41 protein-coding genes, 1 tRNA gene and 1 other RNA gene are annotated in these 50,188 nt (G+C 50.8%); 28 read left to right on the forward strand and 15 right to left on the reverse strand.

Annotated elements, in window-relative coordinates; translation table 11 throughout:
* From KOO62_11390 to mce, 8 genes are all read left to right on the forward strand, one after another.
* Positions 1–512: acyl-CoA dehydrogenase (locus tag KOO62_11390; protein ID MBU8934592.1), on the forward strand; the 512-nt coding region annotated here is incomplete at its 5' end.
* A 62-nt stretch (positions 513–574) separates the two neighbouring features.
* The gene (locus KOO62_11395; GenBank protein MBU8934593.1) at positions 575–1,345 is read left to right on the forward strand and encodes an MBL fold metallo-hydrolase; all 771 of its coding nucleotides are present in this window, start codon (positions 575–577) and stop codon (positions 1,343–1,345) included.
* A gap of 227 nt (positions 1,346–1,572) precedes the next feature.
* Positions 1,573–3,123: an acyl-CoA carboxylase subunit beta gene (locus tag KOO62_11400; protein ID MBU8934594.1), complete on the forward strand. Its 1,551-nt coding sequence runs from the start codon at positions 1,573–1,575 to the stop codon at positions 3,121–3,123.
* Between the two features lie 2 nt (positions 3,124–3,125).
* The gene (gene accC, locus KOO62_11405) at positions 3,126–4,649 is read left to right on the forward strand and encodes an acetyl-CoA carboxylase biotin carboxylase subunit (protein ID MBU8934595.1); all 1,524 of its coding nucleotides are present in this window, start codon (positions 3,126–3,128) and stop codon (positions 4,647–4,649) included.
* Entirely contained in the window at positions 4,649–5,161 is a 513-nt protein-coding gene (locus KOO62_11410; GenBank protein MBU8934596.1) for an acetyl-CoA carboxylase biotin carboxyl carrier protein subunit, read from the forward strand. Before accC ends, KOO62_11410 begins: the two co-directional genes overlap by 1 nt.
* A complete protein-coding gene (locus KOO62_11415) occupies positions 5,162–6,739 on the forward strand; it encodes a methylmalonyl-CoA mutase (protein MBU8934597.1) in 1,578 nt (525 codons plus the stop codon). It abuts the gene before it with no gap.
* A complete protein-coding gene (locus tag KOO62_11420; protein MBU8934598.1) occupies positions 6,717–7,238 on the forward strand; it encodes a hypothetical protein in 522 nt (173 codons plus the stop codon). Before KOO62_11415 ends, KOO62_11420 begins: the two co-directional genes overlap by 23 nt.
* Positions 7,239–7,246: 8 nt before the next feature.
* Positions 7,247–7,678 (forward strand): methylmalonyl-CoA epimerase, encoded by a 432-nt coding sequence (gene mce / locus KOO62_11425; protein MBU8934599.1) that lies wholly within the window; start codon positions 7,247–7,249, stop codon positions 7,676–7,678.
* A gap of 33 nt (positions 7,679–7,711) precedes the next feature.
* Here the strand turns inward: mce and KOO62_11430 are convergent, their stop codons facing one another.
* The 4 genes from KOO62_11430 to KOO62_11445 all read right to left on the reverse strand — a co-directional run bounded on the left by KOO62_11430 (position 7,712) and on the right by KOO62_11445 (position 9,768).
* Positions 7,712–8,041: a BlaI/MecI/CopY family transcriptional regulator gene (locus KOO62_11430; GenBank protein ID MBU8934600.1), complete on the reverse strand. Its 330-nt coding sequence runs from the start codon at positions 8,039–8,041 to the stop codon at positions 7,712–7,714.
* Positions 8,031–8,195 (reverse strand): hypothetical protein, encoded by a 165-nt coding sequence (locus tag KOO62_11435; GenBank protein ID MBU8934601.1) that lies wholly within the window; start codon positions 8,193–8,195, stop codon positions 8,031–8,033. The genes KOO62_11430 and KOO62_11435 overlap by 11 nt, the downstream gene beginning before the upstream one ends.
* A 104-nt stretch (positions 8,196–8,299) precedes the next feature.
* On the reverse strand, positions 8,300–8,830 hold the full coding sequence (locus KOO62_11440) for a GAF domain-containing protein (GenBank protein MBU8934602.1): 531 nt from the start codon (positions 8,828–8,830) through the stop codon (positions 8,300–8,302).
* Complete coding sequence (locus KOO62_11445) at positions 8,770–9,768, reverse strand: hypothetical protein (GenBank protein MBU8934603.1); 999 nt, start codon at positions 9,766–9,768, stop codon at positions 8,770–8,772. The genes KOO62_11440 and KOO62_11445 overlap by 61 nt, the downstream gene beginning before the upstream one ends.
* Before the next feature lie 216 nt (positions 9,769–9,984).
* On the opposite strand from KOO62_11445, the gene KOO62_11450 reads away from it, so the two are divergent.
* The 8 genes from KOO62_11450 (at position 9,985) to KOO62_11485 (ending at position 20,502) form a co-directional block, all read left to right on the forward strand.
* Entirely contained in the window at positions 9,985–11,388 is a 1,404-nt protein-coding gene (locus KOO62_11450; protein MBU8934604.1) for a sigma-54 dependent transcriptional regulator, read from the forward strand.
* Between the two features lie 79 nt (positions 11,389–11,467).
* Positions 11,468–11,896, forward strand: a complete 429-nt coding sequence (locus KOO62_11455; protein ID MBU8934605.1) for a prepilin-type N-terminal cleavage/methylation domain-containing protein — start codon at positions 11,468–11,470, stop codon at positions 11,894–11,896.
* Positions 11,897–12,237: 341 nt separating this feature from the next.
* Positions 12,238–12,642: a prepilin-type N-terminal cleavage/methylation domain-containing protein gene (locus KOO62_11460; protein MBU8934606.1), complete on the forward strand. Its 405-nt coding sequence runs from the start codon at positions 12,238–12,240 to the stop codon at positions 12,640–12,642.
* 235 nt (positions 12,643–12,877) lie between these two features.
* Positions 12,878–14,830, forward strand: coding sequence for a hypothetical protein (locus KOO62_11465; protein MBU8934607.1), 1,953 nt, complete (start codon positions 12,878–12,880; stop codon positions 14,828–14,830).
* Complete coding sequence (locus KOO62_11470) at positions 14,827–15,774, forward strand: HEAT repeat domain-containing protein (protein MBU8934608.1); 948 nt, start codon at positions 14,827–14,829, stop codon at positions 15,772–15,774. Before KOO62_11465 ends, KOO62_11470 begins: the two co-directional genes overlap by 4 nt.
* 125 nt (positions 15,775–15,899) lie before the next feature.
* Complete coding sequence (locus tag KOO62_11475; GenBank protein ID MBU8934609.1) at positions 15,900–17,213, forward strand: HDOD domain-containing protein; 1,314 nt, start codon at positions 15,900–15,902, stop codon at positions 17,211–17,213.
* A 170-nt stretch (positions 17,214–17,383) separates the two neighbouring features.
* Positions 17,384–18,460 (forward strand): TonB family protein, encoded by a 1,077-nt coding sequence (locus KOO62_11480; GenBank protein MBU8934610.1) that lies wholly within the window; start codon positions 17,384–17,386, stop codon positions 18,458–18,460.
* 161 nt (positions 18,461–18,621) lie between these two features.
* Positions 18,622–20,502 carry an agmatine deiminase family protein gene (locus KOO62_11485; GenBank protein ID MBU8934611.1) on the forward strand — a complete coding sequence of 627 codons (1,881 nt, stop codon included), beginning with the start codon at positions 18,622–18,624 and terminating at the stop codon, positions 20,500–20,502.
* Between the two features lie 17 nt (positions 20,503–20,519).
* Here KOO62_11485 and rsmB read toward each other — a convergent pair whose 3' ends face one another.
* Together rsmB and KOO62_11495 are read right to left on the reverse strand one after the other, a co-directional pair.
* Positions 20,520–21,884 carry a 16S rRNA (cytosine(967)-C(5))-methyltransferase RsmB gene (gene rsmB, locus KOO62_11490; GenBank protein ID MBU8934612.1) on the reverse strand — a complete coding sequence of 455 codons (1,365 nt, stop codon included), beginning with the start codon at positions 21,882–21,884 and terminating at the stop codon, positions 20,520–20,522.
* A 5-nt stretch (positions 21,885–21,889) separates the two neighbouring features.
* Positions 21,890–24,391, reverse strand: a complete 2,502-nt coding sequence (locus KOO62_11495) for a TIGR03960 family B12-binding radical SAM protein (protein MBU8934613.1) — start codon at positions 24,389–24,391, stop codon at positions 21,890–21,892.
* 168 nt (positions 24,392–24,559) lie between these two features.
* Between KOO62_11495 and KOO62_11500 the strand changes: the two genes are divergently transcribed.
* The 4 genes from KOO62_11500 to KOO62_11515 are packed head-to-tail and all read left to right on the forward strand — an operon-like array spanning position 24,560 to position 28,679.
* Entirely contained in the window at positions 24,560–24,880 is a 321-nt protein-coding gene (locus KOO62_11500) for a hypothetical protein (GenBank protein MBU8934614.1), read from the forward strand.
* Entirely contained in the window at positions 24,873–26,570 is a 1,698-nt protein-coding gene (locus KOO62_11505; protein MBU8934615.1) for an HAD-IIIC family phosphatase, read from the forward strand. The genes KOO62_11500 and KOO62_11505 overlap by 8 nt, the downstream gene beginning before the upstream one ends.
* A gap of 19 nt (positions 26,571–26,589) precedes the next feature.
* Positions 26,590–27,549 (forward strand): hypothetical protein, encoded by a 960-nt coding sequence (locus KOO62_11510; GenBank protein ID MBU8934616.1) that lies wholly within the window; start codon positions 26,590–26,592, stop codon positions 27,547–27,549.
* Between the two features lie 8 nt (positions 27,550–27,557).
* The gene (locus KOO62_11515; protein ID MBU8934617.1) at positions 27,558–28,679 is read left to right on the forward strand and encodes a hypothetical protein; all 1,122 of its coding nucleotides are present in this window, start codon (positions 27,558–27,560) and stop codon (positions 28,677–28,679) included.
* 63 nt (positions 28,680–28,742) lie between these two features.
* On the opposite strand, the gene rdgB is transcribed toward KOO62_11515, so the two are convergent.
* The 3 genes from rdgB to murI form a co-directional block, all read right to left on the reverse strand.
* A complete protein-coding gene (rdgB, locus tag KOO62_11520) occupies positions 28,743–29,390 on the reverse strand; it encodes an RdgB/HAM1 family non-canonical purine NTP pyrophosphatase (protein MBU8934618.1) in 648 nt (215 codons plus the stop codon).
* A 6-nt stretch (positions 29,391–29,396) separates the two neighbouring features.
* Entirely contained in the window at positions 29,397–30,236 is an 840-nt protein-coding gene (locus KOO62_11525) for a hypothetical protein (GenBank protein ID MBU8934619.1), read from the reverse strand.
* Between the two features lie 200 nt (positions 30,237–30,436).
* Positions 30,437–31,252 carry a glutamate racemase gene (gene murI / locus KOO62_11530; GenBank protein ID MBU8934620.1) on the reverse strand — a complete coding sequence of 272 codons (816 nt, stop codon included), beginning with the start codon at positions 31,250–31,252 and terminating at the stop codon, positions 30,437–30,439.
* Between the two features lie 414 nt (positions 31,253–31,666).
* Between murI and KOO62_11535 the strand changes: the two genes are divergently transcribed.
* Entirely contained in the window at positions 31,667–34,438 is a 2,772-nt protein-coding gene (locus KOO62_11535) for a DUF2723 domain-containing protein (protein ID MBU8934621.1), read from the forward strand.
* Positions 34,439–34,499: 61 nt separating this feature from the next.
* On the opposite strand, the gene KOO62_11540 is transcribed toward KOO62_11535, so the two are convergent.
* Positions 34,500–34,982, reverse strand: coding sequence for a helix-turn-helix domain-containing protein (locus tag KOO62_11540; protein ID MBU8934622.1), 483 nt, complete (start codon positions 34,980–34,982; stop codon positions 34,500–34,502).
* 311 nt (positions 34,983–35,293) lie between these two features.
* Between KOO62_11540 and KOO62_11545 the strand changes: the two genes are divergently transcribed.
* Positions 35,294–36,850, forward strand: a complete 1,557-nt coding sequence (locus tag KOO62_11545) for a hypothetical protein (GenBank protein MBU8934623.1) — start codon at positions 35,294–35,296, stop codon at positions 36,848–36,850.
* 27 nt (positions 36,851–36,877) lie between these two features.
* Positions 36,878–37,924 (forward strand): DNA recombination protein RmuC, encoded by a 1,047-nt coding sequence (locus tag KOO62_11550; protein ID MBU8934624.1) that lies wholly within the window; start codon positions 36,878–36,880, stop codon positions 37,922–37,924.
* Positions 37,925–37,930: 6 nt separating this feature from the next.
* Here the strand turns inward: KOO62_11550 and KOO62_11555 are convergent, their stop codons facing one another.
* The 4 genes from KOO62_11555 to dnaX are packed head-to-tail and all read right to left on the reverse strand — an operon-like array spanning position 37,931 to position 42,589.
* Positions 37,931–39,970, reverse strand: a complete 2,040-nt coding sequence (locus KOO62_11555) for a hypothetical protein (protein ID MBU8934625.1) — start codon at positions 39,968–39,970, stop codon at positions 37,931–37,933.
* A 6-nt stretch (positions 39,971–39,976) separates the two neighbouring features.
* Entirely contained in the window at positions 39,977–40,573 is a 597-nt protein-coding gene (gene recR, locus KOO62_11560) for a recombination mediator RecR (GenBank protein MBU8934626.1), read from the reverse strand.
* A 10-nt stretch (positions 40,574–40,583) separates the two neighbouring features.
* Positions 40,584–40,910, reverse strand: coding sequence for a YbaB/EbfC family nucleoid-associated protein (locus tag KOO62_11565; GenBank protein ID MBU8934627.1), 327 nt, complete (start codon positions 40,908–40,910; stop codon positions 40,584–40,586).
* 20 nt (positions 40,911–40,930) lie between these two features.
* Positions 40,931–42,589 carry a DNA polymerase III subunit gamma/tau gene (dnaX, locus tag KOO62_11570; protein MBU8934628.1) on the reverse strand — a complete coding sequence of 553 codons (1,659 nt, stop codon included), beginning with the start codon at positions 42,587–42,589 and terminating at the stop codon, positions 40,931–40,933.
* Positions 42,590–42,718: 129 nt separating this feature from the next.
* Here dnaX and KOO62_11575 point away from each other — a divergent pair, with 129 nt between their 5' ends.
* The 4 genes from KOO62_11575 to ffs all read left to right on the forward strand — a co-directional run bounded on the left by KOO62_11575 (position 42,719) and on the right by ffs (position 47,886).
* On the forward strand, positions 42,719–43,321 hold the full coding sequence (locus tag KOO62_11575) for a hypothetical protein (GenBank protein ID MBU8934629.1): 603 nt from the start codon (positions 42,719–42,721) through the stop codon (positions 43,319–43,321).
* Between the two features lie 161 nt (positions 43,322–43,482).
* Positions 43,483–43,555: transfer RNA gene (locus KOO62_11580), tRNA-Ala, on the forward strand.
* 362 nt (positions 43,556–43,917) lie between these two features.
* Positions 43,918–47,298 (forward strand): VCBS repeat-containing protein, encoded by a 3,381-nt coding sequence (locus KOO62_11585; protein ID MBU8934630.1) that lies wholly within the window; start codon positions 43,918–43,920, stop codon positions 47,296–47,298.
* A gap of 323 nt (positions 47,299–47,621) precedes the next feature.
* Positions 47,622–47,886: signal recognition particle sRNA large type (gene ffs / locus KOO62_11590), an RNA gene on the forward strand.
* Between the two features lie 60 nt (positions 47,887–47,946).
* Here the strand turns inward: ffs and KOO62_11595 are convergent.
* Complete coding sequence (locus tag KOO62_11595) at positions 47,947–49,281, reverse strand: reductive dehalogenase (GenBank protein MBU8934631.1); 1,335 nt, start codon at positions 49,279–49,281, stop codon at positions 47,947–47,949.
* Positions 49,282–49,424: 143 nt separating this feature from the next.
* Here KOO62_11595 and KOO62_11600 point away from each other — a divergent pair, with 143 nt between their 5' ends.
* The gene (locus KOO62_11600; protein ID MBU8934632.1) at positions 49,425–49,853 is read left to right on the forward strand and encodes a C40 family peptidase; all 429 of its coding nucleotides are present in this window, start codon (positions 49,425–49,427) and stop codon (positions 49,851–49,853) included.
* Positions 49,854–50,188: the final 335 nt, after the last annotated feature.

The following is a 50,188-nucleotide window of genomic DNA, read 5'->3' on the forward strand; positions in this document are numbered from 1 at the left end:
TCACCATAGAGAATGTTAAAGCCCCGACGGAGAACCAGTTGGGTGACACCGGCAAAGGTTTTAGAATCGCCATGAACACCCTCGACGGTGCCCGCATCGGTGTTGCCGCCCAGTCTACCGGGATTTCGCAGAGAGCCTTGGATGAGTCGATCAAGTATGCTAAAAACCGGGTGGCCTTCGATGCCCCAATTGCCAAACTGCAAGCGATCCGGTGGATGATCGCTGACATGGCCACACGGACGGAAGCAGCCCGACTAATGACCTACAAAGCGGCCAAGCTACAGGATGATGGTCAGCCTTATTCCATGGAAGCGGCCCAGGCCAAAATGTATTCCTCCGAAGTGGCCAACTTCTGTGTTGATCGAGCCATGCAGATTCATTCCGGTTACGGATACATCGGTGAGTTCTCGGTAATCGAGAAATTGTATCGCGATCAGCGAGTTACCGAAATCTACGAAGGCACCAACGAGGTTCAACGTCTCGTGATCGCGGGTGCCGTCATCGGTCGATGAAACTCGGTGAGTTTGAAATTGACTCCTTCGTCGAGCATAAATTTCGGCTCGACGGAGGAAGTATGTTTGGGGTAATTCCCAAACGAATGTGGAACCGGCTCATTCCGGCTGATGAGAACAATCTTGTTCCGATGGTCACCAATCTGTTTGTTCTTCGGGCGCACGGGAAGGTGATGGTATTCGATATCGGTATCGGAGACACGCTGTCTGACATGGAGAAAAAAATCTACGGTATCGAAGGAAACTCGATGCTCGAATCCGGTCTGCAAGGACTGGGTTTGTCGGTCGAAGATATCGATGTTCTGATTTTGACTCATCTACATACGGATCACGCTGGAGGAGCAGTCAGGAAAGAAGGCGATGCCTTCGTGCCGCGTTTCCCGAATGCGAAGTGTTTTATTAGTCGTCAGGAATGGGCCGATGCGCTCAATCCGAATGAACGCACAGGAGCGGTGTATATCCCGGCGCGTTATCAGGCACTGGAGGAAGCCGGCCAGGTCGAGTTGATTGATCCCGATGTGGAACTGTTCCCCGGTATTCGGGCAGTACATACAGGCGGACACACGGATGGACATTTCGGGCTACAGATCGAGTCACAAGGCAACAAGCTCTGGTACTATGCCGATATTTTCTGCACCTCGGTCCATATGGCGGTACCGTTTGTTCCGGCGACGGACCTGTATCCGTTGGACACAATGGAAGCAAAGCGGCGAGCATTGCCGGAGATTGTCAACGATAGTGTAATCGTGGCGTTTGACCATGATGTCAACATGCCCTTTGGGCGCGTCACGCAGGAGGGAAGAAAGGTGAAGGTAGAAGCGTTTGATGGTTGAACACCGACATTGTGCGCCGGACGATTTATATCACCCTTCGACTCCGCTCACAGGCACCGCCTGGAGGGGTGACGAGGCAAGGCTTCCTGTCGCCCTCGTCTGGGTGCCCCACAGCTTGCTGTGGGATCCGTCCCTGTGCGAAAATGGCTGGGTGACCCACAGCTTGCTGTGGGATCTGTCCACGGTGAATGCGACAGAAGAACTAAAGGAAGGTCATACTCGTAGCCATGTCATTTGAAGACAAACTAAACCAACTGGAGCAGATGCGAGCCAAGGCCCGTTTGGGTGGTGGCGAGAAACGCATTGAGGCCCAACACAAGAAGGGCAAACTGACCGCTCGCGAGCGAATCGAACTACTGGTCGATCCCCGATCGTTCGAGGAGTTCGATATGTTTGTCACCCATCGATCATCGGATTTCGGGCTGGACAAACAGCGTATCCTCGGCGACGGCGTCGTTACCGGCTGCGGCAAGGTCAACGGACGACTGGTGTATGTTTTCTCCCAGGATTTTACTGTTTTCGGCGGCTCACTTTCGGAGGCTCACGCCGAGAAGATCTGCAAAATCATGGATATGGCCATGAAAGTTGGTGCCCCTGTGATCGGCCTCAACGATTCTGGCGGGGCACGTATTCAAGAGGGCGTCGTATCGCTGGGTGGCTATGCCGACATCTTCCTGCGCAACACCCTTGCCTCGGGCGTAGTGCCGCAACTGTCGGCTGTGCTTGGTCCCTGTGCCGGGGGAGCTGTCTACAGCCCGGCTATTACCGATTTCGTTTTGATGACCAAGGGAACGTCGTACATGTTCGTGACGGGTCCGAATGTTGTCAAGACGGTTACGCACGAAGTGGTCACATCCGAGGAACTCGGCGGTGCCATGACCCATGCCTCTAAATCCGGCGTAGCGCATTTTGCCTGTGAGAATGAGGCGGATGTTATTGCCAAGCTCAAGCGTCTCCTGGGCTATATGCCCCAGAACAACTGCGAAGAGCCGCCCTGGGAAGAATGCAACGACCCGCTCGACCGCGAAGATGCAGACCTTAATCGCATCGTGCCGGAGAATCCCAATCAGCCATACGATATCAAAGAAGTCATCGAACATATTATGGACCAGGGATCATTTCTTGAGGTCCATGCCGATTTTGCCGAGAACATTGTAGTTGGTTTCGCTCGCCTGGGCGGTCGGTCAATCGGCATCATTGCCAATCAACCCGCGGTGTTGGCAGGTGTGCTCGATATCAACTCATCGGCTAAAGGAGCGCGATTTATTCGATTCTGCGACGCTTTCAATATTCCGATTCTGACTTTCGAAGATGTCCCCGGTTTCCTACCCGGTACCGATCAGGAACATGGCGGTATAATCAAGGAAGGTGCCAAGCTGTTGTTTGCCTACTGCGAGGCGACCGTGCCCAAGGTGACGGTGATAACCCGTAAGGCATATGGCGGGGCGTATGATGTTATGAACAGCAAACACGTTCGTGGTGATATGAACTATGCCTGGCCAACGGCGGAAATTGCAGTGATGGGCTCACAAGGAGCGGTCGAGATTATTTTCAGGAAGGACATTGCCGAGGCCAAAGATGCCGAGGCGGAACTGAAACGTCTGACCGATGATTACCGCGAGAAATTTGCCAATCCGTTCGCCGCCGCGGCGCGCGGGTATGTTGATGATGTCATCGAACCAAAGACAACTCGACCGCGACTGATACGGGCGTTCGAAATGCTGGAAACGAAAAAGGACACCAACCCCGCCAAGAAGCACGGGAATATTCCGCTATAGTTATGACCCAAAAGATAAACAAAATCCTCGTCGCCAACAGGGGCGAAATTGCAGTCAGAGTGATGCGCGCTTGCCGTGACCTCGATATTTCGTCGGTAGCCGTTTTTTCCGATTGCGACCAGACGGCCTACCATGTTCGCATGGCTGATGAGGCATACAATATCGGTCCTGCCCCCTCGACCGAGAGCTACCTGAATCAGAATAACATCATCGACGTTGCCAAACAATGCGGCGCGGATGCGATTCACCCCGGCTATGGTTTCCTTGCCGAGAATGCCGAGTTCGCTCAACGGTGTATTGACGAAGGTTTAATATTCATCGGACCGAAACCGGAGACGATCCGCGACCTGGGGGACAAACTGGTGGCCCGTAAGATGGCCATCAACGCCAACCTGCCCATCACACCCGGAGCACGACTGGAAGGGAAGAAGTCTGCCGAGATAGGCAAGCTTGCCGAAGAGATCGGCTATCCTGTTCTGGTTAAGGCAGCCGCAGGTGGAGGTGGCAAGGGGATGCGCGTCGTGGAATCACCGGAGTTGCTTGACGAGGCGTTGGAGACTGCGGCGCGTGAGGCCAAATCCGCTTTCGGCGACGGTCGAGTATACATGGAAAAATATCTCACCCGTCCTCGTCATATCGAAATCCAGATTCTCTGTGATCAGCACAACAACGCCATTCATCTTTGTGAACGGGAATGCTCAATACAACGGCGGCACCAGAAAGTAATCGAGGAATCGCCCTCGCCTTTGATGACTCCTGAGCTTCGCGAAAAGATGGGTTCAGCGGCAGTCAGTATCGCTCTCGAAAGTGGATATGTTGGTGCGGGGACCGTTGAGTTTCTCGTCGACGAGGACATGTCTTTCTATTTTCTGGAAGTTAACACACGGCTTCAGGTTGAACATCCGGTCACGGAAATGGTTACTGGTCTTGATCTCGTCAAGGAACAGATCGCCGTTGCCGAAGGCAGCAAGCTGCCTTTCGAGCAGGATGACATTTCATTATCGGGTCATGCCATTGAGTGCCGCATCTATGCAGAGAATCCCGAAGAGGGTTTTATGCCCAGCACCGGCACACTGAAAAACTACCGTCTCCCTTCAGGGCCGGGAGTGCGGGTAGATTCCGGCGTTGTCATTTTCAACGAAATTCCGATCTACTACGACCCCATGATTGCCAAGATGATCGTGTGGGGACGGAATCGCGAGGAGGCTATCGCCCGCACCAAACGCGCTCTGGAGGAATACCGAATATCGGGCGTCAAGACGACTATCGGTTTCCATAGAGTAGTGATGGACAATGCGAAGTTTGTTGCCGGGGATATTTCAACGAATTTCCTTCATGAGGAATATCCCGACAACAACTACACACCGCTTGATGACAACCTGCGCGAGAAAGCAGCAATTGCGGCTGCATTGGAAACGTATATTAGAGAGCGCAAGATTGCAGTCAGCTCCGGAAGTGAGCGGAGACATTCCAACTGGAATGCGATTCACCGTCGTAGTCTCAAACATTTCGGAGGGAGTCGATAATGCGCCGCTATATGGTCAGCGTCGATGGCAAGGATTTCGATATCGAAATCAAGTATCGCTCCGAAAAATATTATCTCACTTGTAATGGGCGAAAGATCGAAACAGTCACGAATCTATTGGGCGAGAGTCGTGCCTTGTTACTCATAGACGGCGAATCTCATGAAGTAGATGTTCGATCGAATGGTTACGATACATCCCGTACTGTTTTCATGAAGGGGATGGAAATCCCAGTATCAATCGAAGACTACAACTTGGCCCAACTGCGGAAAGCGGCGGGGATGTCATCTGGCGTAACGGTTGCCAAAATCCTCAAAGCGGCTATGCCCGGGCTTGTCCTGGAAGTGAAAGTCCAATCGGGTGATGAGGTCACAAAAGGGCAGCCGTTGATCGTTCTGGAGGCAATGAAGATGGAGAATATCATCAAAGCTCAAGGGAAGGGCACTGTCAAAGCCGTTCATGTCGAGAGTGGTGGGGCGGTGGAAAAGGGTGATTCATTGCTGGAGTTTGAATAGGTGGCAGAGGAGATCAGGGAAACAACGTCGGGGATTGAAATCCCTGTCACCGTCACTGGCGACAACGTCCCGGTCGATAGGGCTGTGCCGTCACACGCCGGGAAATATCCGTACACGCGCGGTGTCTATCCCAGCATGTATCGCGGGCGTCTCTGGACGATGCGCCAGTACGCCGGCTTTGGTACCGCCACCGAGACCAATCGTCGTTTCAAGTATCTTCTGGAAAAAGGCCAAACCGGCCTGTCAGTCGCTTTTGATCTGGCCACCCAGATAGGGTACGATTCGGATCATCCGATGGCGGCGGGCGAAGTAGGCCGCACCGGGGTCGCTATTGACTCACTTAAGGATATGGAAACATTGTTTAAGGGCATCCCATTAGACAAGGTCTCCACCTCGATGACGATCAACTCCACCGCCGTTATTCTACTGGCGATGTATATCGCTGTTGGTAAAAAACAGGGGGTACCGCCCGACAAGTTGATGGGGACGATCCAAAACGATGTTCTCAAGGAATTCATCGCACGCGGCACTTATATCCTGCCTCCGGGACCGTCGATGAAAATCGTCACCGACATCTTCGAATACGCCCACAAACATCTACCTCGTTATAATACGATTTCGATTTCAGGTTATCATATCCGTGAGGCCGGTGCGACGGCAGTACAGGAGATCGCGTTTACATTATCCGACGCCATTGCCTACGTAGAAGCGGCTCTGGCGGCTGGGCTGGATATAGATCAATTCGCACCTCGCCTGTCTTTTTTCTTCGCGGCTCACAATGATCTGTTTGAGGAAGTAGCCAAGTTCCGAGCGGCGCGTACGATCTGGGCAGAAATTGTCAAAGAGAAATTCGGAGCCAGGAATGACAAATCGATGCTTCTGCGTTTTCATGCCCAGACTGGCGGTTCAACTTTGACCGCTCAGCAGCCTGAGAACAACATTGTCCGAACTACTGTGCAGGCTTTGGCGGCGGTATTGGGTGGCACACAGTCATTGCATACAAATTCGTTTGACGAAGCACTGGCTTTGCCCACTGAGCATTCGGCGGAGATCGCTTTGCGGACTCAGCAGTTGCTTGCATTCGAATCCGGTACAGCCAACACTGTGGACCCTCTGGCCGGATCCTACTATGTGGAATATCTTACGACCGAACTCCGACGAAAAACACAGGCGCTAATGACAGAGATTGATCGCCGTGGTGGATCGGTCAGTTGTATCGAGAGCGGATATTTCCGTGACGAGATTGCCCGTTCTGCGTATGAACACCAGAAGCGAATTGAGGCCGACAAGGCTGTGGTTGTCGGTGTGAACCGATTTGTCTCCGAGAATGTCGAGATTCCGAGCATTCTGAAAGTCGATCCGCATCTTGAGCAGGATCAGGTGCGTTCCCTTGGTGAGTTGCGCCAAACACGAGATCAAGAAATGGTACACAACTGTTTGCAGAAGATTGCTGAAGCCGCCGATAGGGGAGACAACGTCGTTAGTCCGGTCGTCGAGGCAGTTGAGCAATATGCTACTGTTGGAGAAATATCTAATGTCTTTAGGAAGGTGTGGGGTGAACATGTCGATTGTCGTTAGGTTATTCCTCATTGTTGGTGTCATTAGTCTGGTCCTGTTGGGCTGTAGTTCGGAAAACGAGACCGAAGAGACGGTCTCAGTGGCGGAAAGTACACTATCTCCCCAAGATGCTGAATTGGCGGCGATACTCAATGACGCCCTGGTTCGCCTGTCGTACGAGGACAAGAGCGGTCTGTACGAACTGGAGTTCGATTACTTCCTCGACGAATACGACTTCGATCATTATGTCAAGCGTGGCGATATCATGTGGATTCACATGGATTCGTTGGATCATCTGGCGGTTCACAGTATCGTGCATTTCGATGATGATTCGGCCCATGCCCAGGTAGAATATGTATTCAATAGCGCCGCCGGGGGGCAGAGCCGGTTGCCCGACAAGTTTACAATCTACCGAAGCAATGGTCGCTGGGTAAAGCCAGCCATCACCACGCTGCGTCTTCAAGGAGATTACGACCGTACCATTCGGGAAGCTGAAGCGGCGGCCAGCGAGGAGAACTGAGAAATTCCGTGTGTTCAAATAGTCTCATTTCTCATGTGGGTATTGCCGTAGCCGACTTCGAGGAGGCTGTGGAGCGGTATCGAATTCTGACCGGCGACAGGCAGCCACATATTGTGGAGGTGACCGACCAACAGGTCAAGGTGGCTATATTCTCAACGAATGACAGTGCGATTGAGAGCATTGAGGGACGTATCGAACTGGTGTCACCGATTTCTGAAAAAAGTCCCGTGGCCAGATTCTTGAAGAAGAAGGGGGAGGGGCTGCATCATATTTGTATCTTTGTGGACAATCTCGAAGAGAAGCTGACCGAACTCAAGGCTTCCGGTATACGACTCATCGACGAATTCCCGCGAATAGGAGCTGAAGGAAACCGGATTGCTTTTGTTCATCCCGCCGGTATGAATGGTGTTCTGATCGAGTTGGAGGAACGCCTGCGCTAAGGCCTTGCCTCACCTGATGCTGCGCTAACTATCCTATGTATCCACGAAATTTCGTTTGAGGCAGGATTGTACTATGTTTGCCTTGGCCCGAAGAAACGCCTCCCGGCTGACGACAGGCTGGTAAACAAAACTACGCCCTGATCGCCGTCGGGACAAAAGGCTTTTGGTAGTCAGGTTCCCCAGAACCGTCATTACAGTCGTGTAGGCTCGCGGTGTCTTGTTGCCTAAGAACACCAAAGCCAGCTTGACCGTAATCTCATTCTTGCTCCAGGCGATTTCCATCAGGGCAGCTTCGGTCGGTCCCAGAAAAATAGCCGGACCGGATGCCTCGGGATCAAAATAGAACGATTTCTTATTGGCCATGTTTGTCGCGGCTTCGGTGCTTCAGGACGATCGAAATCCCCAGCGCCATAAGCGCCAGTGGCCAAAAATATTCCCATAAGTCGCCAGGGAGATATCCCATCCGATCCAGAAGCATAAGCAGGCCAAACAAAACCATCAACGCACCGAAAAACATAAACATCCTCCATCAGTTGTGTTTGAGAAGATAGTCATCGACGAGCGTGTGAGAAAGCTTGAAAAACGGTTGTTACCGGCTGCTTCTGAAATCTGGGCGAAGTCTTAACGCCTAGTCGCAGACGCCAGCCGATCCACTATGATTGTAGCGATCTCCTCCAGCATCTTGCGGTCGTCATCGGTGAAGTTGGCCGGGCGATTGGAATCAATATCAATTTCCCCGATACACTCATCTTCCTCCAAAAGAGGTACAACAATCTCGGATCTCGTTGTCAGCGAGCAGGCGAGGAAGCGCGGGTCGGCATTAACATCATCAACGATGACACTTCTTTTCTGTGAGGCTGCTGCGCCGCAAATACCGGAGTTGAGTTCAATGTGGGTATGGGGCGTTTCCGGACCGACGTAAGGACCTATCTCCAGGGTACTGCCCCGTAACATATAGAAGCCGGTCCAGTTGAAATCTTCGGAGAAATTGTCGATTAGTTCTGCCGCTGTGCGAAGGATATCGGTTTCGTTATCCTTGGTGGCGATCTGATCCCTTATTGTCTGGATCAATTTAGGACGTCGGTCGCTTGTCACAGACTCTCCCTGATAGCATGAAGGTTGGCGATTGGTACCTCTGGAGGGATGGCGCATCCAGGACCTACAATGAACCGCGCCGAACTATGTTCTCTTTTCAGTTGATTGAGGCGGCGGACGACCTCATCCGGTGATCCGTGCCATAACCAACTCTCATGGGCAACCCCGCCTACTACCGGTCGTTGGCCTAATAACTCGGACCCTTCGGCAATGGACAGGTTTGTCTCATCCAAGCAGTCCCAGTTGTACAGTTGACATCGGTAATCAATATCGGCCAGCCGGGATAGATAGTTGTTGGAGTCACAAACGTGCAAAAGGTTTATTGCGTCCTCATCGGTAGCTTCAATTACCGCCAGATCATAGGGAATACCAAACTCTTGATATTCGTTCCAGGTGATCAAATCGCTTGAGGCCCACTGGCAGGTAGCATAAAATAGCCCATCGGCTCCGGCGTTCCGAAGTTCGGTGGCATAGGCAGAGAAAGTTTCTGTGATAGCTTTCAAAGCTCGATGAACACGCGCTGGTTCGTTCCGGAGATGTTCCACGAGGAGTTGTCGATCAGGTACCATCCGTCCGGCTATCGACAGAGGTGTGAATACGGTCATCAGGATCGGCACCTCTTTGCCCAGTCCCTTACGTACCAACGAGACCATTTGTAGGTGCTCGGCCAGAGAGGGGGCATTGAGACCATTGACGCCAATTTTATCCCAGTCTTCGATTTGCTGTATCGGGAATGACACTTTACGGTGCTTCTTGAACTCATTGTGCGACCATTCGAGGGCCAAGCCCCAGTCCTCGACATGGAAATCAGCCCGAGGATTGACTTTGACGAAGTCCCAATCGAGCTCCTTCTGGAATCCGATCATAGCCTCCGCCGTCCCTGCGGCGTAATGCTCCTGGTGGAAGAAATGTCGCCAGAATGAGGCCGCAAACCTGTCCGGTTTCTCTCCGGCGATTATCATCTCAATTCGTTCTCGGTGCGAGTACTTATCCATATTTCTCTCCGATCTGGATATCCAAGCTATCCAACAACATAAGAGATGACAGTGTCAGTCGTCAATCAGAAAGGGTTTGGTGATTTCTCACGACTCGGACCTCTGTCTGTTTAATGTCTGAGCATTGTTGATCCGGTTACTCCAGACAGGTGCGGGACTGCCGAATATATGATTGATACATCTTGTCTCGCAAAATGCAAAACTATGGATATAGCGATGTTGACCCGTATACTAGTGATAGATGATGAAGACTCTATGTGTAGCTTCATGGAGATCATGCTCACTAAAGAAGGCTATGAAGTCGATACGGCCAACTCTGGCCGGGAGGGGCTGTCATATATAGAGGATCATGGCTATGACCTTGTGATTGCTGATTTGAATATGCCTGAGATGACCGGTATCGATGTTCTTCGTGAGGCTCGAGATTTGCGGAAGGATCAGGACTTTGTCGTGATGACCGCGTATGCCTCGGTTGATACGGCCATTGAGGCGATGAAGCAGGGTGCTGTCGACTACATTACCAAACCGTTCAAAGTTGACGAAATCAAGCTGGTGATCGAAAAGTGCATCAGCCGACGGAGCTTGGTCAAAGAGAACACGAGCTTGAAAAAACAGCTCCAAAGTAACAGCTCATTTGATAACTTCATTGGATCATCGGAAACAATCATCGCTCTCAAAAAACTGGCTGGACGGGTAGCTTCTTCGGATGCTACCGTCCTGATCCGAGGTGAGTCAGGTACCGGTAAGGACCTGATTGCCAGAGCCATACATAGCCATTCCCCCCGAGGCAACGGTCCGTTTATTACGATCAATTGCGCCGCCCTCCCCGAGAACTTGCTCGAATCCGAACTATTTGGGCACAAAAAAGGAGCCTTCACGGGTGCCATCAGGGACAAAGACGGGTTGTTCAAGGTTGCCGACGGAGGAACCTTCTTTCTTGACGAAGTTGGGAACACCTCGATAAACATCCAGGTGAAGCTGCTGCGCGTTCTGGAAGATCGGATGATTACTCCTGTGGGCGACACCAAACCGATCAACGTCGATGTTCGCTTGATTGCCGCTACCAATGCCAATCTCGAAGAAGAAGTGAAAGCCAAACGATTCCGAGCAGACCTGTTCTATCGCCTCAATGTTATCCCTGTACAAATCCCCCCCTTGCGAGAACGACGGGAAGATATCGATCTGCTGGCAAGCCACTTTGTCTCGAAGTACTGCCGCAAATTGGATTTGGCTATCAAGAACATAGATGAAGACGCGATGGAAATTCTTCGGAGCTATCACTGGCCCGGGAATGTCAGGGAACTGGAAAACACGATTGAGCGGGCTGTTCTTCTTAGCCGTTCAGATAGGTTGGGACCGGATGATTTCCCTGAGCGCGTGCAAACCTCCGGGGACGTCGAACTTGTAGCGGAAAAATCCCCGGCCAATCCTACTCTCGAATCGATCGAGAAAGCCTACATCCATTTTGTTATGAGCCAGACCGGAGGAAAGAAGGCTGAGGCGGCCCGGATTCTCGGCATAGATACTTCAACCCTCTATAGAAAAATAGACCGGTACGATTTAACGGATTTCCCGAGCCGCAAGGCTACTGGCAGGAAAAAGACCAGCAGTGGGAAATAGCCACTTTTTGAACAGTGGAACGGTATGAGACTTGCAATAGCAGTAGCCTGAAGGAATCTGAAGTAAGGAGAGGACCATTATGATAGCCAGATATCGATCGGAGCGTGGATTCACATTAATCGAACTGATGATTGTAGTCGTCATCATAGGCATACTTGCTGCCCTGGCGATTCCTCGTTTTATGCAGGCTACGGTCAAGACCAAGCAGAGCGAGGCCAAGGCTATTCTCAAGCAGATATATGTCAACCAGCGAACATATCGTCAGCAGTCGATGGGTAATGCCTATTATCAACCGGGAGGACAAGCCTCAGCAGGGGATCCCAACGCGTTTGGAGAAATATGGATAGAGATCCAACCTCACGCCCGCTACACCTTCACTATCAACGTTGCGGGAGCCGGATTCACTGCCACGGCTACCGCCAATCTTGATGAGGATGCTACTATTGATACCTGGACAGTTGATGAGACGGGAGCTATTGCCTGTGCCATTAGCGATGTCACTGGATAAAATAGCTCCATTACTGAATTTGAGACCCGCTTTGCCGCGGGTCTTTTTTTTATCCTGAACGAATCGTTCTTTCCTGAATTGGGGGCCATAAGATCATTGCAGGATGCAATGATCTTGGCAGAATACACTGTTGGCTATGAGGGACGTCTGGAGCAGAAGATGAGCACTTTGAGGGTAACTTCACTTGATATTGGTAAGCTGTTGGTTGGCGGGCCAATACGAACGCTCCAAGCTGTTCAAAAAAAGACAGGGTCAAGGTATAATCTTTGCGATTAAGAATGCCGAAAGCAAGAAAGTAAGCCAACTGTTAAGAGTTAGTCTCAAGCCTGTAGGAGGTTCAAATGTTCTCAAAGTTTCACAGTCGCAAGGGTTTTACACTGATCGAGCTGATGATTGTGGTCGTCATCATTGGTATTCTGGCCGCTCTCGCTATCCCGCGTTTTATGCAAGCTACAGTGAAGTCCAAGCAGTCTGAAGCCAAGGGTATTCTGAAGCAGATCTACACCATGGAACGCACCTATCGTCAGGAAAACGGAGCCTACCTGGCCTGTGCTGACGCTGCTGCTCTTCTCGGTATTGGTGTGGAAGTTCCAACCACGGCGATCTATACATATAGTGTAGCAACCGCCGGTAATGGTTTCACGGGCACGGGGGTCGCGAACCTGGATGACGATGCCACGGTTGATACCTGGACGATTGATGAGGATGGTCTGCTGCAATGCACTATTGACGACGTCACGACCTAAGAATTGGTCCATCTCTTCAAGAGAAAAAGCGCCCCAACCCTGGGGCGCTTTTTTTATACAGTAGTCCCTTTCTCTCCGTAGGTTAGGAGGCTTGTCCTCCTGACGAAGAAGTCAGCCGCAAGGATTCTGACTTACAATTGACCGTCAAGCGGCAGGCCGTTTGACCTACTGAGCCATGAGATGGCCAACCGGATTGTTGTTGATTCCCGTAACCGAGCGGCCTATGCATTATCTTATGAAACTAATCGCCGCCGTTATTATCCTGATTCTCGTCTGGTTGTCTCCGAAAACAGCAACAGGTCAACCTGCCGATTTGCCACCCGAACAATTCGGGCTGGAGCATCTTTGCGAGTACCTGAACCTCAATCCAAACGACATCAGCTTCCGGTCTGATTTCACCGAGCCAGATTCGTTTCGCCTGAAAATTGTGGCGGATCTCATGGCTCGGCCACTGGATATGATTGATTATTCCTCCGGACTCAGGTCCGCCTGGGTATCCGGTCAGCCCGAGATTGTCGCAGGCATACTGTATTCGGATTTGACAGGTGAACACCAGACCGGTCGGTCCGGATCGTACCAGCCGAATCTTTCAGAAATCCAACGGCAGCATAACCTGCATTTTGCAAACCTTGCACTCAACCAATTGCTCACCAGGGTAGCCTTGTATCTGGATGTGATTATTCCCAAATCAACTGAGAAATCATTGGCAAGATTATCAAAAGAGCAGCGTGCATTCTTGACTAAGGAGTTCCCGGAGCTATTGAGAATTGGTGAGGAGGAGGAGTTCTTTTCGGTCGAGGAAACCGATTCGCTGGAGAATCTGGAAGAGGCATACACTGAGCAGTTTGTTGAGTTCGGGACAATGATTGACAAGGACCCGGTGATTACCGCCGGTATTGAATGTCTTCGACAGGTCGTGCTTGATGTAGGAGTTATCAGAACGGCTCTTCGACGTAATGAGATAACGCGGAGCAAGCTGATTAAGAGTACCGGTTATCTCCCCGATCAGAGCACGGCCCGAAAATTCCTGGGTATGCAGAAAGGCTGGGCGGTCGGCGGCCCCGGAAATGACTACTATGAAGGTGACTATTCTTTCATCCTGGATGTCGGTGGTAACGATGTTTACGATCTTAGCTATGATCCTGCCAAACCTCATGGCGTCATTATCATTGACCTGAGCGGTGACGATTACTACCGAGCTCAGAGTGATTTTGTGCTTGGTTCCGGCTGCCAGTCAGTAGGGTTGCTGCTCGACTTTGAGGGAAATGATCGTTACGATGCCCGATCCTTTGGACTTGGATCGGGATTGTTTGGCTTCGGACTACTCTACGATGCCGAGGGAGATGATCGTTACGATGGTGATACTCATGTCCAGGGAGCGGGCACATTTGGCATGGGGTTGCTTATTGATGAAGCCGGACGCGACATATACAATGGCGCACTGCACTGTCAGGGTTTCGGGTTTGTCCAGGGATTGGGGGCTATCTATGAGATCGACGGTTCCGACAGCTACTATGCCGGGGGCAAGTACAAGGACATTATTCGTTACGAAGATCACTACCTGTCGCTATCTCAGGGGTTCGGTTATGGTCTGCGGCCGTTCGCTTCCGGTGGCATAGGGATGATTATCGATAAACGCGGTAACGACAGTTACTACTCGGATATTTTCGCCCAGGGTACCAGCTATTGGTGGTCGCTGGGAATGATCTATGATTCATCAGGAAATGATAACTACCAGTCCTTTCAGTATGCTCAGGGTACAGCCACCCATATGTCGCTGGGAGTTTTAATCGATGATAGTGGAAATGATGTCTATTTTGGCAAGGGACTGATGCAGGGTTGCGGACATGATTATTCCTGTGGATTGCTATTGGACCGGGGGGGAGATGATACCTATACCGCCTATGATCTGTCTCAGGCGGCCGGGTCAGCCAATGGCGCTGGGGTGTTGATCGACACCGATGGCGACGACCGCTACTCCGTCCACAACCCGGACAATACTCACGGTTACGGCAACCCTCGTAGATCATTTGGTTCTATTGGACTCTTCATTGATCTGTCCGGCAGCGACCAGTACAACGGTTATGGTCAGGACAACTATTACTGGAAAACACCCTCGAAGTGGGGTGGTGGGATGGATATTGAACTCAATCCCCCCGACACAACCTCCGAGGAGGTCGCACCATGAAGACCATGACATGGCTTCTGGTAATTGCAACCCTGGGACTGAGTGCGCTGTGTCTACCGGGATCGATTTGCGCTCAAAGCAGTCTTCAGCACAAGGTGGATTCGCTATTTATGATTGCCTCCTCCGGAGATATAAAATATCGTGATTTGACGGGACCGGCTATCGATTCGATAGCAGCTCTGGGTGCTCCAGCGGTGCCGTTGTTGGTGGATAAGTTTACTACCAAATCGGCCAGGGAACGCTGGACTGTCATTTGGGTCTTGCAGAAGATAGGCAGCGACGCTGTTCCTTATCTGATTACGTCGCTACAGCGATCGAACGGTCTGGTTGTGCAGCGGGTTTGCTGGGCTTTGGGAGATATTAAGGATACTACCGCTGTCTCGCCGTTGATGGAGATCAGTCAACATAATCGCTGGCAGGTTCGAGAACAGGCGATCGGAGCGCTTGGGAAAATCACCGATGCCCGAGCTGCTGATGTTGTTCTGCGTGCTCTGTATGATTCGATTGGACAAGTGCGAAAAGCCGCCGTTGTTGCCTGTGGTGCGCTGGTTGTTCAAGAGGCCATCGGGGGGTTGACCCATGCTCTCGGCGATCAGTTCTACGGGGCACGTTTGGAGGCCACCAATGCTCTGATGAAGCTGGACACGGCGCTGGTGATGGAAGGTCTGACTGACTCGGTCAAATCTGAGGATCCAATGATCGGTAATCTTGTCTGCCAGATGTTGGGGGAGTACGGTACTGATGAAGCAATTGAGATACTTCTCGAGCAGGTGCTCAACTCCACGTCAGCCACCCGACGCGCCCATGCGGCCGTGGCTCTGGTCAAGGCTGATCCGGAGGACAACTGCGGTTATAGGGCAACGATTCTTCAACGGGAAACGAATCTTCTCACGCGTCTGAAAATCGAATCCGCCATTACATCCTTGCGGAATGATCTCGAATAATTCCAAGCATCGCCTTAGACAAGATGGGTGTCTGATTCGGTGTGCGGTGGAACCACCACGAGAGCATTTGATTGTATATGTTCTGAAGGCTTCAATTTGATCGACTTTTCGCCGATAGAATTAATATGGAGACAGACAACGACCTGTTTCAGAAGATTCTCGAGGAGCATAAAGAACTGTCATCGTTGCCGCAGACGCTGGCCGAAGTGTTGCGGATAAGTCGCGATGATGGTGCGGCTGCAAATGATCTGGTCGATGTGCTCAAAAGAGATCCGGCGTTGACGACAAAAACGCTCCGTTTGGCCAACAGCCCGTTCTTTGGTGCTGGACGTGAGATATCTTCGATGCTTCAGGCAGTGATGACGCTGGGCACCAAAGCTGTGACTGCTCTGGCATTATCGACCTCAGTATATGATCTGACCGGCAAATGGAAATCCTCCATTGACCGCTGTAGATTCTGGCGTCATTCCCTGTGTGTCGCCATTGCCGCCCGCAATCTTGTCCAAACAGCCGGTTTGAAGAATACCGAAGAGGCCTTTGTGGCCGGATTGCTCCATGATGTCGGATTACTTGTGTTGGAGAGTTCGTTCCCTGACAAGTATGCTCGTGTCTGGGAATCAGTGGAAGCGGGAGAGAGGATCGATCACCTTGAGACTGGTATCTGGGGAACCAATCACGCCCGGGTGGGACAATTCCTGTTGGAGCAATGGCATCTTCCTACGATCATCTGTGAGGCAATCGGATCACATCATCAGGACCTTTCTGCTCACACGAAGGAGTCGCCGCCGCTACTTTCGCAGGTTATCACGTTGGCCAATCTGACCGCTCATTTCACAGTTGCCAAGCCTCACCCAAGACCGATTACGTCTCAGGAACAAATAGAAATCCTTTGCAAGAACCTCGGTTTGCAGCAGGAAGATATGCGCCGGAACAGCGAATTGATTCTGAAGCAAACGGCTGAAGAATCCGAGTTTCTTGAGATTGATATCGGGTCTACCTCTGAGTTGCTCGCTGAGGCCAACTCCTTACTGTTTGAACAGTATCTTATGGTTGAGAAGATGCTACGCGAGAAACGCACCATGCAGGATCAGCTCGCCAAAGCCAAAGTCGAACAAGCGGCTCTTGAGACCCTCAAAGCTATAACCGCCACTTTCAATCACTATGTCAACAATGCAGTGGGCACCATTCTTGGTCGTGCCCAATTAGTCCAGGCAGATATCAAGCGAGGAAAGCTGATCGACTCAAACAACACCACCGCCATGTCTATGGAAGTGATTGTCAAAGGTGTTGACACTATTCAGTCGGTTATGAATGAATTGCTTGATCTGTCATCATTTGAGACAACTGTCTACTACGACGATGCCCTGATTATTGACATTGAGAAGAAGATCGAAGAGCAATTGGCCAGCCTGAACGAAACCACTTCTGCTGTCGGTTGACCCTCACTATTTCGACCCTGCCAATAAACTAGAACCGAGTATGTTGAAACTGTCTTCAGTTTCGACAAGCTTCGCCTGTCCTTTGACAGGAGAATTAGAGAAAAATGCGGGATTTGCCCCGTGGCCTTAAATACCCTATACTTCAGTAAGCTTAGAATGCAGGAGGTAACGTGAAGTTTGGATTCACTATGATTCAGATTGTGATTGTCATATTTGGCATGATACTACTCAGCGCACCGCCGTTACTGGCTGAGAACTTCAGGGTCATACGAATGGATAACAGCGAGCTTGAGGATGAGGGTGACAGCCTTTCTATTCTCATCGCAGGTGGACATGACATTGGCCTGGTCACCGGGATGTCAGGTATTTTCCACCTTGATACGAAAGAGTCTGGCTTGGCCGGCAAGGTGGAAGTGATCAGAGTTGGGCTGAGCGAATCTGACTGCATGATCTCTGTCACTGCCAGGCACCGAGCCAAGGACTATACGGAATTCCCCCCAATGAGAATCTCAATAGACATTCCGTACTACGATAGGCCACAGCTTCGCGCCCTTGCCGATTCCGCCTTGTTGCAGAACAACACACCACGAGCATGGTATCTCCTGGGCCGTCTGTGCGAACAAAACCAAACCGATTCCATTGCCCAGAAAGAACTCCAGGAGTGTTGCGCTGTTCTGGATTCGCAACAGAATCAGAAGATAATAGGCAACGAGCTCGAGGCAGAGAGAGACAAGGTGTCAGACTACGTCGAACTCGCTCTGACCTATGTCACGAGAGGTAGGCTGTCGAGAGCGTACCGACAGGTAAATCGTGCCCTGCGAGCGGATGAGCTTAACAGCGACGCCCTTTCTCTCAAAGAGTGGATAGAAGACGTGAGGCCCGAGGCAACTCAGTGCGGCGCGCTAGCGATGGCTGGTCCAGTGCTGCGAACCGACTTTCCTAACATCTGCGACTGGCCCGACGGTCCCGACCGAGCGGAAACAGTTCTACCCCGGATCCTACACAAAGTGCAGCCCGAGTATCCCCAGTTGGCGGAGCAGGGTGGCATTGTTGGAACAGTGTGGGTGGGGTCCTTCGTGGACGAAGAGGGAGAAGTTGTACGTGCGCGGGTTCTTAAGTCTTCCGGGCACGAATCACTCGACATTGCCGCAGTTAAAGCAGCCTACCAGTACCTTTTTGCGCCAGCAACAGCGGAAGGCAAGCCGATCGGGACGTGGGTATCTTACAAAGTGGAGTTCACGTTGTAGTAACAATTATCGAGACTGAGGAAAGTTTCGGTCCACCTCGTTGCCACCCCAAAGATTCGTTTGCGAATTTCTGATTTTCAGTTACATTTATAATTGTAAGTCAGATTGTACTCGCGTGAGTATGGATCATATACTAATCTTCCCTCCTCTCTGGTGGTGACATGAAGCAAGCTACTTACCTCGCTCTCCTAATCCTCGTTGTTGGTTTACCTCTCTTCGCGCTGGCCGATCCCGTTACAGAAGATCAGATACTTACAATTGGTCTGACCGAGGAGGAAAAAACACGTCTTCATGAAATCGGCATGTTCCATGTGACAACTGCCCCCCCGGTTGGCGAGATCCGCAATCCCGCCGAGTGGGAGCCTTCGACCGGCGTGATCATTCGTTACCCGCTCGGTATTTCAGTTTCTCTGGTAGCCGAGATGTCGGAAGATCTGACCATATGGACCATTGTCACCAGTGCATACGAGGCATCGGCGATAAGCGCCTACACTTCGGGCGGGGTCAACATGGCCAACACTGAATTCATCATTGCCGCCACCAATTCTATTTGGACTCGTGACTATGGCCCCTGGTTTATTTTCGAGAACGGCCGTCAGGCAATAACCGATCCCGTCTACAACCGACCGCGCCCACTCGATGATGTCATTCCCCAGACAATTGGGACCGCATGGGGTATCAATGTTTACGGTATGCCGCTGGCCACTCCCGGCGGGAACCACATGACGGACGGATTGGGGATGTCTATGTCGACCCGATTAGTATGGGACGAAAACGACAGCCTCAGCCACACCGAAATCGCCAATCGTATGCTTGACTACACCGGCAATGATTTTGAAGTTCTCGAATACATTGAATCAGGCGGCATTCACCACCTTGACTGCTGGGCCAAGTTTCTCAACCCAACCACTATAATGGTCAAAGATGTCCCTACAGGCAGTTCCAGCTATGCCCTGCTCAATGCCCGAGCCGATTATCTGGCAACACAAACATCAGCCTGGGGTCAGCCGTACACGATTGTCCGCATATATTGTCCCTATGGCACCGCCTATACCAACTCGCTTATCCTCAATGACAAAGTCCTGGTGCCAATCTTTGGTGACGCATGGGACGACGACGCTATCCAGACCTATGAAGAGGCCATGCCAGGCTACGAGGTTATCGGATTCACAGGTTCCTGGCTCGATGATGATGCCATCCACTGCCGCACTATGGGCGTACCAGATGCGCAGACGCTCTTTGTCCATCACATCCCGACCGTAGGTATATTTGACCCGAACGAAAACCGACCGATCTCAGTAGAGATTGAAGCGTACTCGGACCAACCTCTTATCGACGACTCCCTGAAAATATTCTTTAGTGTCGATAACGATCCCTGGGACTTTGCTATGCTGTCGGCCACGGCCGTACCGGATTCGTTCTATGGGGAGATACCGGCGCAACCGGGAGCCGCCGAGATAGCGTACTATATCCAGGCAGCCGATCTGTCTGGCCGCATGGAGACTCACCCGTTTATTGGCGCTCCCTGGGCACATAAGTTCAGTTACGAAGTAGAACCAAATGAGCCGCCGATTATCATCTCCCCAGATTCGTTCCTGATTCAAGCAGCAGTCCTGTACGGTTATTGTCCCGAAGTCTCCGACCCTGATGATACGGTCCATACTGCGACCTATACGAATTACCCAACCTGGTTGGCTCCGCAGGATGATTCATTGATCGGTACGCCGCCGTTTGCGCGGGAACTTACTGGCTTTGATGTTGAAGTCTCTGATGGCTCTGCCTCCGACACGCAGCATATCACACTGATGGTATACATTTGTGGCGATGTGGACGACAACGGCGAAAATCCGAATATCGCTGATCTGACCTACCTTGTGGCCTACTTGTTTACCGGCGGAACTGAGCCACCTATTCTGGAGGCTGCTAATATTGACGGTCAGGAAGGTCCGGACGGAATGATTAATATTGCTGACCTTACCCACTTCGTGGGCTTCTTGTTCACCGGCGGTCCATCGCCCTACTGCGTCCTTCCGTGGGAATAATCGGGATCGCTATGCGTTCAATGCAACTTGCGTTTTAGGCGGGCTGAGAAAGCGCCATTCATGTTATCATGACCCGGGTAGGTCTTTACGAAGCCCCGATCGGTGACCAGGTCTTTGTCAAAATAGGGTAATGCTGAATCTATCTCAAACTCGTTGTTGCGCAGAAGAAACTCCTCAACTACCTGGTCATTTTCCGTGCGAGTGATAGTACAGGTAGAGTAAACGAGTACTCCCCCCGGTTTCACCAGTTTTGCACCTCGGTCAATCATGCTGGCCTGAATTTGGCAGAGGTTCTCAATGTCAGCTTCAGTCTTGGACCATCGCAGATCGGAGTTCTTGCCGGCTGTTCCCCACCCCGAACAGGGAGGATCGAGCATGACACGATCAAATGGACCACCCGAGAATTGCATCATGTCGCACGCCACCGGAGCGATAATTTTGATTCCAAGGCGATTGGCGTTTTCCTGAACCAGTTTCAATCGCTGGTGCGATTTGTCAAGAGCAGTCACCCTACCCCGATTGCGCATACGAATAGCGATATAAGTAGCTTTTCCACCAGGGGCGGAAGTAAGATCGACAACACTTGTTTTGGGACGAGGGTTTAGCAAACGAACCGCCAAACCGGCTGACTCGTCCTGCACAAAAACCTTGCCAGTGTCAATCAGCTCATGCTGGAGCGGAAGTCCCCCTTCCTCGATGTGGATAAACTCCGGCAAGTATTTCCCGTACGAAAACTCTACTTTAGCCTGTTGCAGGATATTGGCTACTTCATCTGGTTTGGCCTTAAGGAAATTAACGCGGTAAGTAACACGCGGAGCTAAATTGAAAACCTGAAGCATTTTCTCCGTTTGCTCGAAACCGAACTCGCTTAAGGCATACTGGACGAAGTAGGTCGGAAAGCTGTAGAAATCAGCCAGATATCGAACCGGTTGTTCACTCTTGTCTGCAAAAATAATCCGGTGTGGCTCGCGCAAACAGGACCTCATAACAGCGTTAACCAGATTTGCGCGGGAACGATCTAACATCTGCGCTGCCAGATTGACCGACTCCGATACAGCCGCAGCAGCCGGAATACGATCGGTGAAATGCAGTTGATAGAACCCCAGGCGGAGGATAGTGGCTAGTTTTTCGGGTAGCTGCATCGAAGGACGGGCCAGGTAGAATTTGATTTCGTGGTCGAGACGACGACGCATCTTGGTCGTACCATTGACCAGTTGCAACAGGAATCGTTTATCAAGTGATCGCAGTTCCCGGTTGCCAATCACCCGTATAATGGCGGTATCAATTGGTTCGCCATTACCTACTATCATAAGCGCTTCTACGGCCGCTGCCCGGATAGGATCAAAACGCATCCCGGATTTCTTTTTCGCTGTCTCTGCCATACCCTCTACAGTTCCATAGGTCCCATTTTCTGCCCCGCCCTGTTAATCTGGTACATGGCCACCCGGTGCAGGCAGTGAGCCAGTACAGGAACCTCGTCGGCCGGGAAGACCAAGCCCAGAATTTCAACCGGGCGTGCATATCCCCCGTCGCCGAGGCCCAATGTCATCCGGAGGAATCCGTCGCTATAAGCCAGCCCATAAATAGCCGGTCGGATATCCACCTGTTTTATTTTGTCTTTACCCTTTCGTTCAATCTTCAGTTCTTTCGTAATCAATATCTCGGCGATCTTGTCGTTTAGCTCATCAGAGTCCGTCCCGGAATCAACTTGCAGAGTGTAGTCCGCGCGGTTGAGTAGCGCTGACAACGACCTGGTCTTACCAAGTACGACTCTGGCACCAAGAATGCTCATTCCTTCTGGAATGGTTGCCTTGAAGTTCTCGATCATATGCGGCAAGAAGCTACTCTCAAGAGTCAGATCAACGTATTCTGCCTCGGACGTAATCCCCAGCGGGAGCGGAGGGCCAAAGGACAGCTTCATGACAGGATGAAATCCCTGGCTGAATGCGATCGGTATACGGGACCGGCGAATGGTTCGTTCGAGCATCCGCAAGCTGTCCAGATGAGACATATACTTGAAACGTTGTGACCGCCCCCAGCACAATCGCACCCGATTCTTGGTGGGCGCAGCGCTGTTCTGCGAGGCTACCCTTTTCTTACCGCGACCAAACTCCATCTTTGTCGCGGACCCTGTCCCTGATTCCTCGTTCAGACTGTGAGGTACATATTTGGCCAGTTGAGTGGAAGTGCGGTTTCTTTCCGCCTGAAGATGCTCGATAGATGGACCTTTGGAAATGTGCGACCAGGGCAAATCGGCCGAGAATGAACGAGGTCCCAATTGCTCCTCAATACTGAAATCGTGTTCCTGTAGCTTGTCTGACCACAGTCGATAATTGAAATCTTCAGACCAGCCGTCGAAACGCCCGCCAGCTTGAAATACCGCCTCGATGACCGGTCCCAGTTCGCGATTGCCACGTCCCAGCACCGCCTGTATCACTACCGATTCACACGAAGCTTTCTTGAAATTTACATTACGCTGGCGCACATTCCGTTTTACAGTTTTCAGCTTCTCCAGCATCACTTCGGGCATCATCACAGCATCCCACTGGAAAGGTGTGTGTGGTTCGGCCACAAACGGAGAGAGGGTCACATTAACCGTTTTCTTGCCCTGGTATTTGCGCCCAATATCGTAGACCTGGTTAATTATACGGGCAATCCCCATCAGGTCTTCCTCGGTCTCAGTAGGCAGACCCACCATGAAGTACAATTTGATGCTGGTCCAGCCCTTTCGGAAAGCCATATCGGCCGTATCCAGTACAGCCGCATCGGTAACTTCTTTCCGAACGAACAGGCGCAAACGCTCGGTGCCAGCCTCAGGAGCAATAGTCAGGCCACCTTTGCGAACCCGACGGATGGCATCCAGGAGAGTAGGTGTGATAGTCCCCGGTCGAAGTGAGGGCAACGAAACTGCGACACGAGATTTTTCCAGACGTCGGGCCAGAGTGGTGGCCAGTTTATCAATTCCGGGATAATCCGACGTGGACAGCGACAGAAGCGATGCCGATTCGTAGCCTGTATGCTGCATCTGTGTTTCGACCTGATGCAAAATTTCGGACTGCGGTCGCACCCGTACCGGTTTGTACATAGAGCCTGCCTTGCAGAAACGGCATCCCTGTGGACAACCCCGCATAATCTCGACACTCAGCTGATTCTGAGCTGTATCAATCAAAGGCAGAATAGGCTGGGCTGGATAATACTCCGGTTTAAGCTGCTTCACAACCCTGGCCTTGATTCTTGCCGGGGCAAACGAAGCGATCGGTTTGCGATCCTTATCATAGAAACGTGGAATATAAACAGATTCGACTTCCCGGCAGAGTCGTTCGAGCTTGTCCGCCCGGGGAGCATCTTTCATTTGGTGGAGAATACTCAGTATCTCGACCAGACCTTCCTCGGCATCACCAATGAAAAAGCAATCGACAAAATCTGCGACCGGTTCCGGGCTATAAACGGCTGGACCACCAGCCAGTATTATGGGATGTTCGTCAGTACGTTCGTCGGCATGGAGGGGAATGCGGGCAAGATCGAGCATCGCCAGCATGTTGGTAAAGACCATTTCAAAAGGGAGAGTAAAACCAAGAGCATCAAATTCAATAGCAGCGCGTCTCGATTCCAGCGAGAACAGGGGTATGTTCTTGCGCCGCATGATTTCTTCTGCATCCCTCTCAACAGCGAAAACGCGTTCACACAAGAAACGGTCATCGGCATTGATAAAATGATAGATCGACTGCAGGCCGACATAGGCTTGCCCAATCTCATATTTATCTGGAAAAGCGTGAAGATAGGAGACACGTCCGACTGGGTCTTTTACAATCTGCCCCAGTTCGCCACCTGCGTAGCGGCCTGGCTTGATTACAAAGGGAAAGAACTGTTTTTCTAATATCCCTCTCATGCCACACCAGTTGCTTCGTGTTCACATACTTACAGTCAACATGATACCGGTCAGCTGATGCCGATGCAAGTGATAACTGATTGGCAATCGGTCACCAAAATCCGGATGACAAGACAGCCTTGTTTTGTTACCTTCCTGTCGATAATACCGGAGGCCTCTGACCATTGAATGGAAATGAAAATGAATGCTACCGAGATCGCCAGTAAGGCTATCGGGGCCGCCATAGATGATTTGAACCACCAGAGATCGGCCGCTGAGCAACTTGCTCCCTCTACTGAAACGGCCTTGACCGGACCGGGGACACAGCTTGACTCGCTCGGACTAATAACATTCATCGTGGCTGTTGAGCAGAAAATCGAAGAACTGAGCGAACGTTTTGTCTCGCTGACAGACCTGGCGGTGGATATGACCGACGATTCACCACTGAAGACTGTCGGCTCGCTAACAACATATCTCACTAGTCAACTTGGGGACATCGCCAATGACTGACCTGCCTCTCCGGTGTCTGTTGCTTGCGGACTTCACGGTTGATAATCTGGCCGGATTATTGACCAACGACGAAACTTCTCCGCATATTGAGGCCGTATCCGCTCCCTTTGGGCAAGTAGTCCCAGTATTACTTGACGACCACCACGAATGCTGGCAGCCGAAGCCGGACGCGGTTGTGATCTGGACGAGGCCGCAGGCGGTAATCCCATCGTTTCAACGTGTGCTGGAGTTCGAACAGGTGGAGACCGAAGAAGTCCTTGGCGAAGTTGACCAATATGCGGCCATGATTGCCGCTGCTTCACGCCGCACACGAGCCGTTTTAATACCGAAGTGGACCATCCCGCAATACATTCGCGGCTGGGGGATGCTTGACATGCAGTCCGATCTCGGGGTCGCGAATCTGCTCGCCAGGATGAACCTGCGATTGGTCGATCAGCTGGCTCATCGGCAAACCGACTCTTCGAACGTGTTCATACTGAATGCATCCCGGTGGATGATTCTGGCCGGTAAGCATGCCTGCAATCCGAAACTCTGGTATTTGGGCAAAGTCGCTTTTGGTAACGAGGTTCTCATGGCGGCGGTCAATGATATCAAAGCCGCCATGGCCGGAATCCTCGGGCAGGCTCGCAAATTGATTATCGTTGATCTTGATGACACTCTTTGGGGGGGCATAGTCGGTGAAATCGGCTACGAAAATTTGCGCTTGGGTGGACACGATCCTATTGGCGAGGCGTTTGTTGATTTCCAGAGAACACTCAAATCTCTCACCCGGCGCGGCCTGTTGCTGGCCATCGTCAGCAAGAATGAGGAAAGCACTGCCCTTGAAGCGATAAACAATCATACGGAGATGGTTCTGGCTGAGGATGATTTTGTGAGCTGGCGCATTAACTGGGATGACAAGGCGCGCAATATAGCCGAGCTGGTCGAACAACTCAACCTGGGGCTGCAATCGACCGTGTTCATCGACGACAACCCGGTTGAACGCGACCGCGTAAAAGCGGCATTGCCAGAAATACTGGTGCCGGACTGGCCCAGCGATCCAATGCTGTACACATCTACTCTGCTGGCGATGAATTGTTTTGACACTCCGACAGTTTCGGTGGAAGATATGGCGCGAACGAAAATGTATCGCGCGGAACAGCACCGCAGTAATCTTGTTAAGAAAGTCGGTTCGCTCGAAGAATGGCTAGCGAGCCTGCAAATAAAAGTGACTGTTGAACCGCTTGGCGACCTTAACCGGGAACGCTCGGTCCAGCTCCTGAACAAGACCAACCAGATGAATATGACCACCCGTCGCTTGACCGATGACGAGTTGTCATCTTGGGTCGAAAACGATAATCACTGGTTACGAACATTCCGCGTCGAGGACAAGTTCGGCGACTCCGGTTTGACAGGGATTGTCAGTTGTGAGATAGACGGTCATACGGCCCATATTGTAGATTTCCTTCTCAGTTGCCGGGTGCTGGGACGCAAAATCGAAGAAACGATGCTCCATGCCGTGATTGCTCACGCACGCTCCCGAGGTGTATCAGAGATATTGGCTCAGCCAATACCGACAAAGAGAAATAATCCCTGTCGGGAATTCTTCGCACACTCAGGGTTCGGTCTCGATAAAGACGGCCAGATATATCGCTGGGCAGGGGATAAGGATTACCCTCTCCCTAAAGAGATCACGCTGATAGAAGGTTGAGGGAAATCGCGGACACACTATGAAACGAATCAGATGGCCAGAAGGAAAAGCGTTCGCATTCACCATCTTTGACGACACCGATCTGGCTACACTAGCAAATATTCGGCCGGTATATGACCTGCTGGCAGAATGCGGGATGCGCACCACCAAATCTGTCTGGCCTCTGAATGCATCACCGTTAATATCATCTTCGCGGGCGGCATCACCCCTGCTTCCCGTTGAGGAGGCATCCTGTGAGGACAAAGACTATCTCGATTGGTTACTCGGGCTGAAGCGATCCGGTTTTGAAATCGGCTACCACATGGCGGCCCGTTTCACCTCGTCGCGAGAGACTACTATTCGTGGCCTGAATCGCTTTGAGGAATTGTTCGGTGGGCCGCCTTCGGCTATGGCCAACCACAGTGATTGCGAGGAAAATATCTATTGGGGCAGCGACCGGCTCAGCGGTTTACGTCGCATTATATACAATCTGGCCACACGATTCCGGTTTGATGGTCGTTATCGGGGTCATGTCGAATCCGATCCCTTGTTCTGGGGCGACCTGTGCCATGACAAAATCACCTACGTTCGCAATTTCGTTTTCAAAGACATCAACACCTTAAATGCCTGTCCGATTATGCCCTATCACGATCCACAACGACCTTTTGTACCATTCTGGTTTGCGTCGTCGGAGGGACCGGAGATCAAATCGTTCAACCGATGCCTGTCCGAAGAAAACCAGGACCGACTGGAAGCCGAAGGCGGAGCCTGTATCATGTACACGCACTTCGGGGCTGGATTCTGCCGCAATGGTCGTCTTGACAATAGATTCGAGACACTCATCAAGAGACTGACCAGCAAGAACGGTTGGTTTGTTCCGGTGTCGGATCTGCTTGATTTCCTTCGCCGGATCAACGAAACACACACGATTACCAATCGCGAACGAAGCCATCTGGAATGGACCTGGCTGAAACACAAGCTGCGCGCGGGGAGGTCCTGAATCCTAGCATGACAGTGAAAATACAGAAATATTCCGAGCGCGATATCACCGAAGTGACAGCCTTCAACGCCCGTCTGAAGAAAGCAGGAGTGTCGTTTCAGTTCCCCGAACGGCACGAGCCTGAGCGATTCTGTCCGATAGATAGTGGGCCGATTCGTCAGGACTACTATCTAGCCATTGAGGACAGTAGTACTGTGCATGGGGGATACTTTCTGAAGGGACAGGAGTTCCTGATCGGTGGAAACACTGTTGATATTGGCAATTATCAACTACCGCTCTCTGAGGGAACGATAGACAAACGATACAATATAGTCGGGCTTCAGATGCTGACTGATGCTCTAAAACGCCAGCCGTTGCTCTACGCCCTTGGTATGGGAGGAACAGAGCGCCCGTTGCCGATGATGCTCGCTGCGATGGGCTGGCGGTTGCAGGCAGTCCCGTTCTTTTTTTGTGTCGTTCACCCCAGTGTATTTCTGCGTCAGTCATCATATCTTCGTCGCCATGGAGTGATGCGCCTGCTGTGCGATATATCAGCCGCCACCGGACTGGGATGGCTGGGGATAAAATCCATTCAGGCGTCACGCAGGAAAAAGCCATCACGAATGGGATCGTATCATACAACAATCGTAGACCAATTTGAGGGTTTGGCGAACCGAATGTGGTCGTCGTGTAGAGACCAATACTCATTTGCTTCAGTCCGCAACGATACTGTTCTCGATACGCTTTACCCGCCGGACGACGAACGTTTCATTCGCTTGATCGTTAAGAACAGCGACGATGTCGCGATTGGCTGGGCGGTTATGCTGGACACGCAAATGTCAGACCATAAGCAGTTTGGCAATATGAGGGTAGGATCTATCGTTGATTGCTGGGCAGCTCCTGAGTTGGCAGACACGGTTATCGTTGCCGCGACTGATTATCTTGAGGTACGCGGAGTCGACATAATCGTGTCCAATCAAAGCCATCCCTGGTGGTGTTCGGCTATGGCTTCGGCGGGTTTTCTGGAGGGACCATCCAATTTTGCCTTGGCTACATCACCAAAACTCACAGAACGAATTGCCGCTGTCGATACGAAGTTTGATCGAGTACATACTAACCGGGGCGATGGCGACGGCCCGATAAATCTGTGAGGAAGAATCCAGTACGAAAATAGGTAATGCCTGCTGGACCCCTGCGTCCGCAGGGGTGACAAACTACTCGCGCACTTGATTAAAGTGTTCGATAATTAACGTACGCGCTTTCTGTAACGCGAGGCCACGATGAGAGACGAGGTTTTTCTCCTCAAGCGTCATTTCCGAGAACCGTTTATCCGCCGGAGGATAATAGAACACCGGATCATACCCAAAGCCGCGAGCGGCTCCTATGTCTTCCGTAATGACGCCCTCAACCGATCCATCCACTATGTCCACACCGTCTTTGGACCCTGAAGAAGATACACCTACGGCACTGGCACTGCCAGCACCCCAGTCGATGGCTATGACGCAGCGGAACCGGGCGGTACGTTTTTCGGTTGGGACGTTTTTAAGTTCGGCGATCAGCTTCTCGTTATTCTTGATGTAGGCTGGTTCCTGCCCACTGTAACGGGCAGAGTGTACACCGGGTGCGCCGTCGAGAGCGTCAACTTCGAGTCCGCTGTCATCGGCGAGAGCGGGCATATCGCAAAACCTGCCAATGCCAGTTGCTTTGAGGATGGCGTTTTCTTCGAGGGTGGAGCCGGTTTCTTCGATATCGGGAAACTCAAGAAAATCATCGCGGGTAAGGATGGTGACCGGGAGATCATCAAGTAGTTGTTTCATCTCCCGGATTTTATCTTCGTTGTTAGTAGCGAGAATTAGTTGCATGGGGGGTCAACTTTCCGATGTGAATCTCGTGACTAAGTGGGGGCTCTTTTCGACAGATCTATTAAATTCCATTGTCAGTTCCTCTCGATCGCAAGGCGAAAGGCAAAGGACAAATGAGGCAACGGCAGCGTTAAGTAGCAAGTATAGTTCAAACTCGGCGTCGCACAACCAGGAATCTGGTGTCCACCCCCATTTGGAAGCCGAATCGCTTGGAGTTTGCCAATATGACTGAATAACCCCAAAGCCCGTGGGATGAACAAACTTCGAATAGAAGTAGAAGTGCTCCAGGCTATCTTGTATCAACATAAAGAGATGTTCAGTGTCATGCGCTGTGGTTCCATCGACACTTGCAATTAGACGCCGAATCGTGTGCTCAACTCTCTCATATTCGCTCCAATCGTCCCAGACTTTTCTTTCTATCCGCTTCAGTTTGTTTTCGGCCGAATCCCAAATTCCCTCCGGGTTTTCTATGTCCGATCCAAAGATGGCTTCAACGACAACGGTCTTGAAACGCTTCCTAGCATCCATACCTGTCCAACTGCCTCTGTAGTGACTCTTCAGGCTTACGGCAGTCTTGTCGTAGTCTACAAGGCCGGTTTCTTCATTCACATCAATGTGTTTTGACAAGAGGCCATTGGTCTTCTTCTGATGATCGACATATTCCCGATATTCGCGGTTGATTTCAGGAATCTTGTTGCGATATGTATCTAGACCGTCTTTATCCCAATAGCGCACAAGTATAGCGTAACCAGCGAAAGCCTCGTTTGTTGTCCTACAATCACGTTGAGCTATTAACGTGAGATCCAAGATATACTCTACCAGACTTCGAGTCATGATCCTGGTCACTAGCCACCCTCTTTGCTGCAGGGAACCCAATCCTCCCCTCACCAAATGGCATATTGCATCAAGGAAACACCAGCATAGAGTCTTCGTATCCCGATGATCATTTGGCAAGTTGTAGCTCGCGACCTTGCGCTCAATCAAATCAATGAGATCAAAGATTTCTTCGCCATAGTAAAGTTCGTATTCTTGCCCCGTCCCCACCATCAATACCCACTGATATCCACCCGAGTGATTTGCTCAATATGATGACCAAGAAAACGGGCGGCTATGTTCGCAAATTTCTCCGGCACATCCGATACATAGAATTTGTGCTCACCCTTACGAGAATCATCGGTCGGAGCCAACAACCTGCTGTTTTTAAGCCGTTGCAGGGCTTCACGGGCGGCTTCCTCACCACTGTCAATGAGCGTGACGTTTTCCCCCATCACTTCGGCAATGACATTCTTAAGCAGAGGATAATGCGTGCATCCCATAACCAGCGTGTCCACCTCGACGTCGTGCATGGTCCGGAGATAGTCGCGGGCGATTTCATGGGTCGCAGGTTTATCGATATACCCTTCCTCGGCCAACGGCACAAAAAGCGGACAGGCCAGCGAAAAGACCTTTACCTCAGGGCTGAGACTATGTATGACCCGGGCATAGGCGTTGGAACCGATAGTAGCATGGGTGCCGATAACACCAATCCGGCCATTTTTTGTCTGCTCCACCGCTGCCTTTGCGCCCGGTTCAATAACACCGATAATCTCCACTTCGTAATCGTCCAGAATTTCTTCCAGGGCAACCGAGGAGGCGCTGTTGCAGGCGCAGATGATGAACTTGACATTATGCTCCTGCAGGAAGGCGATATCCTGACGGGCGAAGGTAGTGATGATTTCTTTGGAACGGCCGCCATAGGGATAACGACCGACATCACCGAAATAGACAACATCTTCACCGGGCAATATCCGCACTACTTCGCGGAAAACGGTGAGTCCGCCGACGCCGGAGTCAAACAAGCCTATGGCTGCATCCTTAGTCATAGTAGTATTTACACCAGAGAAACCGGGAAGGCACCAAAAAACTGAGGCGAACAGCAAGTTATTCGTAGGGCGCTGTAATATCGGCAGACGAGGACGTCTGCCGTGCACGGTGTTATTCGACGGGCTGTACCTTTGGTGGTTCTACCAATAAAAAACAGGCGATGCCTGGCAGAACCGCTAAGAGGGTTCCTCCCTACTCAATCGGTTAACCACAATTTCGACTATTATATTAATCCAATTACAGATCTGTCGAGTATTAAATTAAGAGTTGTGCTTAGAGAAACTCATGCTTTACTTGATTGACTGGAAATCGGAGAGAAGATTCAGGCCAATTACGGCCTTCAAATCCAGCGTTACAGCTAAACTGGGCTGTGCTGGCAGACCCAGTTGTACTGGGAGGAGTCGTATACGAATATGACAGCTATTAAACCGGAGCAATTCGACCGAACCAACGCGATTCTGGCAGCGTTTGTATTCCTGGTCTCTTTCATAGTTTATGCTATAACAGTCCAGCAATCATTTTCCTTCTGGGACTGTGGAGAGTTTATAGCCTGTTCGTATACTCTTGGTATTCCGCATCCCCCCGGCACACCTTTGTTTGTGTTGCTTGGTCGGGTGATCGCGCTGATACCCTTTGTTGAAGACATATCGCACCGGATCAACTACCTCTCGGTTGTTGGCTCCGCCCTGACAGCGGCGTTCAGCTATTTGCTGACAGTGCGTATTGGCGGATATTTCTTTGGTGAAGCTAAACATGAAAAACTGAATCGGTTCATCACCTATATCGGTGGTTTGGCCGGTGGGTTCTTTGTTGCCTTTTCCGCCACTAACTGGGCCAACTCGGTGGAAGCTGAAGTCTATGGTCTGGCTTTGTGGCTGTCGGTAACAATTGTCTGGCTGACCCTGCGCTATTACGAGCAGCGCGGAACCTCCACCGGGCAGATAACGCTTATGCTGGTCTCTTACCTGGCGATGGTCGGTATTGGAATCCACATGACCGTTTTCCTTGTGGTACCGATCTGCGCGTTGTTTTTCATACTTCACCGGGGGGCGACGATTCGAGACTGGAGTATCCTTTGTGGATTTGTCCTTTTCGAACTGATGCTGATAATCACGTTCTCCAATACAATAGCCGATCCAGCACAGGGCAGTAAAATGTTCTACCTGTTCAGTGCGGTGGGGGCGATAGTCTTGTTTGTTCTACTGTACCGCAAAATCAACTGGGCAGTATTGGTGGCGCTCGGGTCTCTCTTCACCATCATGATGAGCTTTTCGTTGTATATCAAGGTGCTGCCGATTGCTACGGTGTTGATTGTAGTGCTGGCCTTTGTCTCGAAGAAATACAACCTTGGCTTGCAGTGGAAAGCAGCCCTGATGGTGCTATTTGTCGGCTTAATGGGCATGTCGGTACATGCGTTCATACCTATCCGCTCCGCTCAGAGCCCGCGCATTGATGAGAACAATCCTTCACGTGACTACCGTACTTTTGTCAACTACCTGGATCGCAAGCAATATGGCCAGACTTCTATGGTCGATCGTATGTTTAAAAGGCGCGGCGAATTCAGCAACCAATTTGGCCGCCATCCACATATGGGTTTCTGGTCCTATTTTGAGGAACAGTATTCAACCGGCCGATGGGGTTTCGCACCGTTTTTCATCCTCGGAATGATCGGCGTTCTGGTGGCAATTCGAAAACGTCTGGAGATCGGTCTGCCGTTCTTCGTGCTGTTGATAGTTTGTTCGGCGGGGCTGATATTGTATATGAATTTCGCCGATGGTGTACGTTATGACGTACGCACCGGCGACGCCTACCTCGAAGTACGAAACCGTGATTATTTCTTCACGCCGGCTTTTGTGTTCTTTGGCATTGCGATGGGGCTTGGGATAGTTGCGGTATCTCAGTTCCTGCGTGACAAGCTCGGAGCTGGGAATCCGGGTATGAAAAAGACAATCGCTTACGCCAGTTCGATACTGTTGCTACTACCGATTGTTGGTTTAACCAAGAATTTCCATCCCAATGATCGTTCCAAAGATACTATCCCGTACAACTATGCGGCCAACCTTCTTGACAGTTGCGAACCAAACGCCATTCTGTTCACCTCCGGCGACAATGACACATTCCCGCTTTGGTGTATCCAGGAGGTCTATAAATACCGTCTGGATGTACGGGTCGTCAACCTGTCGCTATTGAATACGGATTGGTATGTCGAGCAAATGAAAAACCGCTTCAATGTCCCGATTTCACTTTCCGACTCACAGATTGTCTGGCATCCGTTCGAGGTCAGACCGGGACTTTGGGCCGGACGTCCACTCAAGCCGTTCTATGATCGACCCCGGCAACGTGCCACTTACCTTCAGGGGGGACCCTTCGAGGGCCGGATTTGCAAAGTTCAAGACATGATGGTGGACGAAATCGTTCTCACAAACAAATGGGAGAATCCAATCTATTTCAGTTCTCCTCCGTATGCTGAATCGCCATTGAAACTCAGGGAGCGCGCTACCTCGGTCGGGTTGCTGTATCGGCTGGATCGGGAACCTGGCGAACGATTGATTGATCCTGATCGTGGCTACGATCTAATGATGAATACGTACCGCTACGATGGTTATGCCAATTCGGATGTCTATCGCAATGAGAATTCCACCGGCGTATTTCTGAGCTACGGCGTGAACGCAGTCCGGCTCTATGACGAACTCAACCGCCGAGGAGAAAAGGACAAAGCCGAGCAAACCCTGCGGAAAATTATCGATGTCTACCCCGAATACTGGCAGTCCTATCTGCTGCTCGGAGATATGTTGGCAGCTAATGGTGATCATGCGGCCCCGGAATCTCTGCTGGTACAGCTGCAAGATACACTGACCTCATTCCTGGCTTCAAATGAAGAAAACTTCTTCTATCGCCAGGACCTGGGTATTACTAAGGTGGAACTTGGACGCTTACGAAAGAACCAGGCGCTGATTGATGAAGGAATTGACATGATGTGGGTGGCTTTTAGAGCCAACATGAACAATAGTTACAGTTTCCGAAAACTCATCAGTGTTCTGGGTAGTGAAAATCGTTATTCTGACATTCAACGAGCGGCCGCCATGTTTGCCAATTACAAAGTCAATCGCAATGATCCCGGGGTTCAGCAATTATTAGGATTGGGGACTCCCTCCGGGATGCCCATGCCGCGTCAAGGCCAATGAGAAACGATACGAAATGACCTTTAGCGCTCCCGTCACCGACGGGGGCGCTTTTTATTACACGTTATCTTCGGGTTGGAATCGTTGTCCCTGACAGGCTGTAACCATGACGCCGGCGATATTGGCCATCAATGCACTCCAGCATCTTCTCGGAAACAAATTCCTGCAGGATGGAATCATGGTCATCATGATATCTGGCTATCGTTCGCGTCACTTCCGTAGCGCTGTAAGATAGGCCTGGTTCGAACTGAGCAAGAATATATTCGAGCACATGATGCCGGGTTGTTCTTCTGGGAGACTCCGGATGGGCGGGTTTCCTGATTTTGGTTTTCCGGGGTTCGGTCCGTCTATTGCCGTTGGAGTTCTGTTCCAGCCAATCGAAAACAGACTGCTCTGGGATCCGCCAGTCTTTCCCGATCTTGTAGGCAGCGATCTCACCCGATTGTATTTTGCGCGTGATTACCTGCACATTCATCTTGAGTTTCTTGGCCAATTCGGCAGTTGTGAAGAATTCCGTATCCCTTATAAGACCTTCGTAGTATTCCACAGATGTACTCCTTGGTGCATAGTATATTCGTGATAACCAAACGGATAATAACCTCTCTTGTGACCGGGTCAAGCATTTAACAGTACTATGTTGTACGCTCCATACCACTGTTATGGTACTTGTCTGGTATTGTGGTTCTAACTGACCTCAAAGTGCCGGGGTTCGGCGCGATAGGGTATTTTTTTCGGCACAGTTCTGGACATCAGCGGTACAATCGGTATATTGTGTCCTAATCGCTGAATCATCTCTTATGGAGACATGACATGTTTCGATATTTTTCCGTTTCTCGATTTTTGGTCGTAGTCCTCGTGATGTTGGTACTTTACCCGGCTTCAATACATGCTGGCCAGGTGAGTACCCGGGAGGCTGTGGAAAACATCTACTACTACTTCGATCTTTTGGTATCTGACAACCTTGAATCAGCTCGAAATCTCTGGACCGAGTCAGTAATCGAACGCTCGGAACGATTCGGGATTGAATACGATGACATTCCCATCAAGCTCGACTGTTCTTCGCCGGTAATGCAAGATCTTCCAACTCTGCGCGATCAGCTTTACCGATCCATTCGAAAGATGAGCGGACTGGATGGAAGCACCGAGTATTTCACAGGTGAATACTCGGCCACACTCAACAACCAGAAAGTAACCCACTTGTATTACACATACTATGATGGTGACTATTTCTGGCTTACCCATGCGCAGGATTATTATGGTCGTGACTGGACCGTTATTGAGAGCAAGTATTTCCGGATTCGCTGCCACCCCGACCGTATCGCCTATCTCAATCCTACCACATTGGCCGAGGCGGATCATTTTGTCAGTGACATGGCGGAATCGCTGGGAATGTTGCGAGCTGATCTTAAGACATTCCAGGAGAAGAAAATAGAGTACTATTACTGCCCATCTGACAGTGTGGTCAAACTGATTACCGGCTTTCGTACCAGAGGAATGCTGGACTTGCCCACCAATGATGTCATCAGTGCCTATTTCCCGCATTTTCATGAAGTTGCACACCTGCTGATCAATGTCCGTTTGAAGCAGCTACCACTCTACACTTTGCCGCTGTTACAAGAAGGTTTGGCAGTGTATCTGGGCGGTCGGTGGGGAAAATCGACTGAAACGCTGAATTACCTGGCCGGGTTTCTTCAGGATCATGGTCTAGTTGAAATTGACTCCATTATCACCATGGAGCTCTTCAAGCAAATGGCCACTGCGGACATGTCCTATCCTGTGGCTGGTTTGTTCACGGCCTACGTTGTCGATGCCATAGGGATGGACAAGTATCTGGAACTATACCGGTCACTATCTGGCACCAACAGCACTCTTTCTAAAATGGACGTCGAGGCCGTGCACAAGATCTTCTGCGAAACACTGGAGGAGCCGGATTGGCTGAGCGTAATGCAGAGTTATGGTACTTATGCAGAACGTCAATTGGGAAAAGAGAGCGCTTTTGCTCCCGGCGGAACCGTACAGGGCAGAAAACTCCTCGAAACCGACGACCTTGTCGTTACTGAGGACAAGGAATGGGTTTCGATCCTTGTAACCGGAGGTGGACAACAGCCCCCCTCTGGCGATCTGTTTTTCGGACTCAATGAAGAGCTAGTGGGCCAGCATTCTTTGCTTTTCGATGAACAGCACAGCGATTCCAAACCTTTGATCGGCTATCGCTACTGTATCCGTTTTGATGCCAACGAGGCTGGCTTATATGACTTCGCCACCAACCAACTGCTGGGCAAGTTCATCAATGGCCTGACCCCGTCCGATGAGTATTTCTTTGCCGAAGGTAGCGGTATTGCTCTGAAGTTCCGCAAAGAACTCTCAGGTAAGGTCGTTCCTAAGAAGGGTGATTTCGAACTGATTTTGAAGTAGAAGAAGACGATTCCAGCTATGCCGAACATGTCATTTGCTACCCTGTTTATCCTGTCCCTCCTATTGGTGGGGGTGGTCTGGTTGCTGGTGATGTCGCTCCGTCGTCAGTCTCAAGCCTCAATTCCTGGCCGACTTTTCGAAAGCATCGAGAGTCTGAAGGCTGAATTGGTCGCCAAACAGCTGGAAGGTTTGGTTGCCTTGCGGCAGACGCTCGACGAAACCAATCGGACAATCAACGAGCGCCTGGCCCAGGGTAATTCTTCGGTTGATAGACGGTTGGAGATTATCGGAGAGATCGAACACAAACTGGGACAACTTCAGCAACAGACAGAAAATATCGAACAGATCGGCAACAACATCCAATCTCTATCGGACCTTCTCAAGCCACCGAAGATGCGGGGTGTTTTGGGCGAAATGTTGCTGGAAAACCTGCTGGCTTCTATTCTTCCGCAAAAGTTGTTCTCAATGCAGTACAATCTGACCTCAGGTTGCCGGGTGGATGCGGTAGTCCGGCTGGGCAACAAGTTGCTGCCGATTGACTCCAAATTCCCCCTTGAATCATACCAGCGTCTGGTCACAAACCATGAACCAGACATAGCACAGAAACAATTCCGCCAGGCTCTGAAGAAACAGATCGACAGTATTCACGACAAGTATCTGCTGCCCGAACAGGGAACGACCGAGTTTGCCGTCATGTATATTCCCTCCGAGGCAGTGTACTACCAGATGGTTGCTGGAGAAGACCAGGAATTGTTTGATTATGCGCTGAGAGTACGCGTCATCCCCAGTTCACCGGGGCATCTGTACGCATTCCTGGCATCGTTGGCGGCGATGCAGACCGGAACGGAACTGGCTGGAGACACAGCTCGCTTGAGTGCGGCCGTTACCAGCTTGAGTGAATCACTGTCTCGTTTGACGAAGTTGCACGACCGTATAGAAGGATCATCACGCTCTCTGAGCCTGAGCCTGTCGAAGGCGCGCGATGAACTGGGCGATATGACCCATCAACTGGACCGCTTGCAACGCCCGGCAGAGCGAGAAGATGAATCGACGTCAACGGTCGGGACGGAGTAATCCTCTCTACTCCTCTTTCTGCAACTCTTCCAGGAGTCTATCTCGTAAATTGATTATCGCTGGGGTGTCGGTTTCCTCTGGGGCTAGCTCAATGAATTTGTCATAGAGCAATAACGCCTGTCGGGGATGACCCTGCTTTTCGAGGATGAAACCCTTGATCAAATATGGATAAGGCTGTGACGGATCAGCAGTCATCAATTCGTCAGCCATTTCCTCGGCGTCGACCAGCATCCCGGTCCGGAACTTGATAATCATAACATCGGTTCGGATTTCCAGATCCGACGGAAAAAGTGTGGCTGTTTTTTCCGCCTGAACGAGAGCATGGGCGTAGTTTTGCATATCACGGTAGTACCGGTACAGATTCATCTGATGTTCTTTGCCGTACGGCTCAAACAGCAGGGCTGTGTCAATCTGCGGCTTGGCCAGCCGGTACCGTTGCATCTCCATCTGGATCGTGGCATAGAGCGCCCGTGGTTGCATCCAGTACGGATTGCGAGCAATCAGGTTGTTGAGAGAACGGAGAGCGTCGGACGTCTTTCCCCCAACCGTCAGCTCAACCACACCCTGATAATCAAGGTAGTCAGGCGCTTTTACAATGTGCTTCCAATCCCATTCGTTGGCTTTGTCGATATCCTTGCGATAGAAATAAGCATCACGAAAAGCAGGGGTACCTGCAATCCAATACGCATCATGTCGGTCAAGGTAATCCTCAACATACCCCTCGGCCAAACTGATACTGGTGTAAACCGGGACAAAACTCAGCGGTAACATTACTGTTATGGCCACAACTAACGCTGGCAGGATTGATCGTTCAGGAATGGTACCATTACCATTGTCACTCAGTCGATCCCTTAGCATTAGGGCCAGCAGTAGCCCTCCCGGCATCAGGTACGCTGCCAAACGTGGAAGGTCCAGGACTATACTGTTGATCGGATCGGTTACGAAGACGATCGTAAATCCGCCCAGGCAGAGGTACATCATCGCCACCGTCATGGGCTGGGTGTAGATTCGGGTAATAGACCGCATCAATAGGTATTTAAGTAACAGCGTCAGTGGATAAATGAGCAATACGATTTGTACAATGTCCCCCAACCGACGCCAGGAGATCAGTCCATAATCGAACTGGGGCAATTTGCCGGTGAGAAACAGGACGTACCGGGAAAGCTCAAGATTTTGTCCGGCCCAGGAATAGAAACCTACGAACATACCGGCCCACAAAACCAGAGGCAGTAGCAATGTTGCTATGTTATGCCTTCCCCGAGCGGCGGTCAACGAAACATAGATTGCCGCCGGGGCGAGGTAAATTAGCGTCGCATGGAAGAAAAGTCCCACAATGACAACGCCCCACATAGTCATGAATCGCACTGCCGACAAACGTTCGTAGAGGCGTGCAACAGTATAGGTAAACCAGATTGTACATGCCACTACCACCGGCTCGACACCTACAAAGCCAAACTGAACCAGAAACTGTGGTCCAAAGAAAATGACAGCAAAAAGGACAAGGCGTTGCCGGTATTCTGACGTCAAAGCGCCAACCAGTTTGATCGCGCCTACCAGTGAGAGGGCCGTACATGAGAAAGCGAAGCTCTTCCAGGCGACAACGCCAGCCGTGTTGGCATGAATTTCAAACAGACCAACCAGTTGAAAAATCAACCAGACGGTCATCATTGAACCATACTCGTACCAACGAAAGATGACATCAGGAGTCTGAGCAATTTGGGCTACCCGAAGATTGCCGCCGCCATAGAGAAAGGAATCGTACTGGAAGAATAGCAATAGCAAAAACAAGCCCACCGCGCTCGTAATCACACCACGAGTTGAAGTTAGCCACAAGGTCGCTTTGTCGTAGAAACGGATTAGAAACGCGGTCAAGCCACCGAGAACCAGCAGCCAGATAACAATGTAGAGAATGGGGATATGTCGCCAGTGATCGAACGACCAGCCATTGTCAAAGATGCTATGTCCAAATATCTGCGCGACGATAAACAGGATTACCGAACTCAGGAGCACAATAATCAGTGATTTGTCATTAGAAGTTTTTGGCATTCTATTCTATAACTCCTGGCGACCATCCATAGCCCGAGCCAGTGTCACCGAATCAGCATATTCGAGGTCCGATCCAACCGGCAAACCCCGGGCGATGCGGGTCACACTTAGGCCAAGCGGTTTGAGCAACTGAGCCAGGTAGATGGCGGTCGCTTCACCTTCCACGTTCGGATTTGTGGCGATGACAACTTCTTTCAAGTCATCGTTAATACGGGCGAGCAACTCTTTGATTTTTAGATCATCGGGGCCAATGCCGTCCAGTGGCGAAAGTCGGCCACCGAGGACATGAAAACAACCACTGAAGCCCTCGACTTTGTCCATCGCAGCCGCATCGGCTGATTCCTCGACCACGCAAATAATGCTGGTCTGACGCGAGGGATCGCTGCACACGTGGCAGGGATCTGTCTCGGAAATATTACAACAAACAGAGCAAAACCCGACCTTCTCCTTTACCTCACGGATCGTGTTGGCCAGGTCCAGAGCTTCCTCGCGGGGCAACTTGAGGATATGAAAAGCGAGTCTCGTGGCAGTCTTGCGTCCGATACCGGGCAGACTGGCCAGGCGATTGGCGAGACGTTCTAACGATGCGGCCGACTTGAACATCATGATGGCACTAGAAAGGGAGGTTCATTCCCGGGAGATTCAAACCACCCGTTACCGAGGACATCATCTCAGATTGAAGTTCCGCTACTTTCTCAATTCCCTGATTGACAGCGGCGGCGATCAGGTCCTGCAGCATTTCGATGTCTTCAGGATCAACAACTTCCGGATCGATGGTAATAGAGACAACTTCGTTCTTGCCATTAACAATAACTTTGACCATTCCACCGCCGGCACTGCCTTCAACTTCCTTCTCGGCCAGTTCTTCCTGCATTGCTGCCATCTTGGCCTGCATCTGCTGAACTTGCTTCATCATATTTCCGAGTCCACCTTTACCCATGATGTTATCCTTTCGTGAAATCAGCGTCCTTTGTCTACTTGTTTTACACCGATGATCTCGCCATCGACTTTTTCGAGGAGTTTCCGCAGACGCGGTGAGTTCTCCTGAAGACGGGCCAGATCAATCTTCGGTTTGCTATCTGTATCAGCACCTCGCGGCAGATCCTTCTTGTTGGGATCAACTTCGAAAATGAGTCTGACATTAGCCCGATAATAGTCTCCTAAGGTCTGAAGTACCATATTCAGATTATCCGGTTTCTGGATGACCTGGACCGAGGCAGCCATATTGGAACCAAAGACAAGTTTGATCTTGTTGTCAACTACTCCGCCGATCTCGCCCATCCCGAGCTGTGAGGCCAGCATTGCATTATTCTGTTTCAGGGTCGTTATAAAGCTCTCCCACCCGGCCTGAACTTGTGGCAGGTTTAGGGTGCCGGTATAATCAGCAGGCGGCTGTGGGACAGTCTCCGGTTTTTTCACAAACGTTACCGGTTCGCCGACGGGATCACCTTTTTTTTTTGGCGGCACCGCCGCTGAAACGATGTTGGGATTGGCTTTGAGATGGGCCAGGATTTCTTCAAAGCGAACCGTCGATTCCAGCGTAGCCATTCGTACCGCACCGGTTTCAAGCACCAGGCGCTCCTCAAGGCCACTACGAAGATCACGGAGGAGTCCGGCAGCAATGGTCATCAAACGAACGATGTCACCTGTCGAAAAGAAACGGGCCTGTTCGAGATAGACGGTCATCTCATCCACATCCAAATCAAGCTGTTCTTTGACGGACTCATCGGTACTCAGAATCATCAGGATGCGAAAATGGTCAAGCAGTTCGTGGAGAAAATCTTTGGCATCGGTGCCGGACTTATCAATATTGCGCACCAATCCCAGAACAAGCGGGGCATCTCCGGCGGCCACTCCGGCTGTATAATCAAAGAGGGTCTGTCGTTCAACAAGGCCCAGCGCTTCAACAACCTGAGCAGACGAAACAGTATCTCCGGCATAGGCGATAACTTGATCGAGAAGCGAAAGGCAGTCACGCACCGAACCATCAGCCCGGCGAGCCAGCAACACCAGCGAGGCGTTGTCAATCAGCAGTTTCTCTGCTTCGGCTATTTTCCTTAGATGCTTTGCCAGATCAGTTGATGAAACTCTTTTGAAATCAAAACGCTGGGTGCGAGAGAGGATTGTCTCGGGAACTTTCAGAGGCTCGGTTGTGGCGAATACAAATATGACATGATCGGGAGGCTCCTCAAGCGTCTTCAGCAAAGCATCGAAAGCCGCACCTGAGAGACGGTGGACTTCGTCGATAATGAAAATGCGTTTTTTCCCCGATGTAGGCAAATATCGCACGTTCTCACGCAGGGTACGCACATCATCGACCCCCGTGTTTGAGGCGGCATCGATCTCAAGCACATCCAGTGAACTGCCGGCCGTTATTTCGACACAGACCGAACATTCGCCACAAGGAGTTGCCGTAGGGCCTTCGGCGCAGTTGAGGCATTTAGCCAATACTCTGGCGGTAGTCGTTTTTCCGGTCCCGCGAGGGCCACAGAATAGATAGCCCGAACCCACACGGTCGTTCTTGACAGCGTTCTGCAGAGTACGAGTGACATGTTCCTGAGCTACTATGTCCTCGAACGTCTGCGGACGGTATTTACGAGCGAAAATCTGATATGCCATAACGGTCCAATATAGTCAATGCGGTCTCAAGGCCAAATCATATTTTACACGAACAGCCTGTTGGTTATTGAAGATTGACATACGCACGATGAGGATCGTTTATTAGATGAACTGTTTGAAGAGGAAAGCATGATCCCCATATCTATCAGGGAAGCCCTGATTGTTTGCTTTGTTGCCTGTGTCATCGGACCTCTTGCTCTGCCGGACACAGGTGTGGCGGGAACACTGGATGCGCCTAATATCCCCAGCCAGGTCCGGGTGGGAGGGGTCGGGATCAAAGGTGGCATAATCAACATGGGGATTATCAACGTCAACGGATACGAGCATAATCCGGGGCCGTCTGTTACGTTCGGAGTGTTCTTCAACATCCATCTGGTTGGGAAATTCATGGTTTCTCCTACGGTTGACCTGCACAATATCCACATCTATGACACCGACGAATTTCTGGGTGATTTCAGCCTGGGGCTGAAATATATGCACTATATTCCTCGTTCCGGCATCGCCGTTCGTCCCGGAGTGTACTTCGGTCTGGGCCATTTAGGACCGTGGGAGGTGATGACGCAATCGACTAACTACCTGATGATCAAAGCCTCCACAGAGGTTCTGCTGTTTTCGCGAGCACGCTATGCGTGGGTTATTGATGTTGGCTTCACGTATGGGAAGGGTGGCAATAGCGCCTATGATATCTCGATCAATCCATCCCTGACAGTGCGGGTGGGATTCGAGTATTGAGGGCGAATATGGTTCGGGGGCAAACGGAATTCCAGACGCACCCCAAAATTCTCTTGGCAAATCTGCCGATAGACACTATTGTAGGGACCGTCACGGGACGATTACTTGACTTGTGACGAAGCTTTCACCGATGGTGTTGACACCGAAGGTGATAGATTAATGGGGCAGTAGCTCAGTTGGGAGAGCGCAACGTTCGCAACGTTGAGGTCGTCGGTTCGATCCCGATCTGCTCCATTTTCTTCTTCTCTCCATAACATAGCAACTGGACATAATCTTGGTAGGGTGGAATCCTTCTTAGTGGTTCCGCAGACTTCTGTGGGCGGCAGACGCCCTAAACAGGTGATACCTGTCGTCTGCCCTAACCATCTGTCATACCGGACTTGATCCAAAAAAAGAACCTGTCATACCGGACTTCAGGCACTGCCTGTTGATCCGGTATCCAGTTCCAGATTCGAAGACTGGATTCCGGCGTTCGCCGGAAAGACGGACTTAACAAGGCAGACCACCACAACCGGAAACCCCTTGTTAATAGGCTCTTTTGTGCTATATTGACTCTCAACGAGTACTCACATACTGCTTCTAAGGAGATTACAAACATGAAGACTCTATCACTATTGAGAAATTGCATCTTTGTTGTCTTCCTTGTGACATTATCAAGTATCAGTGCTTTCTCACAAGATATGTTTGCCCCGCCGGTTAACTATGCCGTTGGTGATAGCCCTGCCTCTGTTTTCTCGATTGATTTCAACGGCGATGGTTACAATGATCTAGCAACTTCGACCTGGGGCTCTGACAATGTCTCGATACTGCTGGGTTATGGCGACGGAACATTCCAGTCTGCGGTTAACTATGACGCCGGAGATTACCCTAACTCTGTTTTCTCAATTGATTTTGACGGGGATGGCGACAACGATCTGGCGATTGCGAATGGCTACGTTAACAATGTTTGGATACTGCTGGGCAATGGCGATGGAACATTCCAGTCTGCGGTTAACTATTTCGTCAGTGGTCACCCTGTCTTTGTTTTCTCGATTGATTTTAACGGCGATGGCGACAATGATCTAGCGACTGCGAACCATTACAATGACGATGTTTCGATACTGCTGGGCAATGGCGACGGAACATTCCAGTCTGCGTTTGACTATCACGTCGGAGATGGCCCTAGCTCTGTTTTCTCGATTGATTTTAACGGTGATGGCCACAATGATCTGGCGACTGCTAACTATAGTTCTGACAATATATCGATACTGTTGGGCGATGGCGACGGAACCTTCCAAGGTGCGGATAACTATACCGCCGGAGATGGTCCTCGGTCTGTTTTCTCGATTGATCTAAACGGCGATGGTTACAATGATCTGGCCACTGCTAACTATTTGTCTGACAATGTTTCGATACTGCTGGGCAATGGCGACGGAACATTCCAGTCTGCAGTTAACTATGCCGCTGGAAGTGAATCTTTCTCTGTTTTCTTGATTGATTTTAACGGCGATGGTAACAATGATCTGGCCACTGTGGACTATAACTCTGCTAATGTTTCGATACTACTGGGCAATGGCGACGGAACATTCCAGGGTGCGGTTAACTATGCCGCCGGATATGGGCCTCGGTCTGTTTTCTCAGCTGATCTTGACGGGGACGGTGACTATGATCTTGCAACGGCGAATGGCAATTCTGACAATGTTTCAGTACTAATCAATCAAACTAATCCATACGGTCCGCCCGTCTCGCACATATTGCTTGACAGTATTTCGCTCTTTACACTCGCACTGGATACCACATTTACTCCGACTGACCTACCCGCCATTGAAGCTGGCAGCAATATGAGAATATTTGGTCGTGTTCTCGACATCGGCTACACCGGCATCCCAGCGAAGACTGTTCGTTGTTATGATCCAATCACCGGGGACCTGTTTCTGGGTGACTCTGCCGTATTCAGAGTCACGACCGATGAGTCAGGCAGTTTCATATATCCTGACACGCTCTTAGTACCTGACGGTATCTCGTGCGACGAGGTTGATCAACATGGTCTCTGGTTCAATGCCGGCAATGCAGCAATACCTCTGTCAGTCATGCTCTACGAAGATTGCGGTGGGTACGATTGCCTCTCCGATTCGCTGCAAACCTGGTTGGCATCATCGAGTTTCCCTGAGGGCACGGTTGTCGGGACGGTTGATTCTCTCGATGAGCTCTACACACCAATTGCACCATACCCGCCCGTTGCCAACGATCTGAGCTCACCGCTCAACGACGAGTTCTTTGAAGGATATGCATGGAGCTACAGCGGTGATACGGTCGAAACATTTCTTCACGGTCCGGCAGGGTGGCTTGAAAGAGGATTGGTCGCTCATGAGCAACGTACTGAAGCTGTCGTGTCCACTCTAAAAGACTATTCCCAGCAATCTGCCGCTAATGTACGCATATTAGCAATTCGTGGTGAGAACGGTTGGGTGATGGCCAATGAGATTGATAAGGCACTATGGCCAGAAAACCTAATGTGGAATATCATGAGTTATGGTATTGAGGGTGCAATGTGTGGTGTAGGATTAGCTTCAGTAGGTGGAGCTTTTATTGGGTGTGCTCCATTATTGATTAGTATTTCAGCAGATCTTACTAAGAAATATGTAGTTCCATCTACCTGTAGTGATGAATTAAGAGATATTGAGTATGAAGTATGTATTGCTACCAGCGAATCATCGATAGATGTAGGTGCATTTGTCCTCACGGCAGCAGTTAGCGGTGGGCCACAACTTGCCAAACACCTTGGGTCTTTTCATAACCCAGGAAGACTTACTAAAGCTGCACGACTTTATATAGCTTTAGATATTGCCGATGATATACACACTTTTGGTGAAGTAGCTATGATTGGTCTTGATGTCATAAATACTACATTTGAGCATTATATTCATCCGTCTACAGGAATAGTGCAGTCATATGGTTTTAGTAATATGACCTATGTTGGTTCTAGGATTCCTATGCTTCAAGGGCAGGACTTACAAGTAATGACAACACTTCGAAACGACTTCAATATTCAGCCAGCGGCGAGTTGGGACAATATGGCTAATCCTATGTTCTTGAATGTGGCCGTTCATCCTGACAGGGGTGTCTATGAAGACGGCCCGCAGTCGAGCATTGCACCTCAATGTCAGGTGATTAATCAGAGTATAGCCTATGACATTACATGGGACATTGAGGACCATGATAATTTGATTTACTCCACATCCGTCCCCATTTCGAGTTTGCCCGGGTTTGTCGCGGGGCAGCCATACATGGCCAGTATTGTCTCCAGCGGCTCTGATTTGTGCTCAAACAATGGCACCGGCAACGACCAATGTATGCTTAATCAGTGTACGGTGGAAGGCGCTGTGATTCACACTCCAGGTGGCGAAGGAGTTGATATTCCATCATCGAGTGTCCTTGAGGCTATCTGGGTAGGAATTGGTTCTATATTTGGCGGTATAGGTGGAGGATGGAAGAGTTCCGCGCTACTTCTTGATGATGATGCTGTCTCGGGACATGTGCTCAATATCCAACCAGATACGATCGTGCTTCTCAATCCAGCCACCATAACGGTTATCATGGACACATCTGACATTCAATATCTTGATTCAGTTCATGTTCTTTATATGGGTAGGTGGAATGATAGCCAGGGAGAGTGGGAGAGACTTCCAGTCACCTTGGACAGCAGCACCGGAATGGTAACTGTTGTCGATACACGCTTTGGTTATTATGCACCGATCATAGCGCATAATTCTGGTTGCTGCGTCGGAATCCGCGGTAATGTCGACTACGTATTGCCCGATGAAATCAACATTGCTGACCTGACTTACCTTGTGGCTTACCTATTCACAGGAGGGGCAGAGCCGCCGTGTATAGATGAAAGTGATATAGACGGCAATGGTGAGATCAATATAGCCGACCTGACCTATCTCGTCGCCTACCTGTTCACGGGAGGACCCGCCCCGGTGGCGTGTCCGTAGGTTTGGGATGATTGTCGAAACTGAAGACAGTGTCGACCTACAAGACTGGATGCCGGATCAAGTCCGGCATGACAAGTCGTTGTAGGTCAGACTTTCGGCAGGAGCGCGGGGCTCCTGCCCTACCAAGGCCGGGTACTGTGGGCCACCAAGAAATTAGCATGGCACCCGGGGCTCCTGCACTACCAGAAACAGGCGATGCCTGCATGCCCAAACAAGTTTGAGCATGCCACCCGACAGAAAGTTATCCGTTTTCAGGCGGAAATGCAGTGGACATTTGCGTGAAACGGTAGTAACCTTCAGGCCAGAAGGAACAAGCAAAGCTTGTGTGCTAGACGGGGAGTTAGCGGTGCCCTGTTACCCGGAATCCGCTCTACCGGGGTTGAAGTCCCACCCGAGGGCTTAGCGGTCGATTGATTTCGACGGGTAAGCAGTGATGAGGGTCGGGTCCTGTACAACAGAAGCCTATGAACTCCGTCAGGACCGGGAGGTAGCAGCGGTAAGTAGATCCTTGTGTGTGTTGCAGGGGTGCTCGGCCGGAGCCGGCTGCTCTTAGAGTCTTTCGGCGGCGGTTCGGAGGTGGGTGCACAAAATATGGCCCTCCGGTTTTATACCGGAGGGTTTTTCTTTTTTCTCGGATTTGAACAGATATCAGACTTGACCGCGATCATACTTGAGCTTTCGCCCATACAGAAGATCATCACCCCAAACCGACACCGTCCTGGCAAACGCGGATCGTTTCAAACCGGACCGAACTATGTTGTGCACCAGCGTCGGAGGATGACTGTAAGGACAGGCCCGCATACACAAACCGCAATCAGTACCAATTCGCCGCCAGTAGTGTATACATTTCTCAACATTCAGAGGCCATTTTTCAACGCCATACACAGATTCCGTAGTGCCTTTGGGAATAGCACCCGACGGACAATTGCTGACACATTTGAGACACTTGGCACAGAAGTCCTGTACGCCGAATACAATCGGTTTATCCGGAATAAGCGGCAAATCGGTCGTTACAGCTCCCAGTCTGAACCGCGGGCCGAACTTTGGCGAAATCAAGTATCCCATACGACCCAGTTCGCCCAGACCGGCATCGTGAGCCACCGGTGGCAGCATGATCTGGTAGTTACTTCCGGAAACATGCGCCCGGGCGGGGTAGCCGAGACTGCGAATATAGTGAGCAAGCGACGTCGATATTTGTGATGATTGAAGATACCTCAGGGCTGATTCGTGCATTAGTGGCAGACCGGGAGCCTTTTCCACCCTCTCATAATCCATCTCAAAACAGAAGACAATAGCGAACTTGTGGTTGTTTTCAATATGTGTCCCCCACGGCTCTGTTCCCCGACCAACATGAGAGTAAACCCACATGGGGTTCAATGTGGCTATGCCGACATCATCAGCCCCCAGATTGCGGATCAGTTTCTTCATTTGGACTGTCATCTGTTCCGCTGGTACTTCAACGCGCTCATCTTTCACAGGGCCGTCCACCCGCTGGGCATAACCAACGATTACGTCAAACATGCGGTCGATCAGAATGGTGCGGATTGGATCATAATATCGCCCGCCCGGTTCGAGCAACTCCGGTAGAGTGCGCATTCGGTCATCGATCTCTTTTAACTCCGGTCGGCGAGAGTAATATTGGTTGTATCTTTGATCATCGGGGAAATACTCTTCACGCGAGAAGACCACATCCCGCTCATCGACCCGGTGAGTAATCTGCCCGATAGTCATTGATTTTGTACGTCCTACTGGAGAAAAGAACAACAGAGCTACGAGGACAACAGCACCCAATGGGATAGCCAGGAATTGCTCCGACAACTGGATGTACATTCCATACCAGGCCAGTTCAAGAAAAACCAGAAATATCAGACTGACATATGCCGCGCGCGGCCTGCGCTCGATCATCGACGAGGTCGCCATCAGGATCAGAAGAACGGAAAGGGCTCCTCCTGCGATAAAATACAACACTAGGAGCCAACTCACGGTTGTTGATCCTTCAAGAGCATAATTAAAGTTAACCGTTACTAAGCAGAGTGGCAAGTTTCAAGATGTGATCACAAGCATGTGCCGAACATACACATTTTTTCGTTAGATTGTGCGGTTATTGCCGGGGTCACTCTCTTTGTATGAAGTCTACTCGGATATCTAAGAAATGGTTTCTCAAAACCGCGCTGTCGTATCTGGGAACGCCCTATATCTGGGGCGGCGATGATCCGTCCGGGTTTGACTGTTCGGGACTGGTCGTAGAATGTCTCAAGTCAGCCGGTTTACTAAGCGAAAATAAAGATTTCACTGCCGACGACCTACTACGGCACTTCCAACCTAATGCTGTCGAACTGCCTCGCTCCGGGGCGTTGCTGTTTCGGATCGACTGCAACGGCAGAGCCGGACATGTGGCGATTTGTCTGGATCGATATTTCAAGATCGAAGCGGCTGGTGGAGGGAGTGGCACCACTGATCCGTCAAAGGCATGGCGCGACAACGCATATGTGAGAATTCGCCCTTTGCATTTTAATCCCACCTGGCATCGTGTGGTCTATCCCTTCGCCGACTGAACAACCCACCACCGGATACTCCCACCCTGAGGACCTTTTCTCACAACTGGTTGTATAAGCGACAAATCGACCCGTGATGGCAGAAACCCGGGTTTTTTTATTGACCGGTATTTAGCAGGCAGTTAGATTGGCGCTAGTTGAGAATGGAATAAAATGTGTTCTTCATAGGGAGGATGTGAAACGAATGAAAAAGCTTGGATTGATGCTGATGTTGAGCCTTCTGATGGCTGCTGTTGTGAGCATGTCATGCGGAGGAGGAAAGGAAGTTGCCGAGGAAATCCCGGTCGATACGACACCGGTAGTTGTAGAGGATACGACACCGCCCCCGCCACCCC

It is taken from the genome of Candidatus Zixiibacteriota bacterium, assembly GCA_019038695.1.
Lineage (GTDB): Bacteria > Zixibacteria > MSB-5A5 > GN15 > FEB-12 > B120-G9.

What these genes read in the sequence shown, in the direction of transcription:
- murI (MBU8934620.1), bottom strand. Translation starts at nt 31,252, where the DNA reads ATGACTAAGGATGCAGCCATAGGCTTGTTTGACTCCGGCGTCGGCGGA.
- accC (MBU8934595.1), top strand. Translation starts at nt 3,126, where the DNA reads ATGACCCAAAAGATAAACAAAATCCTCGTCGCCAACAGGGGCGAAATT.
- KOO62_11535 (MBU8934621.1), top strand. Translation starts at nt 31,667, where the DNA reads ATGACAGCTATTAAACCGGAGCAATTCGACCGAACCAACGCGATTCTG.
- KOO62_11450 (MBU8934604.1), top strand. Translation starts at nt 9,985, where the DNA reads ATGTTGACCCGTATACTAGTGATAGATGATGAAGACTCTATGTGTAGC.
- KOO62_11445 (MBU8934603.1), bottom strand. Translation starts at nt 9,768, where the DNA reads ATGGATAAGTACTCGCACCGAGAACGAATTGAGATGATAATCGCCGGA.
- KOO62_11585 (MBU8934630.1), top strand. Translation starts at nt 43,918, where the DNA reads ATGAAGACTCTATCACTATTGAGAAATTGCATCTTTGTTGTCTTCCTT.
- rdgB (MBU8934618.1), bottom strand. Translation starts at nt 29,390, where the DNA reads ATGCAACTAATTCTCGCTACTAACAACGAAGATAAAATCCGGGAGATG.
- KOO62_11575 (MBU8934629.1), top strand. Translation starts at nt 42,719, where the DNA reads ATGATCCCCATATCTATCAGGGAAGCCCTGATTGTTTGCTTTGTTGCC.
- KOO62_11430 (MBU8934600.1), bottom strand. Translation starts at nt 8,041, where the DNA reads ATGGCCAATAAGAAATCGTTCTATTTTGATCCCGAGGCATCCGGTCCG.
- KOO62_11475 (MBU8934609.1), top strand. Translation starts at nt 15,900, where the DNA reads ATGGAGACAGACAACGACCTGTTTCAGAAGATTCTCGAGGAGCATAAA.
- KOO62_11455 (MBU8934605.1), top strand. Translation starts at nt 11,468, where the DNA reads ATGATAGCCAGATATCGATCGGAGCGTGGATTCACATTAATCGAACTG.
- KOO62_11410 (MBU8934596.1), top strand. Translation starts at nt 4,649, where the DNA reads ATGCGCCGCTATATGGTCAGCGTCGATGGCAAGGATTTCGATATCGAA.
- KOO62_11505 (MBU8934615.1), top strand. Translation starts at nt 24,873, where the DNA reads ATGACTGACCTGCCTCTCCGGTGTCTGTTGCTTGCGGACTTCACGGTT.
- KOO62_11495 (MBU8934613.1), bottom strand. Translation starts at nt 24,391, where the DNA reads ATGAGAGGGATATTAGAAAAACAGTTCTTTCCCTTTGTAATCAAGCCA.
- KOO62_11465 (MBU8934607.1), top strand. Translation starts at nt 12,878, where the DNA reads ATGAAACTAATCGCCGCCGTTATTATCCTGATTCTCGTCTGGTTGTCT.
- KOO62_11550 (MBU8934624.1), top strand. Translation starts at nt 36,878, where the DNA reads ATGTCATTTGCTACCCTGTTTATCCTGTCCCTCCTATTGGTGGGGGTG.
- KOO62_11470 (MBU8934608.1), top strand. Translation starts at nt 14,827, where the DNA reads ATGAAGACCATGACATGGCTTCTGGTAATTGCAACCCTGGGACTGAGT.
- dnaX (MBU8934628.1), bottom strand. Translation starts at nt 42,589, where the DNA reads ATGGCATATCAGATTTTCGCTCGTAAATACCGTCCGCAGACGTTCGAG.
- rsmB (MBU8934612.1), bottom strand. Translation starts at nt 21,884, where the DNA reads ATGGCAGAGACAGCGAAAAAGAAATCCGGGATGCGTTTTGATCCTATC.
- KOO62_11555 (MBU8934625.1), bottom strand. Translation starts at nt 39,970, where the DNA reads ATGCCAAAAACTTCTAATGACAAATCACTGATTATTGTGCTCCTGAGT.
- KOO62_11600 (MBU8934632.1), top strand. Translation starts at nt 49,425, where the DNA reads ATGAAGTCTACTCGGATATCTAAGAAATGGTTTCTCAAAACCGCGCTG.
- KOO62_11395 (MBU8934593.1), top strand. Translation starts at nt 575, where the DNA reads ATGTTTGGGGTAATTCCCAAACGAATGTGGAACCGGCTCATTCCGGCT.
- KOO62_11545 (MBU8934623.1), top strand. Translation starts at nt 35,294, where the DNA reads ATGTTGGTACTTTACCCGGCTTCAATACATGCTGGCCAGGTGAGTACC.
- KOO62_11510 (MBU8934616.1), top strand. Translation starts at nt 26,590, where the DNA reads ATGAAACGAATCAGATGGCCAGAAGGAAAAGCGTTCGCATTCACCATC.
- KOO62_11485 (MBU8934611.1), top strand. Translation starts at nt 18,622, where the DNA reads ATGAAGCAAGCTACTTACCTCGCTCTCCTAATCCTCGTTGTTGGTTTA.
- KOO62_11440 (MBU8934602.1), bottom strand. Translation starts at nt 8,830, where the DNA reads ATGCGCCATCCCTCCAGAGGTACCAATCGCCAACCTTCATGCTATCAG.
- KOO62_11435 (MBU8934601.1), bottom strand. Translation starts at nt 8,195, where the DNA reads ATGTTTTTCGGTGCGTTGATGGTTTTGTTTGGCCTGCTTATGCTTCTG.
- recR (MBU8934626.1), bottom strand. Translation starts at nt 40,573, where the DNA reads ATGTTCAAGTCGGCCGCATCGTTAGAACGTCTCGCCAATCGCCTGGCC.
- KOO62_11500 (MBU8934614.1), top strand. Translation starts at nt 24,560, where the DNA reads ATGGAAATGAAAATGAATGCTACCGAGATCGCCAGTAAGGCTATCGGG.
- KOO62_11460 (MBU8934606.1), top strand. Translation starts at nt 12,238, where the DNA reads ATGTTCTCAAAGTTTCACAGTCGCAAGGGTTTTACACTGATCGAGCTG.
- KOO62_11400 (MBU8934594.1), top strand. Translation starts at nt 1,573, where the DNA reads ATGTCATTTGAAGACAAACTAAACCAACTGGAGCAGATGCGAGCCAAG.
- KOO62_11565 (MBU8934627.1), bottom strand. Translation starts at nt 40,910, where the DNA reads ATGGGTAAAGGTGGACTCGGAAATATGATGAAGCAAGTTCAGCAGATG.
- KOO62_11515 (MBU8934617.1), top strand. Translation starts at nt 27,558, where the DNA reads ATGACAGTGAAAATACAGAAATATTCCGAGCGCGATATCACCGAAGTG.